The organism is Mediterraneibacter glycyrrhizinilyticus (genome assembly GCF_015560805.1).
Taxonomy (GTDB): Bacteria; Bacillota; Clostridia; order Lachnospirales; family Lachnospiraceae; genus Schaedlerella; species Schaedlerella glycyrrhizinilytica_A.
Map to the genome: position 1 here is coordinate 1 of NZ_JADMSO010000007.1, position 57,671 is coordinate 57,671.

45 protein-coding genes and 1 pseudogene (1 of these 46 running past the window's edge) are annotated in these 57,671 nt (G+C 43.4%); 34 read left to right on the forward strand and 12 right to left on the reverse strand.

The genetic code is table 11. The features are described 5' to 3' along the window. Nucleotides 1–84: 84 nt before the first annotated feature. Entirely contained in the window at nucleotides 85–948 is an 864-nt protein-coding gene (locus tag I2H87_RS08290) for an AraC family transcriptional regulator (protein WP_054702927.1), read from the reverse strand. A 200-nt stretch (nucleotides 949–1,148) separates the two neighbouring features. Here I2H87_RS08290 and I2H87_RS08295 point away from each other — a divergent pair, with 200 nt between their 5' ends. From I2H87_RS08295 to I2H87_RS08315, 6 genes and pseudogenes are all read left to right on the forward strand, one after another. Then, nucleotides 1,149–4,187 carry a glycoside hydrolase family 2 TIM barrel-domain containing protein gene (locus I2H87_RS08295; protein ID WP_195609705.1) on the forward strand — a complete coding sequence of 1,013 codons (3,039 nt, stop codon included), beginning with the start codon at nucleotides 1,149–1,151 and terminating at the stop codon, nucleotides 4,185–4,187. A gap of 167 nt (nucleotides 4,188–4,354) precedes the next feature. After that, the gene (locus tag I2H87_RS08300; protein ID WP_009268653.1) at nucleotides 4,355–5,752 is read left to right on the forward strand and encodes an MFS transporter; all 1,398 of its coding nucleotides are present in this window, start codon (nucleotides 4,355–4,357) and stop codon (nucleotides 5,750–5,752) included. A gap of 351 nt (nucleotides 5,753–6,103) precedes the next feature. Further along, entirely contained in the window at nucleotides 6,104–6,904 is an 801-nt protein-coding gene (locus tag I2H87_RS08305; RefSeq protein WP_009268652.1) for a helix-turn-helix transcriptional regulator, read from the forward strand. Between the two features lie 161 nt (nucleotides 6,905–7,065). Beyond that, nucleotides 7,066–7,878, forward strand: coding sequence for an HAD-IIA family hydrolase (locus I2H87_RS08310; RefSeq protein WP_021652318.1), 813 nt, complete (start codon nucleotides 7,066–7,068; stop codon nucleotides 7,876–7,878). 32 nt (nucleotides 7,879–7,910) lie between these two features. After that, nucleotides 7,911–8,459 (forward strand): annotated as a pseudogene (locus tag I2H87_RS14095) (hypothetical protein). A 504-nt stretch (nucleotides 8,460–8,963) separates the two neighbouring features. Further along, a complete protein-coding gene (locus I2H87_RS08315; protein ID WP_195609706.1) occupies nucleotides 8,964–10,313 on the forward strand; it encodes a transposase in 1,350 nt (449 codons plus the stop codon). A 278-nt stretch (nucleotides 10,314–10,591) separates the two neighbouring features. Here the strand turns inward: I2H87_RS08315 and I2H87_RS08320 are convergent, their stop codons facing one another. Then, nucleotides 10,592–11,455 (reverse strand): helix-turn-helix domain-containing protein, encoded by an 864-nt coding sequence (locus I2H87_RS08320; RefSeq protein WP_054702929.1) that lies wholly within the window; start codon nucleotides 11,453–11,455, stop codon nucleotides 10,592–10,594. Between the two features lie 156 nt (nucleotides 11,456–11,611). Between I2H87_RS08320 and I2H87_RS08325 the strand changes: the two genes are divergently transcribed. Genes I2H87_RS08325 through I2H87_RS08335 form a run of 3 tightly spaced genes read left to right on the forward strand, consistent with a single transcriptional unit; the run spans nucleotide 11,612 to nucleotide 14,800 of the window. Further along, nucleotides 11,612–12,490, forward strand: coding sequence for an amidohydrolase family protein (locus I2H87_RS08325; protein ID WP_243273903.1), 879 nt, complete (start codon nucleotides 11,612–11,614; stop codon nucleotides 12,488–12,490). Between the two features lie 12 nt (nucleotides 12,491–12,502). Beyond that, a complete protein-coding gene (locus I2H87_RS08330) occupies nucleotides 12,503–13,708 on the forward strand; it encodes an MDR/zinc-dependent alcohol dehydrogenase-like family protein (RefSeq protein WP_195609708.1) in 1,206 nt (401 codons plus the stop codon). A gap of 27 nt (nucleotides 13,709–13,735) precedes the next feature. Next, nucleotides 13,736–14,800: a zinc-binding alcohol dehydrogenase family protein gene (locus I2H87_RS08335; RefSeq protein WP_117551508.1), complete on the forward strand. Its 1,065-nt coding sequence runs from the start codon at nucleotides 13,736–13,738 to the stop codon at nucleotides 14,798–14,800. 18 nt (nucleotides 14,801–14,818) lie between these two features. Here the strand turns inward: I2H87_RS08335 and I2H87_RS08340 are convergent, their stop codons facing one another. The 5 genes from I2H87_RS08340 to I2H87_RS08360 form a co-directional block, all read right to left on the reverse strand. Next, complete coding sequence (locus I2H87_RS08340) at nucleotides 14,819–15,403, reverse strand: ANTAR domain-containing response regulator (RefSeq protein ID WP_022152597.1); 585 nt, start codon at nucleotides 15,401–15,403, stop codon at nucleotides 14,819–14,821. A 27-nt stretch (nucleotides 15,404–15,430) separates the two neighbouring features. Further along, nucleotides 15,431–16,642 carry a glutamine synthetase family protein gene (locus tag I2H87_RS08345; protein WP_054702931.1) on the reverse strand — a complete coding sequence of 404 codons (1,212 nt, stop codon included), beginning with the start codon at nucleotides 16,640–16,642 and terminating at the stop codon, nucleotides 15,431–15,433. 18 nt (nucleotides 16,643–16,660) lie between these two features. Beyond that, nucleotides 16,661–17,383 (reverse strand): GltB/FmdC/FwdC-like GXGXG domain-containing protein, encoded by a 723-nt coding sequence (locus I2H87_RS08350; protein ID WP_009268641.1) that lies wholly within the window; start codon nucleotides 17,381–17,383, stop codon nucleotides 16,661–16,663. Between the two features lie 64 nt (nucleotides 17,384–17,447). Next, nucleotides 17,448–18,953 carry a glutamate synthase-related protein gene (locus I2H87_RS08355; RefSeq protein WP_009268640.1) on the reverse strand — a complete coding sequence of 502 codons (1,506 nt, stop codon included), beginning with the start codon at nucleotides 18,951–18,953 and terminating at the stop codon, nucleotides 17,448–17,450. Next, nucleotides 18,953–20,047 (reverse strand): class II glutamine amidotransferase, encoded by a 1,095-nt coding sequence (locus I2H87_RS08360; protein ID WP_009268639.1) that lies wholly within the window; start codon nucleotides 20,045–20,047, stop codon nucleotides 18,953–18,955. Before I2H87_RS08360 ends, I2H87_RS08355 begins: the two co-directional genes overlap by 1 nt. Before the next feature lie 363 nt (nucleotides 20,048–20,410). On the opposite strand from I2H87_RS08360, the gene I2H87_RS08365 reads away from it, so the two are divergent. The 11 genes from I2H87_RS08365 to I2H87_RS08415 all read left to right on the forward strand — a co-directional run bounded on the left by I2H87_RS08365 (nucleotide 20,411) and on the right by I2H87_RS08415 (nucleotide 37,152). After that, entirely contained in the window at nucleotides 20,411–22,507 is a 2,097-nt protein-coding gene (locus I2H87_RS08365; protein WP_009268638.1) for a glutamine synthetase III family protein, read from the forward strand. Nucleotides 22,508–22,545: 38 nt separating this feature from the next. Next, the gene (locus I2H87_RS08370; RefSeq protein WP_022152592.1) at nucleotides 22,546–24,264 is read left to right on the forward strand and encodes an ammonium transporter; all 1,719 of its coding nucleotides are present in this window, start codon (nucleotides 22,546–22,548) and stop codon (nucleotides 24,262–24,264) included. Between the two features lie 87 nt (nucleotides 24,265–24,351). Further along, on the forward strand, nucleotides 24,352–25,932 hold the full coding sequence (asnB, locus tag I2H87_RS08375; protein ID WP_009268636.1) for an asparagine synthase B: 1,581 nt from the start codon (nucleotides 24,352–24,354) through the stop codon (nucleotides 25,930–25,932). 17 nt (nucleotides 25,933–25,949) lie between these two features. Then, nucleotides 25,950–27,563 (forward strand): CTP synthase, encoded by a 1,614-nt coding sequence (locus tag I2H87_RS08380; RefSeq protein ID WP_009268635.1) that lies wholly within the window; start codon nucleotides 25,950–25,952, stop codon nucleotides 27,561–27,563. Between the two features lie 54 nt (nucleotides 27,564–27,617). Next, on the forward strand, nucleotides 27,618–29,036 hold the full coding sequence (gene purF, locus I2H87_RS08385; protein WP_195609709.1) for an amidophosphoribosyltransferase: 1,419 nt from the start codon (nucleotides 27,618–27,620) through the stop codon (nucleotides 29,034–29,036). 23 nt (nucleotides 29,037–29,059) lie between these two features. Beyond that, nucleotides 29,060–30,160 carry a glutamine-hydrolyzing carbamoyl-phosphate synthase small subunit gene (gene carA / locus I2H87_RS08390; RefSeq protein ID WP_117551515.1) on the forward strand — a complete coding sequence of 367 codons (1,101 nt, stop codon included), beginning with the start codon at nucleotides 29,060–29,062 and terminating at the stop codon, nucleotides 30,158–30,160. Continuing rightward, entirely contained in the window at nucleotides 30,144–33,326 is a 3,183-nt protein-coding gene (gene carB, locus I2H87_RS08395; RefSeq protein ID WP_117551516.1) for a carbamoyl-phosphate synthase large subunit, read from the forward strand. The genes carA and carB overlap by 17 nt, the downstream gene beginning before the upstream one ends. Nucleotides 33,327–33,349: 23 nt before the next feature. Beyond that, entirely contained in the window at nucleotides 33,350–34,534 is a 1,185-nt protein-coding gene (locus tag I2H87_RS08400; RefSeq protein ID WP_054703016.1) for an LL-diaminopimelate aminotransferase, read from the forward strand. A gap of 201 nt (nucleotides 34,535–34,735) precedes the next feature. Continuing rightward, nucleotides 34,736–35,518 (forward strand): C39 family peptidase, encoded by a 783-nt coding sequence (locus tag I2H87_RS08405; protein WP_243273904.1) that lies wholly within the window; start codon nucleotides 34,736–34,738, stop codon nucleotides 35,516–35,518. Nucleotides 35,519–35,709: 191 nt separating this feature from the next. After that, on the forward strand, nucleotides 35,710–36,105 hold the full coding sequence (locus tag I2H87_RS08410) for a DUF6483 family protein (RefSeq protein ID WP_022152586.1): 396 nt from the start codon (nucleotides 35,710–35,712) through the stop codon (nucleotides 36,103–36,105). 33 nt (nucleotides 36,106–36,138) lie between these two features. Continuing rightward, nucleotides 36,139–37,152 carry an L-serine ammonia-lyase, iron-sulfur-dependent, subunit alpha gene (locus tag I2H87_RS08415; RefSeq protein ID WP_195609710.1) on the forward strand — a complete coding sequence of 338 codons (1,014 nt, stop codon included), beginning with the start codon at nucleotides 36,139–36,141 and terminating at the stop codon, nucleotides 37,150–37,152. A 133-nt stretch (nucleotides 37,153–37,285) separates the two neighbouring features. On the opposite strand, the gene I2H87_RS08420 is transcribed toward I2H87_RS08415, so the two are convergent. After that, nucleotides 37,286–38,848: a nitrite/sulfite reductase gene (locus I2H87_RS08420; RefSeq protein WP_195609711.1), complete on the reverse strand. Its 1,563-nt coding sequence runs from the start codon at nucleotides 38,846–38,848 to the stop codon at nucleotides 37,286–37,288. Between the two features lie 203 nt (nucleotides 38,849–39,051). On the opposite strand from I2H87_RS08420, the gene I2H87_RS08425 reads away from it, so the two are divergent. The 4 genes from I2H87_RS08425 (at nucleotide 39,052) to I2H87_RS08440 (ending at nucleotide 42,875) form a co-directional block, all read left to right on the forward strand. Next, entirely contained in the window at nucleotides 39,052–40,650 is a 1,599-nt protein-coding gene (locus I2H87_RS08425) for a xylulokinase (protein WP_009268621.1), read from the forward strand. Nucleotides 40,651–40,742: 92 nt separating this feature from the next. Then, a complete protein-coding gene (locus I2H87_RS08430; RefSeq protein ID WP_009268620.1) occupies nucleotides 40,743–41,438 on the forward strand; it encodes an L-ribulose-5-phosphate 4-epimerase in 696 nt (231 codons plus the stop codon). Between the two features lie 48 nt (nucleotides 41,439–41,486). Then, on the forward strand, nucleotides 41,487–42,032 hold the full coding sequence (locus tag I2H87_RS08435) for a prepilin peptidase (RefSeq protein WP_054702936.1): 546 nt from the start codon (nucleotides 41,487–41,489) through the stop codon (nucleotides 42,030–42,032). A gap of 27 nt (nucleotides 42,033–42,059) precedes the next feature. Further along, nucleotides 42,060–42,875, forward strand: coding sequence for a MurR/RpiR family transcriptional regulator (locus I2H87_RS08440; RefSeq protein ID WP_054702937.1), 816 nt, complete (start codon nucleotides 42,060–42,062; stop codon nucleotides 42,873–42,875). Between the two features lie 102 nt (nucleotides 42,876–42,977). Here I2H87_RS08440 and I2H87_RS08445 read toward each other — a convergent pair whose 3' ends face one another. After that, the gene (locus tag I2H87_RS08445) at nucleotides 42,978–43,730 is read right to left on the reverse strand and encodes a copper homeostasis protein CutC (protein WP_195609712.1); all 753 of its coding nucleotides are present in this window, start codon (nucleotides 43,728–43,730) and stop codon (nucleotides 42,978–42,980) included. A 339-nt stretch (nucleotides 43,731–44,069) separates the two neighbouring features. Here I2H87_RS08445 and I2H87_RS08450 point away from each other — a divergent pair, with 339 nt between their 5' ends. The 7 genes from I2H87_RS08450 (at nucleotide 44,070) to I2H87_RS08480 (ending at nucleotide 51,351) form a co-directional block, all read left to right on the forward strand. Then, nucleotides 44,070–45,419, forward strand: a complete 1,350-nt coding sequence (locus tag I2H87_RS08450) for an alpha-L-fucosidase (protein WP_195609713.1) — start codon at nucleotides 44,070–44,072, stop codon at nucleotides 45,417–45,419. A 4-nt stretch (nucleotides 45,420–45,423) separates the two neighbouring features. After that, a complete protein-coding gene (locus tag I2H87_RS08455) occupies nucleotides 45,424–46,311 on the forward strand; it encodes a PTS mannose/fructose/sorbose transporter subunit IIAB (protein ID WP_195609714.1) in 888 nt (295 codons plus the stop codon). Nucleotides 46,312–46,332: 21 nt separating this feature from the next. Next, nucleotides 46,333–47,136, forward strand: coding sequence for a PTS mannose/fructose/sorbose/N-acetylgalactosamine transporter subunit IIC (locus I2H87_RS08460; RefSeq protein WP_195609715.1), 804 nt, complete (start codon nucleotides 46,333–46,335; stop codon nucleotides 47,134–47,136). Beyond that, nucleotides 47,117–47,929 (forward strand): PTS system mannose/fructose/sorbose family transporter subunit IID, encoded by an 813-nt coding sequence (locus tag I2H87_RS08465; protein WP_022152580.1) that lies wholly within the window; start codon nucleotides 47,117–47,119, stop codon nucleotides 47,927–47,929. Before I2H87_RS08460 ends, I2H87_RS08465 begins: the two co-directional genes overlap by 20 nt. Before the next feature lie 28 nt (nucleotides 47,930–47,957). After that, entirely contained in the window at nucleotides 47,958–48,662 is a 705-nt protein-coding gene (locus I2H87_RS08470) for an SIS domain-containing protein (RefSeq protein WP_009268612.1), read from the forward strand. 136 nt (nucleotides 48,663–48,798) lie between these two features. Continuing rightward, on the forward strand, nucleotides 48,799–49,989 hold the full coding sequence (gene nagA / locus I2H87_RS08475; RefSeq protein WP_022152579.1) for an N-acetylglucosamine-6-phosphate deacetylase: 1,191 nt from the start codon (nucleotides 48,799–48,801) through the stop codon (nucleotides 49,987–49,989). A 3-nt stretch (nucleotides 49,990–49,992) separates the two neighbouring features. Then, nucleotides 49,993–51,351, forward strand: coding sequence for an MATE family efflux transporter (locus tag I2H87_RS08480; protein WP_195609716.1), 1,359 nt, complete (start codon nucleotides 49,993–49,995; stop codon nucleotides 51,349–51,351). A gap of 121 nt (nucleotides 51,352–51,472) precedes the next feature. Here the strand turns inward: I2H87_RS08480 and pdaA are convergent, their stop codons facing one another. Then, nucleotides 51,473–52,267, reverse strand: coding sequence for a delta-lactam-biosynthetic de-N-acetylase (gene pdaA, locus I2H87_RS08485; RefSeq protein ID WP_009268609.1), 795 nt, complete (start codon nucleotides 52,265–52,267; stop codon nucleotides 51,473–51,475). 177 nt (nucleotides 52,268–52,444) lie between these two features. Between pdaA and I2H87_RS08490 the strand changes: the two genes are divergently transcribed. Beyond that, entirely contained in the window at nucleotides 52,445–53,236 is a 792-nt protein-coding gene (locus I2H87_RS08490) for a Cof-type HAD-IIB family hydrolase (RefSeq protein WP_009268608.1), read from the forward strand. 64 nt (nucleotides 53,237–53,300) lie between these two features. After that, a complete protein-coding gene (locus tag I2H87_RS08495) occupies nucleotides 53,301–53,918 on the forward strand; it encodes an NAD(P)-dependent oxidoreductase (protein ID WP_049890290.1) in 618 nt (205 codons plus the stop codon). A gap of 132 nt (nucleotides 53,919–54,050) precedes the next feature. On the opposite strand, the gene aroB is transcribed toward I2H87_RS08495, so the two are convergent. After that, complete coding sequence (gene aroB, locus I2H87_RS08500; RefSeq protein ID WP_009268606.1) at nucleotides 54,051–55,106, reverse strand: 3-dehydroquinate synthase; 1,056 nt, start codon at nucleotides 55,104–55,106, stop codon at nucleotides 54,051–54,053. A gap of 70 nt (nucleotides 55,107–55,176) precedes the next feature. Continuing rightward, complete coding sequence (aroF, locus tag I2H87_RS08505) at nucleotides 55,177–56,190, reverse strand: 3-deoxy-7-phosphoheptulonate synthase (protein WP_009268605.1); 1,014 nt, start codon at nucleotides 56,188–56,190, stop codon at nucleotides 55,177–55,179. Between the two features lie 249 nt (nucleotides 56,191–56,439). On the opposite strand from aroF, the gene I2H87_RS08510 reads away from it, so the two are divergent. Then, nucleotides 56,440–57,671 carry the 5' portion of a ClC family H(+)/Cl(-) exchange transporter gene (locus I2H87_RS08510; protein WP_044955172.1) on the forward strand. 346 nt of this gene lie beyond the right edge of the window, so 1,232 of the gene's 1,578 nt are visible here — the first part of the coding sequence; it begins with the start codon at nucleotides 56,440–56,442; its stop codon lies beyond the right edge, outside the window.

Here is a 57,671-nt window from a genome sequence, read left to right on the forward strand (position 1 = left end):
AAGGCCTCCTTATGATAAAATATTTTACCATAGAAGACCTTCTAAAACATTATTTACAGAAAAAGTTTCACATTCTCATAGATTTCATAACCTATTTCTTATTTTTCGGTATTCTCTCGGCGAATATCCTTTCAACTTGTGAAAAAGCCGACTGAAATAAAGCTGGTTATCATATCCGACAATCTTAGAAATCTCATTGATGGAATAAGTTGTTGTTTCAAGTAACATCTGAGCATTGTTGATGCGGATTCCCACAATGAATTGCATTGGTGTAGAACCGGTATATTTTTTGAAATTTCGGATAAACCAGCTGACACTCATGCCTCGTGAGGCAGCATAATCATCAATATTGATATTTTGATTGTAGTTTTCATTGAAAAAGGTAACAGCATTATCCATCTCATGATCAAGGTATTCATTTTTTAATATGTGCTCTCTTGTCAGTTCCCGGTGGAAACTGATCAGAAGATGACGTAGCAAAAGGACAAGCATTTCCTCATAATTATCTTGACAGCGTTGGAGCTCGATAATAATACGCTTGAAAATTTGTTCATATTCATTAGATGTACCAACTTGAAAGACATGTTCTTTATCTGGAAACCCATATTGACGTAAGATATTTTTTACATTGCTTCCTGTGAAGTGAATCCAGTATACTTCTGTCTTATCTTCTCCGTAATATTCATATTTTTGGAGTTCTTTCGGTCTGTACAGTACAATGTTGCCGGCTGGAACAATCGTTTCATTATTTACATTATCAAAATGAAAATGCCCACAACCAGCAGTGATATATATAATCTGATAATCCAGACGACCCCTTGGACGGTAGGTAGGAAGTTTGGGATGTCTGGAAAGACGGTAAGTACCACAGCTACCTACAATCAGCGGACGACTTTTGTCTTTGAAATCCATATGTGAGTGGTTCAAATAACCAGTGTTCAAATACATAGGACAGCACCTCTTTTTGTACTTTTTATCATTGTATCATTTAGTACATATTTTGTCTAATCCAATTCATAGACATATTTTGCAGATTAGGATAAGCTATATATAGCATAACTAAGGAACGTAAACAAAAAAGTAAAGTATAAAGTTTGATTTAAGGAAACAAAGAACAAAAAAGTATATGTATTGGAGGAGAGCTATTTATGATCGTACCACGTTATTATGAAAATCTAAGCGTACTGCACGAAAACACAATGCCAGCCAGGGCCTATTATATTCCGTCATCCAAAAGAATGGATAACTTGGTGGAACACAGAGAAGAATCAGATCGTATGCAGTTATTGAATGGAACTTGGAAATTCCAGTATTTTAACAGCATCTATGACATTCAGGATTCTTTTTTTGAGAAGAATTATGATACAGAAAATTTTGATGAGATTCAGGTTCCAAGTGTATGGCAGATGGCTGGATATGATACACACCAGTATACAAACATCCGGTATCCATTTCCGTTTGATCCACCATATGTGCCACAAGACATTCCGTGTGGAGCCTATGTACATACTTTTGAGTACAGTAGAGATGAGAAAGCGCCAAAATCTTTTTTGAACTTTGAAGGAGTAGACAGCTGCTTTTATGTATGGCTCAATGGTTCTTACATAGGATACAGCCAGGTCTCACATATGACCAGTGAGTTTGATGTTACCGGTGTACTTCAGGATGGAACAAATACGGTGGCAGTGTTGGTAATGAAGTGGTGTGATGGTTCCTATTTGGAAGATCAGGACAAATTCCGTATGAGTGGTATTTTCCGGGATGTGTACATTTTGAAACGCCCAAAACAGGCAATCAGTGATTATCATATTAAAACAAGAATTGAGGATATGCTTGCGAAAGTAGAAATTGAAATGAAATTCTACTCTCCGTTAAATGTAAAAATTTCGATTGAAGATAGAAGCGGAGCAGTTGTAGCACTAGGAAGTATTGCTAAAGAAGGAACAGCTGTATTAGAAATCACGAGTCCGGAACTTTGGAATACAGAAAATCCATATCTATATAAACTGATTCTTGAAACAGAGAACGAAGTAATTGTAGATCACATTGCATTAAGAAAGATAGAGATTAAAGATCAGGTTATTTATTTAAATGGACAGAAGATTAAATTCCGTGGTGTCAATCGACATGATTCTGATCCGGTTACTGGATTTACAATCAATCCGGAACAGATTACAACCGATCTTACGTTAATGAAGCAGCATAATTTTAATGCGATCCGTTCCAGCCACTATCCGAACGCACCATTTTTCTATGAAATGTGTGACAAGTATGGATTCATGGTGATAGATGAAGCCGATATTGAAGCTCATGGTCCATTTATGATCTACAGAAAAGAAGACACCGATTACAATCGGTTCAAACGATGGAATGAGATGATTGCAGATGATCCGGCATGGGAAGAGGCAATCGTTGATCGTGTAAAACTCATGGTGGAACGTGACAAAAACCGTTTCTGTATTGTTATGTGGTCAATGGGAAATGAGAGTGCTTATGGTTGCAACTTTGAAAAAGTACTGGAATGGACAAAGAATTTTGATCCAGACCGCATCACACAATATGAGAGTGCAAGATACCGTAATTATGATGAAACATATGATTACAGCAATCTGGATGTGTACAGCCGGATGTACCCGGCGCTTTCCGAAATTCAGGAGTATCTGGATAAAGATGGAAGCAAACCCTTCCTTTTGGTAGAGTATTGTCACAGTATGGGAAACGGACCTGGAGATTTTGAGGATTACTTCCAGATGATTCAGGATAATGATAAAATGTGCGGCGGCTTTGTCTGGGAATGGTGTGACCATGCAATTGCTCATGGAACTGCTGAGAATGGAAAGACTATATATGCTTATGGGGGCGACCATGGCGAAGAAATTCATGATGGCAACTTCTGTATGGATGGATTAGTATATCCAGACAGAACGGTACATACAGGACTTTTGGAATACAAGAATGTTTATCGCCCGGCAAGGGTTATTTCCTATGACAAAGAAAGTGGAGAACTGGTGCTTCATAACTACATGGATTTTGATAATCTGAAAGATTATGTGAAAATCAGCTATGAACTGACACAGGATGGTCTTGTGATCAGCAAAGGTAAACTTTCAGAAGTTTCAGCAGCACCACACAGTGAAGGAAAAACAAACCTTAAAATCAATGTGCCAGTGAATGGAAAATGTTATTTAAAACTTATTTACCATCTGAAAAAAGAAGTACCATTATTGGATGAAGACCATATTCTTGGATTTGATGAAATTGAGGTAAGCAAGGACGATGCAAAATGTAAACTTGCTGAGAAATGGCTACAAAAAACAGCAGTGGGCTCTGAATTACAGGTAAATGAAAATGATACACAGATTCATATCAAGGGGCGTGAATTTGCTTATACCATAGACAAACGTACTGCACTTTTTACAGAGATGAAATTTGCAGGTCGGGAATATCTGAACCACCCGATGGAATTAAATATTTGGAGGGCACCAACAGATAATGATATGTACATCAAGTCTGAATGGAAGAAAGCCCATTATGATAAAGCTTATACAAGAGCTTACACGACAGAGGTCGTGCAGGGAAAGCATGGTGTGAAAATTACAAGCCATGCATCCGTTGTGGCAGAGACAGTACAGAAGATTCTTGATGTGACGATCACATGGAAAATAGAAGCTGCTGGAAAGATTGATGCAGATATTGCAGTAACAAAAGATGATGAATTTCCGGACCTGCCAAGATTTGGTGTGAGGATGTTCCTGGATAAAAAACTTTCGGCTGCACGATACTTTGGAATGGGACCACAGGAAAGCTATTGTGACAAACATCAGGCTGCGAGCCACGGTTTGTATCAGGCAAATGTAGATGATTTGCATGAGGATTATATTCGCCCACAGGAAAATGGAAGCCATTATGATTGTGAATATGTAGAGCTTAATAACAGCCGATATGGAATTGTGGTCTCTGCGGAAAATGCCTTCTCATTCAATGCTTCTTATTATACGCAGGAAGAACTTGAGGAGAAAACGCATAATTATGAATTAATAGAATCAGATAGTGTAGTATTCTGTGTTGACTACGCATTAAATGGCATTGGTTCTAACAGTTGTGGTCCAGTTGTATTGGAGCAGTACCGATTTGATGATGTATTATTTCGGTTTCAGTTTACACTGATACCGTATATAAAGGGATAATAAAGTTTCATGCAACCCGTAAACAAGGAAAGAGAGTCTGATTGAGATGTAAAGTCCGGATATACAGAGCAATCAGACAAAAACAGAGAAAAAATTAGAATTAGACATCATACGGCTAGACATATTGAGATTCTAAGTGCGATGAAGATGAGGAGCAAAGAAATTCGATGGAAGAAAAAAAGTATTTGAAATGGTATAACAAAATTGGATATGGATCAGGCGATATTGCAGGTAATGTAGTCTATGCGTTCCTGACATCTTTTATGATGGTCTATTTGACGGACTCAGTAGGACTTGCTGCAGGTGTCGTAGGTACCCTGATTGCAGTATCAAAACTATTTGATGGTTTTACGGATATATTTTTTGGATCAATGATTGACAAAACACATAGTAAAATGGGAAAAGCGAAACCATGGATGCTATATGGATATATTGGTTGTGCCATTACGCTGGTCTGCTGTTTTGCAGTACCAGTCAGCTTGGGAACAACGGCTAAATATGCATGGTTCTTTATCTCTTACACACTGTTAAATGGTGTGTTTTATACAGCAAACAATATTGCTTATTCAGCACTTACGTCACTGATTACAAAGAACAGCAAAGAGCGTGTGCAGATGGGATCTTACCGTTTTATTTTTGCGTTTTCAACAAGTCTTCTGATTCAGGCAATTACAGTTGGATTTGTAGATAAATGTGGTGGAGATGCTACAGCATGGAGAACAGTTGCTATTATCTATGCAATCATTGGTCTTGTCGTAAATACGATTTCAGCACTTTCTGTTAAGGAACTTCCTGAGGAAGAACTTAACGAAGGAGAAGTAAAGAATGATAATGAAAAGTTCGGAATGGTACATGCATTCAAGCTTCTTGTTAAAAACAAATATTACATGATGATTTGTGGAACATATATTTTACAGCAGTTATATGGTGCCATGATTGGAGCTGGCATTTATTACATGACATGGGTACTGAAAAATAAGAATTTGTTTGGACAATTTGCATGGGCAGTAAATATTCCACTGATCATTGCCCTGATTTTCACACCGACATTAGTTGGTAAGTGGAAAGGTATGTATAAACTGAACTTAAGAGGTTATGTCTTAGCAGTCATCGGTAGAGCACTTGTTGTTGTTGCAGGATATATGGGCAGTGTTCCGCTGATGATGGCATTTACAGCTCTTGCAGCCTTAGGTCAGGGACCATGGCAGGGAGATATGAATGCAGTTATCGCATCTTGCTCTGAATACACTTATCTTACACAGGGAAAGAGAATTGACGGAACGATGTACTCTTGTACTTCTCTTGGCGTAAAAATCGGTGGAGGTATTGGAACCGCTGTTGTTGGATGGATGCTTGAGTTCAGTGGATATATCGGAACAAATGCAACTCAGCCGCAGTCTGCACTTGATATGATGCAGTTTATGTATCTTTGGCTTCCGCTAATCTTTGATGTATTGATTATGTTTGTACTTTCAAGAATGAATGTAGAAGATGCAAATAAAAAACTGAAAGCAGAAAAAGGAATTGCTGCAGATGAAGTAACAGATGCATCAGACATAAATTAGAATTGACAGGAGAAAGCGTTGTCTGGTCATTGCTCGATGAGACAGTGCTTTTTTCTATATATAAAGTGATTGAACTGTATTTTGAAAATAAAAAAGGACCACTTCATTTTTGTGAAATGACCTTAAGAAAATATTCAGTTTTCACAAAATAGTCCTTTTAGTATTTATACATGGTAAGGATGCTCAAAATATTCAGCGTAGAATACTAAAAGGTCATTCAGATATTTTTTTAGATTGCTCATTTGCAATTCCTCCTTTTCTTATTTACAAGTTGATTATAGGATAGATGTAAAAGGATTGCTTGCCAAATCGAAAGAAGATATAGACAAATGTTGCAAAGGGGAGTATTTCATGCAGTTAAAATATGTTGACACAAAAGAGGAGATTATAGCAATAAATAGGAAGTCAAAACATATTGAACCACATCTTCATAATGCATTGGAGATCGTTTGTGTAACAAGTGGAGCATTAGAACTTGGTGTCGGACAGGAACTATACCATATGGAAAAAGGAGATATAGGCTTTGTATTTCCAGATGTTATTCATCACTATCAGATACTGACACCCGGTGTAAATAAAGCGACTTATCTGATTGCATCGCCATTTACGATAGCCAAATTTGCAGATATCATGCAATCCATGGCTCCTGAATACCCAATCATCAAAGCGGAAAAGGTTGAACCGGAGGTATATAGGGTTATAAATGCAATTTTAGAGACAGAACAGTCGGATATTACTGTTGCACAGGCATATCTTCAAATTGTGTTGGCACGCTGCATAGGAAAATTAAATTTGGTAGAAAAGAGTAATGTGGGGAGCAACGATCTTATTTACCAGACAGTTTCCTATATATCAGCAAATTTTAAGAAGAAATTTTCGCTGGAAGAGATGGCAAAAGATCTGGGGGTGAGCAAATATGTCTTATCCAGACTCTTTTCCAAAACATTCCATAGAAACTTTAATCAATATCTTAATGATGCAAGGCTGAACTATGCATGCCATCGTTTGGAAAATACGAGTGATTCTATTACAAACATTTGTCTGGATAGTGGATTTGAAAGTCAGAGAACATTTAACCGAGTATTTAAAGAAAGATATAAAATATCACCGAGTGATTATCGGAGTACTTGTGTGAAAGATATGTTGACATAAAAGGTTCTGTTGATCGAAATATTTACTTTGATTTTACAGTGCTATGTATTTGATTTCATGTGTGGATGATATAATATAAAAATATTTGTAGAAAAAAGAGTTTTATTCTATTATGAAAAGAGTAAGGTGTATTCTAAAGAAACAAGAAAGGCAGGGCGCATATGAACATGATAAAATCCATAATCGATTTTAATGAAAAAAAAGGATTCATCTGTGATATGGATGGTGTGATCTATCATGGCAATCAGATATTGCCAGGTGTTCCAGAATTCATCCAGTGGTTGCATGATGAAAAGAAAGAATATTTGTTTTTGACAAATAATAGTGGATATACACCACGAGAATTAAATCAGAAACTGGCTAGGATGGGACTTGATGTGCCAGAAGAACATTTTTATACCAGTGCATTGGCAACAGCCGCATTTTTAAAAGAACAGGCGGCAGGCTGTTCGGCATTTGTGATAGGAGAAGCCGGCCTGTTAAATGCACTTTATGATGTAGGTATCACAATGAATGATGTAAATCCGGATTATGTTGTTGTGGGAGAGGGACGCTCCTATTCATTGGATACATTAACAAAAGCAACGAATTTAGTTTTGAAAGGTGCAAAGCTGATCGGAGCAAACTCAGATGTTTCCGGACCGATTGAGAACGGCATTGCTCCTGCTTGTCGTGCATTGATTGCACCTATAGAAATGGCAACAGGTACACAGGCATATTTCTGTGGGAAACCGAATCCACTGATGATGAGAACAGGATTGAATATGCTTGGATGTCATTCAGCAGAAGCTGTAATGGTTGGGGATCGTATGGATACAGATGTGATTTCAGGAATGGAAAGTGGTATGTCTACTGTATTGGTTCTCTCTGGATGTTCAACGAAGGATACACTCAAAACTTATGCTTATCTTCCGACAATGGTATTGAATGGAGTGGGAGATATCGCCAGTATGGCAAAAGCAAAAGAGGAATAGTGTGATTAGGCAAATACCAGGAGGTAAAGTATATGATGAAACTTGATAATTTTGTAGGAATGATGACAGGACATTTTGATAATAAGGATCAATTTAATAAGATGTAGGCAGAGGGGAAAACATATCCATATGCGGAACATGTAAATACAATCTGTAATGACAAAATAAATAACCTTCCTGAAGATTTCAAAGGAAAATTTGTTGTTGAAGAGAGTTATTATGAAATTAATGGAAAACGTCATGCATCTCCACATCTTTTCCTTATCACAGAAATAGAACAGGGAATTTTACTTTCTTCTTATGAAATTCCAAAAGGAGAAGATAAAAATACATTTTCATATGATTCTATGAAGAATGTTGATTACTCTAAACTAGAAAAATCTGAAAAATTTAATCCGGCACTTTATCATGAAAAGGACGGAATCTGGGAGGGAGGCAGCACAAGCCAGTTCTCTCCGGTAATGACATTCAAACTTTGGGAAAAGTTTTCCAACAATTTTCTGGAAATATCGGAAAGCATGGAAGTTAATGGAAAGAGAACTTTTGGATATGATGAACCAATAATTTATAAGCGTGTATAATCAAAGGTCTGCATATTGGGATGAACTTCAGTTTGTAGAGGACTCGATGAATTTGCGTAATATGGGGCATTACATGAATGTTAATTTAAGGAAATAATATGGTAAGCAAAAGCGGGATAACTTTTCAAATCGTTCTATTGTTGCGTAGGTTATTAGCACTTAGAATATGAAACATCTTAATTGAAGAATATTTAGGGGCTAATGGAAAATTAAATGTTGAATATCCGAATGGCGTTGAAGTGTAGAAAGAAAAATGTGAGGTAGAGAGACTCATTATTAGCGAAAAGAAACATAAAAATAAGCGATATTATAAAATTTCTTTTTTAATTAAAAATAAGAAATAATTATCTGCCGTACGACGGCAAAAGAAAAAAGCCGTCGTACAGCAGTCATTTGACACGCCCGTATGAAACGGCGGCTGTGAAATAACACTCTCTACGAAAAAAGAGGACTTTTCGTTCAAAATGAACGAAAGGTCCTCTTTTATGTTAAAATTAACTTGCGATGAAAATTTCAACTATAAATTATAATAATCCAAAACAAGGATATTTACCACTGTTTCTTTCAGATTGTTTGGATCTGCTGGATCCTGTTTTAACATTTGACAGATTGATGGGAGGAATCGATTTAAATAAGTATCTGACAGATATTCCGGAGTACACAACTGGACGACTCAGATATAATCCGGTCAACATGTTAAAAACAGTACTTTTCGGATTTATGACCAGCGGCTACTGCTCCCCGAGAGAACTGGAAGACAACTGCAAAGTCAATATCAGATTCATGTATCTCATGGATCACCAGACTCCATCATACCGAACCTTTGGATATTTCATCAACGAAGTACTTCAGGATAAGATTGAAAACATTTTTAACGACATCAATCAAGCGATCTTCAACGAGGAGCATGTGGATTTGCAACATATCTACATCGATGGTTCCAAGTTTGAAGCAAATGCCAACAAATATACCTGGGTTTGGAAGAAGGCTACCGAAAAGTTCCGTTACAAGCTTTATGAAAAAATCACTGCGGAGATTGAGGAAATCAACAAAGAAATCGCATGGAGTGAAGTACAGATTTCAACGAATTCTGAGTATGTACCAGATTATCTGAATGAAATCATTGATCAGCTTCTGCCGGCATACAATGTACAGATTGGTGTAGCAGATGAATATATCGCAGTTGTTGACGTGAACCATTATCGTTCAGATATGGACTGTTTCATTCCTTTGATGAAGCACTTCAAACAAACGTATGGCTTCTATCCCAAGTATCCTGTGGCAGATGCTAGCTACGGATCATATAACAACTATATTTTTTGCGAACAGAACGGAATTGAAAAGTATATGAAGTTTCCAATGTTTAAAAAGGAAACCAAGGATCGAAAGTATCATGAAGATCCATTTCGTGCAGTTAATTTTAGAATTGATGAACAAGGTGTCATGAGATGTCCTAACGATAAAGCATTTCATCTTTTATACAGAAGAAGTGTGAGGGGAAATCAATACGGACGCAAGGAAGAACTGTATGAATGTGAAGATTGCAGTGGATGTCCATATGCAGAGAAATGTAAGAAAACAGCTAAAAATCGAACTGTTCGGATCAATCAGGAACTCACTGCAATGCATCAGGAAGTAATCGAAAACTTAGAAAGTATTCATGGTGCGCTGTTACGAATGAACCGTTCGATACAAGCAGAAGGCACTTTCAGAATCATGAAAAATGACCGTTGGTACAAGAGAATTGTCCGAAGAGGTATTAATTCGGTTAAACTAGAAGTTTTACTTGTGGCAATAGGACATAATCTATACAAATATCAGAACAAAAAGATGAGAAATAGAACTGCCGCATAGATTCAAAAAGAGAATCTCTATGGGGTAGGGGAAGTACGCCTTTTCAGCGTAGGATTCCAGCAATTTATGCACAATAAAAGCAAAAAGAGGGATGCGAAAAAACTCAATCGAGTTTTTTCACATCCTCTTTTATATAGGCAACGAGCCAAAGTCTGGGCTTGCCCGAGACCTTGGCGACTGCTTACAATCCCGGAATGTGCCTTTTGGCACTTCCGGTGATTACGTCCGAAGACTGCCGCCCGATTTTCGCCGTCAGATTTCGGACATCCGTCAAATTGTCATGTGAGGTTCAGGACGGTTCGTTTATATTCGGAAACGGTCATTTTATAGTAGTTCTTAAAAGCGGCATGAAAATGATTGGGGTAGGAATATCCAAGCCGGGAAGCGATTTCCGAGATCGAAAGCTGGTTTTCTTTTAAAAAGGTGACGGCGGCAGCCATGCGTGCTTCCGTCCTTTTTTGAAGAAAATTCTGCCCGTAACGGTTGAAAAGGATACGGCTTGTCTGTCTGGGGCTTAAGCCGAGACGGCTGGACAGTTCTTTCAGCGTAATCGTATCGTATTCGAGTAAAAAGCTGTCCTCGATCAAGATATAGGATTTGATCAAAGGGATCGGAATATAGGTGATCGCCGCATTTGAAGCAGGCTCATAATTTCGCAGGATCTTGACGAAAAACTGCATGAAAAGAGCTTGCAGCATGACTGCGGCGGCAGGACCGGGGCTGGAAAATTCCCGATGGATCTGCTCAAGCGTCGTCTGCAGATCGGCGCAGTCCTTTCCATACCAAAACGGATAGTGTAAAAAAGACGCCATCATGGAAGCGCCTGCCGTATTTTTTTGCTTCGCATGCAATTTATCTATCCTTAAATAAATACAGTATTCATAAGTGGGATCATCGGGATCGGAATACTGTTGGTGTTCAATATGAGGACCGGTTGTATACAATATATCCGGATATAATTCGTAAGGACTTTGCGCGCTGATTAAAGTCCCTTTTCCTTTTGGAATAAAGTGGATCTCATAACTGTTGGAGCTGTGTGAATGTGACGGTGTATTCCATGTCTGACATTCATAGGTAAATTTTAGAATACGGATCTGATAATCTTCTATGGAAAATGTAATGTTTAAATTGTCGTTTTTCATGGACTTTACCTCATTAAATCTGGATTTAGTACGAATTAAGTACGAAAAGCAGACATAAATATAGCAGATATGTCCGCTGTTCCTGTATGATTATCGTACTATAAATCCTATAATGAAAGCAAGAAAAAGATAAAATTTCGAGATAGGAGGATGTTTATGATCATCGATGCACATTTACATCTCTGGGATCGGCAGTGCGGACGCGTAGATGAAAAACCGGTTTTTGCGCTCTGTGAGGGAAAAAGTAATTTCGGTGGGGAAATACGACAGATGATGCCGCCCTATATGCTGGATGGACGCAATACCGCAGAAATGTTGATCGCCAATATGAATTATGCGAGAGTCAGCGGTTGTGTGGTGACGCAGGAATATATTGACGGAAATCAGGATCGTTATCTGCTGGAATGTAAAAAGAAATATCCGGAAAGAATGAAAATCTGTTGTCTGTACGAGGAACGGGAGATCGACAGTGAATGGATCAGACAATTTGACGGGATCAAAATCTGCGCGGGAAGACTGAGAGATCAGAATCTGTTGCACCATAAGGAGATTTTTGCGAAAGCAGACCGGTTAGGGAGATTTATTTCCATTGATCTGTCAGATGGGGAACTCCAGGTAAAAGAAATGGAAAAGTTGATTAAGATGTATCCGGATTTACGAATTGCGATCGGTCATTTCGGTATGGTTACAACAAACGGGTGGGAAGAGCAGATCGCCCTTGCCCGGCACAAAAATGTCTATGTGGAGAGCGGCGGGATCACATGGTTGTTCCATAAAGAATTCTACCCATATCCGTCTGCGATTCAGGCGATCAGAACGGCGATCGGGATATGTGGTATAGAGAAAATAATGTGGGGAAGTGATTATCCGCGTACAATGACGGCGATCACTTATGATATGAGTAAAGATTTTATAGAAAAAACATCTGCGCTTTCAGAAGAAGAGAAAAACAGGATCTTAGGAGAAAATGCGAAAGACTTTTATGGATTTCCGGATTTGGATGTTCCGGAAAAAATAAGAAATATGGTGGAATAGGAGAGAGGAAACATGATCGTAAAAGGTACATATTTTCAAAATGATGCAGAAAGACCGCTGGTATATGGAGACGTTGAGATACGAAATATACCGAGACAAAGATTGCGGGGAGAAAAAGAAAAGGACGGGATTCTTGCGGAAAGTGTGTTCGTCGGATTTTGCGGAACCGATCATACGCTGATGAATATGGGACGTGAGGGAAATTTAAAAGAAAAGTTTCCCGCAGGATGTGACCGGCTCGTCAACGGACACGAGGGTGTTGTATGGGTTCCGTCTGAGAATCGGTTTGCCATCGTATTGATCCGGGGAGGAAACAGCTATGATCCGACAAGATATACAGAGGAAGAGACGTATTTTGAATATGGGTGCGATCAGGCAGACGGATTGTTTTCCGACCGGAATTATTATCATCCGGATATGCTGCTGAAAATTCCGGACGGATATGTGAAAGACGGGAAAATTCCGCTTACACTGGCAAAAAAATTAGTATTCAGCGATCCTTATGCGTGCATGATCTTTCAGAGAGAGCGGATGGAAGACTTGGGCGAAGCACATAACTTTCGGGTGAAAATGGCGGAGCATCGGTGTACGGAGGCAGAGGCAAGAGAGATTGCGAGAAAGGAAACGTTCCAAAGAGTCTGCATTTTCGGGCTCGGAACGACAGGAATGTTTATCGGGGATCTGATCCGTCAGAAATATCCGGAAGTAAAGATCGTCTTTGTGGCAAGAAGTGAGGAAGACAGCCCGAAAGTTTCGTTTGCATTAAAACAGGCAGGGGCGTCTTATGTAAGAAGTATTTATGATACAAAAGAAGAACTTGCAGATGCGATCAGAGAAAAGTTAGGCGGTACGGCAACGGTATTTATCGGTTCCAGCGGGGCGGCGATCGAGCATGAAATCGCATTTCAATATGGCGTGCTTGGATGTAACGGCATTTACAATTCGTTCTCTTTGGGACCGGAAGTAACGGTGGATACGATGCCGTTCGGATTTAAAAATCAGTTGATATTCGGATCGATCAACTTCCGGCAGGATCACATGGAGGAAGCAATCCGGATCCTCCAAAACAGCCGTTACGATGAGATCGTGGAATTGATCGAGAAAGAAGAATTTACTGCGGATCCGATCGATGCGTATGAAAACAGAATTTACTCCAAGAGCGCGCCGATGAAAACAGCTGTTGTCTGGAATGAAACATATATCGACATGGAACGATAAGCAGGATTTTTTAGGAGGATAGATGAAATGAAAACGATTATGATCCCGGAACCGGGAAAAGTGATGATGACAGAGACAGAGATGCCGGAAGTAAAACAGGGGGAAGCGTTATTGAAGATACTGTATGGCGGTATCTGCGGAAGCGATCTTGGAACATACCGCGGAACATTTGCGTATGCAGGCTATCCGAGGATTCCGGGGCATGAATTTTCCGCACAGATCGTAAAGATCGGGGAAAATGACAGAGGGTTAAAAGAGGGAATGATCGTAACATGCAATCCATATTTTAACTGTCAGAAATGTTACTCCTGCGAACGCGGGCTGGTAAATTGCTGTGAGTCGAACGAGACGCTGGGGGCGCAGAGAGACGGCGCATTTTCGGAATATATCACAATGCCGGTTGAACGGATTTACGACGGAAAAGGATTAAGCCCGAAAAGTCTTGCTTTGATCGAACCATTTTGCATCAGCTATCACGGCGTGTCAAGAGCGGATATCCAAAAAGGAGACAAGGTGCTTGTGATCGGTGCCGGAACGATCGGCGTGCTTGCGGCGGTTGCGGCAAAGGCAAAAGGCGGAGAAGTGTATATTGCGGATATTGCGGAAGAAAAACTGCAGTACGCATACCATACATTTGGACTTGCGGGCATGATCAAAAATGACAGTGAAGAGAATTTCGCAAATCGTGTGCGAGAAATTACGGGCGATCATCATGGATTTGACGTATGTATCGAAGCGGTGGGGCTTCCGTCCACATTCCAAAATTGTATCGATGCGGCGGCATTTGGCGGTCGGGTCGTATTGATCGGCGTGGGAAAGAAAAATCTGGATTTCAATTTTACGATGATCCAGAAAAAGGAGCTGGATATTCTGGGCTCCAGAAATGCGCTGAAAGCTGACTTTACGGAACTGATCGATCTTGTAAAAGGAGGGGCGATCGACTTGGAAAAGATCGTGATGAATCCGGGAAGTGAGGATCCGACGAAAAAATCAGAATATGAATTGGATGAAGCGGAAGCGGCGTTTGAAGAGTTCAGCCAATATGGCGGAAGCAAACTGAAAGTGCTGATCCATTTCGCGGATCCGGAATAAGAAAACGGGAAAAACATATTATGAGTATGTTTTTATGATTTCTTCGGCAATAATCCGTTTGGATATGCAGCGATTCATAGCTTGTTTTTCAATGTAATGATGGGCTTCTGGTTCTGTGAATTTTAATTCATTGATCAGAAGCCATTTGGCTTTATTTACTAAACGGATTTCAGCCATTTTTTGTTCAATAGAGGAAGATTTTTTCTCAAATTGTTTCAAGCGTTCACGTGCACTCTCTAACCAACTGAGCGCATAAAGCATAGTAGGTTTGGAAACGGGCTTTGATAATGTGAAGATACCATATTCGACTACTTTGTCATGAATTTCTTCGTGGAGATCATTTTTTACTAAAAGAAGAACGACAGTCTGTTTTTTGGTACAGGCATCGATTGCAAAGCGAGTGCCCATATCATCGGGGAGCGGAGCGTTGATGATGACAAAATCATAAGTTTTTTCTGCAAGGACTTTTTTTGCGGCACTGATACTGGTAACACTGTGAAGTGGAAAATATCTGGTTTTTGGAAGTATACCGGTAAAGGCGGAGGTAAAACTGTCGGTTGCAGATACGATCAGTATACTGTAAACACGTTCTTTTAAACTCATGTCGTACCTCCTCCTTTGAAAAACAGATTATTTATTACAATAAAGATTTAAGATTGAAGCCGGTATCAGTTCTTTGATAAAACAACTGTTTTTTGCAGCAGTACAAGCGGCTTTGAATGTTTCTGGCAGTTTTGGATATTTTTTCAGCGTGTCCGAATCCGCGTGATAGAAATTGATATTTGTTGCCGGAGGCGGAGTCAATTCTTTTTGCATACCCTCCATACATGCATAAATAATCAGAGCAAATGCAAGATAAGCATTTGTGGTCGGATCAGGAGAGCGGAGTTCCATACGGCGGTATTTTTCAACAGCGGCCGGAATACGGACAAGTTGTGACCGATTTTCATCGGACCAGGAAATATATAGCGGAGCCTTATTGGTTCCAAAGCGTTGATAAGAGTTTTCTGTCGGGTTAAAGAAAACAGTCATATCAGAGACTTTTTCCAGGATTCCGGCAATAATCTGATCCATGTGATCTTCTTTATCAGAGGCATTGACGGATACATTAATGTGAAAACCGTTTCCCGGATGATCTTTTAATGGCTTAGGAGTGAAATCAGCAAAGAGTCCGTTGCGTCTTGCAATGGTCTTTACAACCGTTTGGAATGTCATCGCGTTATCTGCAGCGGTTAGTGGATCGGAATAACGAAAATCGATCTCGTTTTGTCCCGGACCTTCTTCATGATGAGAACTTTCCGGATAAATACCCATCTGTTCTAATGTGAGACAGATTTCACGGCGGATATTTTCGCCCTTATCTTCCGGGGCAATGTCCATATAGCTGGCATAGTCGTAAGGGATATTCGTCGGTTCTCCCAGTTCATCTAAATAAAAAAGATAAAATTCCTGCTCTGCGCCAAAGAAAAACCGATAGCCCTTTTCTTCAGCATCTCGGATAGCTTTTTTTAAAATAGAACGTGTATCACAGGCGAAAATCTCTCCGTTTGGATAGGTGATCGTGCAATACATCCGAACCACACTGCCGTGTTCCGGGCGCCAAGGTAAAGGCATCAGAGTATCCGGATCCGGATGCAGGAAAAGGTCGGAATGATTTTCATCTCCGAATCCGGTAATTGCAGAAGCATCAATAGCGATGCCAAATTCAAAGGCGCGGGGAAGTTCATCAGGCATAATAGAGATGTTCTTTTGTTTTCCGAATACATCACAAAAAGCAAGACGGATAAATTTCACGTCTTCTTCCTGTATATATTGGATGACTTCTTGATAGGAATATTTCATAAATCAACCTGCTTTCTATTAATTTGCAACATACATCTGTTTATACGGATTTTTACTGTCGGGGGTGATGACGGTAAAAGGAGCCGATAGAAGATCATCAATTTGATAATTAAATGCGGAACAAAAATCGGATAAATATTCACGAAGTTCATCCAAATCTTCCCGGGACGCCGGGCGGGCGGTTACTTGTTCGGGAAATTTTATATCGTGACAGTCGTCGCGTAAGAATATTTTACCGCCATGCATTCCTGTGCATGGAAAATTTCCAACGATCCGTTTTTTATTTCGTGAGAGTCCGAGAACGATGATGACCCCGCCTGCCTGATATTCCCCAAGAAAACTTCCAGCATATCCGCCGATGATCATAAGAGGTTTTTTTTCTTTGTATTCTTTCATATGGATTCCGGCACGATATCCGGCATTTCCCTTTACATATATTTTGCCGCCACGCATTGCATAACCGGCAGCGTCTCCGATATTTCCATGGATCAGGATCTGTCCCTCATTCATTGTATCGCCAACGGCATCCTGCCCATTGCCATATACGGTAATCGCAGCGTTATTTAAATACGCGCCCAACGCATTTCCCGGTATTCCATAAATCGTAAGATCTTTCTGAGACATTCCGGAGGCAAGAAACCGCTGTCCACAGCAGTTTTGGATCGTACAGGCGTCGTCTGATCTGCGCAATGCTTCATTGATTGCTTTGTAATCTAAAGTTTTAGCATCTATGATTTCCATATTATAACATACCTCAACATACTTTTTTGTTTTTTTTTGAATAATAATGTGATTTTTTGAATTATTATTCTCCTGCATGAGAAATACCGAGTATTTCCAGTTCTTTTTCGGTTAGTCCGATGCCTCGAAGCATTAGACGGTTTCCACGCAAAGCTTCAATCGAATTGATTCCCATGCCGCCCATCAGTTCTTTGATTTCATGCTTCCATGCGGTCATGAGATTGATTAAATGCTGACTGCCGACTTTCGGATCTAGTCTTTTTACAAGCTCCGGTTGCTGGGTGGCGATACCCCAATTGCATTTTCCGGACTGACAAGTGCTGCAGAGATGACATCCGAGAGCAAGAAGAGCGGCTGTAGCGACATAGCAAGCGTCGGCACCTAAGGCGATTGCTTTTATAACATCGGCGGAATTGCGGATACTACCTCCGACAACCAGAGAAACATGATTACGGATTCCCTCATCGCGAAGTCGTTGATCTACAGCGGCAAGTGCCAGTTCAATCGGAATTCCGACATTATCGCGGATTCGGGTAGGAGCCGCGCCGGTACCGCCGCGGAAACCGTCAATGGCGATAATGTCTGCACCACTTCGGGCGATACCGCTTGCGATTGCGGCAATATTGTGTACTGCAGCGACTTTGACAATGACCGGTTTTTGATATTGAGTCGCTTCTTTTAAAGAAAAAACAAGTTGACGCAGATCTTCAATCGAATAAATGTCATGATGAGGAGCAGGGGAAATGGCATCAGAACCTTCCGGGATCATTCTTGTTCGGGATACGTCGCCTACGATTTTAGTTCCGGGAAGATGACCGCCGATACCGGGCTTTGCACCCTGCCCCATTTTGATTTCAATTGCGGCTCCAGCCTCCAGATATTCTTCGTGAACACCAAAGCGACCGGAAGCAACTTGCACGATCGTATTTTCTCCATAACAGTAAAAATCTTCATGGAGACCACCTTCTCCGGTATTATATAAAATTCCAAGATCTGAAGCGGCTAATGCAAGAGCTTCATGAGCATTATAGCTGATGGAACCATAACTCATTGCTGAAAACATAACCGGCATGGATAGTTCCAACTGTGGCGGCAAGTTTGTATCTAAGAGCCCATTTTCTAAGCGAGCGGTTTTTTCCGGTTTTTTACCAAGAAATACTTTTGTCTCCATCGGTTCCCTCAAAGGGTCGATCGGCGGGTTGGTGACTTGGGAAGCGTTGAGCAGTAAGTGATCCCAGTAAACAGGGAGTTGTTTCGGAGTCCCCATAGAAGAAAGAAGAACTCCGCCGCTTTCCGATTGTTTATAAATCTCTTTGATCATTTGATTTGACCAATTGATATTTTCACGGTATGTACAGTCATTTTTTACAATTTTCAATGCATTAGTCGGACAGAAAGCAACGCAGCGATGGCAGTTCACGCAAAGCCGTTCGTCATGTGTCATACATTTGTGTTCTTTATCATAAATATGTACATGATTTGCACATTGTCGTTCGCAGATCCGGCAGGAGATGCATCGCTGCTCGTTTCTTACGACTTCAAATTCGGGATATAATAATGTGGCGTTCATTAAAATGCACCTTCCTTTACTTTGATGATTACAGGTTCACCGCCTGCCGGATACCAGATATTTTCAGCATTCGGTTCCATCGTCCGGATCGCTGCTTCTTCACTGGAAATGAAAACTTTGTCATCTTTTTCCCCAACAACCATGGAACGCAGTTTCAGCCGGTCGTTAAGCGCCATCAGTCCGCCGTTAAATCCAAAGACGATTGAGAATGGACCGGTTACGAGCAGACTTGGAAACATCGTCCGTAGGAAAATGTGTTTTTTCTTGTCTTCTAAATCTGATTTTGCAGAAATGGTACTCCAGAAAGGAGCTGCAATGACGCTGGCAGCTTCCTCTAAGGTAAGTTCCTGAACACGAAGCAGGTAGTCCATAATATAAGTAATTACTTCCGTATCGGTCTGGAGCGTACATTTATAACCGAACATCTCGACAAAACGGCGGTTTGCATCATAAGAAGAAATTTCTCCGTTATGTACGATGGAATAATCAAGTAGAGTAAACGGATGCGCACCGCCCCACCAGCCCGGCGTGTTGGTTGGATATCGTCCATGGGCGGTCCATGAATAACCTTTATAGTCTTCAAGTCTGTAAAAAAGACCGACATCTTCCGGATAACCGACCGCTTTGAATGTTCCCATATTTTTTCCGCTGGAAAATACATAAGCTCCGGGCATTTCATCATTGATCCGGATAACACATTTTGCAACAAATTCTTTTTCCTCTAATTGAAGAGAAGACATGACAGAGCGAAGGGGAGCAACAAAATATCTCCAGATAATCGGTTCGTTTTTGATTGCCGGAATTTTATGGGTTGGAATAATTTCAGATTGAACAATCTCAAATCGTTCTTTTAAAAATGCTTCACATGTTTTTCGGGTGTCGCGAGAGTTAAAAAACATATGTAATGCATAAAAATCTTTATAATCAGGATAAATTCCATATCCGGCAAAACCTCCGCCCAGTCCGTTGGAACGGTCGTGCATCGGTTTCATGGAATTTGTGATAATATCTCCGGATATTTTTTTCCCTTCTCTGGAAATAACTGCAGAAATTGCACATCCGGAAGGAATGCGTACTTGACCTTCCATTTTCATATGATCGCTACCTACCTTTCTGATAATAAAAAGAAAGGCACTCATTTTTAGGGCAGAAAATCTGCATTAAAAATGAACGCCTTTGCTCACTCGCATTTATTTATACAGCGAAAAATGTCGTTTGTCAATGATCGTATGAAATTGTATTAAAAATAAAACAATGCAAAAAAAGATTGACAATCCCTTTTTGCAAGTGTAATATTCAGCGAGTAAAGGCAAGGGCGTCTTTGAGATAGGATCTCAGAGGCGCTTTTTCTTTTAAAATAAAATACAATTTGATTAAAAGGCAAGGGCGTCTTTTCGGTACGAGAGTGTTATTAGGAAAGGAGTTCTTGCCTTTTTCAGATTGAAAGGAGTGACACGATGAAAAATGTATCAGAATTTTTTGGATGTAAGGTTTTTGACGATCGGGTAATGAAGGCGAATTTGTCAGCCAAGATTTATCAATCATTGAGAAAAACGATCGATGAGGGGGCAAAACTGGATATCAGTGTGGCCAATGCAGTTGCATCGGCGATGAAAGACTGGGCGGTTGCCAATGGAGCTACTCATTATACCCATTGGTTTCAGCCACTTACCGGGGTGACCGCTGAAAAACATGATAGTTTTATTTCTCCTTCACCGGATGGCGGAGTGATCATGGAGTTTTCAGGAAAAGAGTTGATCAAGGGAGAACCGGATGCTTCATCTTTTCCGTCAGGCGGACTTCGTGCAACATTTGAGGCGAGAGGATATACCGCATGGGATCCGACGTCGTATGCGTTTATTAAAGGAAAAACATTGTGCATTCCGACTGCATTCTGTTCCTACGGCGGCGAAGCGCTGGATAAAAAGACACCGCTTCTTCGGTCAATGGAAGCACTGAATAAACAGGCGCTTCGTATTCTTCGCCTTTTCGGAAATGAGGATGCAAAATGTGTCCGCACATCGGTTGGTCCGGAGCAAGAGTACTTTCTTATTACACAAGAAATGTATGAAAAGAGAAAAGACCTTCAATTTACCGGTCGTACGCTTTTCGGGGCAAAACCTCCAAAAGGGCAGGAAATGGACGATCATTATTTCGGAGTCATCAAACCGAGAGTTGCTGCTTATATGGAAGAATTAAATGAAGAACTATGGAAATTGGGGATTCTGGCGAAGACTGAGCATAATGAAGTAGCCCCGGCGCAGCATGAACTGGCTCCGATTTATACAACAACCAATATCGCGACAGATCATAACCAACTGACGATGGAAATCATGCAGAAAGTTGCCGCGAAAAATGGTCTTGTATGTCTTCTTCATGAGAAACCGTTTGCCGGAGTAAACGGAAGCGGAAAACATAACAACTGGTCACTGGCGACGGATAAAGGTGTGAACTTGCTTTCTCCCGGAGAAACTCCATATGAAAATGCACAGTTTTTATTGTTCTTATGTGCAGTCATTAAAGCGGTGGATGACTATCAAGATCTGCTCAGACTTTCTGTGGCAACCGCGGGGAATGATCATAGACTTGGAGCAAACGAAGCACCGCCGGCTGTTGTATCCATTTTCTTAGGCGATGAATTAAACGCGGTCTTAGAAGCAATCGAGACAGATACTCCATATGAAGGCATGGAAAAAACGCAGATGAAATTAGGAGTAAACGTACTTCCGAAATTTAATCGTGACACGACAGATCGTAACCGGACTTCACCATTTGCTTTTACGGGAAATAAATTTGAATTTCGTATGCTTGGTTCTTCTAACAGCATTGCCTGTGCCAATATTATGCTGAATAGTGCAGTTGCGGAAAGTTTGAAAATCTATGCAGACCGGTTGGAAAAAGCAGAAGATTTTGAAGAGACTTTGCATGAAATGATCCGAAAGACGATTAAAGATCATAAACATATCATTTTCAATGGAAATGGCTATGATGAAACATGGATCAAAGAAGCAACAGAAAAGCGAGGACTATTGAATTATCGTACGACGCCGGATTGCATGCCGCATCTTCTGGATAACAAAAACGTGAAAATGCTGACTTCACACAAAGTATTTTCGGAAGCAGAATTAAAATCAAGATGTGAGATCATGTTGGATAATTACTGCAAGACAGTTCTGATCGAAGCAAATACAATGATCGATATGGCGAAGACGGAAATTGCTCCGGCAATCAGTGCTTATGTTTTGGAACTGGCAAATACAGCATCTACAAAAAAAGCAGTAGATGAGTCGATTTCCTGTGGCTATGAAACAGAACTTCTGAAAAAATTATCCGGATTTGAAGAACAGATTTCCATTTATGCGGAAGAATTGGAAGAAGCGGTGATGAATCTGCAGGATATTGAAGACATCGAGACAAAAGCTTATGGAATCCGTGATCGGGTATTGAATAAAATGAGCGAGCTAAGGGTTGTCTGTGACGAAGCAGAAAAAGTGACTGCGAAAAAATATTGGCCATTTCCGACTTATGGGGAACTGCTTTTCGGGGTGAGATAAGGTGAAATTCAGAGAGTTTACAGAAAGAAGGAATGTATATGAGTTATAGTGCAGTGAATACAATCTGGGTACTAGTTGGAGCGGCATTGGTATTTTTCATGCAGGCGGGATTTTCCATGTGTGAGGCAGGATTTACAAGAGCGAAAAATACCGGAAATATTCTGATGAAAAACTTGATGGACTTTTGTATTGGAACACCGGCATTTTGGCTTGTAGGATTCGGGCTGATGTTTGGAAGCGGTTCTGCGATCTTTGGAACATTTGACCCAATGATACGTGGTGATTATAGTCATATTTTACCGGCAGGAGTTCCACTTTGGGCATTTACAATCTTTCAAACCGTCTTTTGTGCAACGTCAGCGACAATCGTATCCGGCGCTATGGCGGAAAGAACGAAATTCAGTGCATACTGTATTTATTCGGCAGCAATTTCACTCTTGATCTATCCGATTTCCGGACATTGGGTATGGGGCGGAGGCTGGATTTCCCAGTTGGGATTTCATGATTTTGCAGGCTCTACAGCGGTACATATGGTTGGCGGAATCTGCGCACTGATCGGAGCAAAGATCCTAGGACCTCGTATCGGAAAATATGATAAAGATGGAAAACCACGCGCAATTCTCGGACATAACCTGACATTTGCGGCTCTTGGAGTCTTCATCCTCTGGTTCTGTTGGTTTGGGTTTAACGGAGCGTCAACAGTGGGAATGGATAGCGATGCTTTAGTAGAAACAGCAGGAAGAGTATTTTTTAATACAAACATGGCGGCGGCAGTTGCGTGCTGTACTACTTTGATCTTTACATGGATCCGATATAAAAAGCCAGATGTTTCTATGACTTACAATGCAGCGCTGGCCGGATTGGTCGGTATTACTGCCGGATGTGATGCGGTCGATGCAGTCGGAGCGGTTGTGATCGGTATAGTCTGTGGAGTTTTAGTAGTCCTTTCCGTAGAATTCTTTGATAAGGTTGCGAAAATCGATGATCCGGTTGGAGCAATTTCTGTACACTGTGTATGCGGAGCAGTCGGAACAATTCTTACCGGCTTGTTTGCGACCGGCGTGACAACGGAGGCAGGACTCTTCTATGGTGGTGGAATTCATTTTCTTACGGTTCAGATAATTGGAGTTGTTTCTGTTGCAGTTTATGTGGCGATCGTAATCACAATTGTATTTTTAGCAATCAAACATACGATCGGTCTTCGCGCGGATGCAGAAGATGAGATTGCCGGATTGGATGTTTCAGAGCACGGTTTATTGACAGCCTATGCAGGATTTTCGATGGTTCCGGATACGGCGACAGCAGACGAAGCCGATACAGTTCCGGTGATGGTGACAGGAGAAACACCGGTTGCGGAAGCGGTTCCGGTTAAGAAAGTTCCAAGTTTTGAAGAAGGAACACCGAAATTTACAAAAATTGAAATTGTATGTAAAGAATCCAGATTTGAAGTGCTCAAGAGCGCAATGATGAAACTTGGTATCACAGGTATGACGGTCTCCCATGTATTAGGATGTGGGGTTCAAAAAGGAAAACCGGAATATTATCGTGGAGTACAGGTGGAGGCAAATCTTCTTCCGAAAGTACAAATTGAAATGGTAGTAAGCGCCGTACCGGTTCGGAAAGTAATTGAAACCGCAAAGAAAGTACTTTACACAGGGCATATCGGAGATGGAAAAATCTTTGTTTACGATGTAGAAAATGTTGTAAAAGTAAGGACGGGAGAAGAAGGTTTTGACGCGCTTCAAGATGTAGAATAAATCGGAAAATTTTATATAAGAGCCGGCATTCAGAAAGATTTTTCTTTCCGAATGCCGGATTTATATAGAGCGAAGGAGGAACATGTTATGTGTTCGATTATGGGATACTGCAGTCCAAGTGCAGTGTATGAGGTTTTTATGAGAGGATTTCAAAGAACAATCTCAAGGGGACCGGATGCGAGTAAAGTGGTTGATACCGGAGAAGGGTATCTTGGATTTCATAGACTGGCGATTATGGGAATGACAACGTCCGGGATGCAGCCGTTTCAGTTGGATGACAGTTACGTTGTATGCAACGGAGAAATTTACGGCTTTGAAAAATGGAAAGAAGAGCTGAAGGAAAAATATGTATTTAAAAGTGAATCAGATTGTGAGGTTCTCTTACCTTTGTATCAGGAGTACGGTGTAGAAATGTTTGCTATGCTGGATGCAGAATTTGCCTGCATTATTTATGATGGAAAGACAAGAGAATTTATTGCTGCAAGAGATCCGATTGGAATCCGTCCTCTATTTTACGGATATGATAAAGACCATGCGATCATTTTTGCAAGCGAAGCGAAAAACCTGGTAGGTTTGACAGATAAGATCATGCCATTCCCACCGGGATATTATTATAAAAACGGAACATTTATTTGTTATTGCGACATTGCAAAAACAGAAAATGTTTGTCAGGATGATTTAGAAACTGTATGCGGGAAGATTCATGATAAATTGACAGCAGGAGTAGAAAAACGTCTTGTAGCGGATGCAAAGATCGGTTTTTTACTTTCCGGAGGTCTGGATTCTTCTCTTGTGTGTGCAATTGCGGCTAAGAAAAGCAGTCGACCGATCAGGACATTTGCGATCGGAATGAGTGAAGATGCGATCGATCTAAAATATGCAAAACAGGTTGCAGATTATATAGGAAGCGACCATACAGAGATCTATATGACTCCGGATGATGTGATCGGATCTTTGGATACGGTTATTCATTTGCTTGGAACTTATGATATCACGACGATTCGTGCATCTATTGGAATGTATTTCGTATGCAAAGCAATCCACGAACAGACCGACATCCGGGTCTTGCTGACCGGTGAAATCTCCGATGAGTTGTTTGGGTATAAGTATACAGATTTTGCGCCGGATGCGGAGGCATTTCAAAAAGAATCTCAGAAGAGAGTCCGGGAGCTTTATATGTATGATGTCCTTCGGGCAGACCGCTGTATCTCTGTAAATTCATTGGAAGCCCGTGTCCCATTTGGAGATCTGGATTTTGTAAAATATGTGATGGCAGTGGATCCGAAACTGAAGATCAATACATATGGAAAAGGAAAATATTTACTTCGTCACGCATTTGAAAAAGAGGATTATCTACCAAAAGAAATTCTTTGGAGAGAAAAAGCGGCATTTTCGGATGCAGTAGGTCATTCAATGGTTGATTATTTGAAAGAGTATGCAGAAAAAATATATACAGATGAGGAGTTTGAACATTTGCGGAAAACGTATACCTTTGCACGTCCATTTACGAAAGAATCTTTGCTGTATAGAAGTATTTTTGAAAAATATTATCCGGGACAGGCTGAGATGGTTGTTGATTTTTGGATGCCAAACAAAGAATGGAGCGGATGTAATGTGAAAGATCCGTCTGCCCGGGTACTTTCCAATTATGGAGATAGCGGAAAATGAGTAGGAAGTGATAAAGAATGTCTAAATATATATTTGTAACAGGCGGCGTAGTGTCGGGGCTGGGAAAAGGGATTACGGCAGCATCACTCGGGCGCCTTTTAAAAGCAAGAGGATTGAAAGTAGCGGCTCAGAAGCTGGATCCTTATATCAATGTGGATCCGGGAACAATGAGCCCTTATCAGCATGGAGAAGTGTATGTAACAGAGGATGGAGCGGAAACAGATCTGGATCTGGGACATTATGAACGATTTATTGATGAAGACTTAAATAAATATTCCAATCTGACAACGGGAAAAGTTTATTGGAATGTATTAAATAAAGAGAGAAGGGGGGAATATCTCGGTTCGACGGTACAGGTAATCCCGCATATCACAAATGAGATCAAAGAATTTGTATATCGTGTCGGAAAACAGACAGATGCAGATGTGGTGATTACAGAGATCGGCGGAACGATCGGAGATATCGAGTCACAGCCATTTTTAGAAGCGGTACGTCAGATTTCTTTGGAAGTAGGAAAAGAAAACAGCTTGTTTATCCATGTGACACTTGTTCCATATTTGAGCGGATCCGAAGAACATAAGTCCAAGCCGACGCAGCATTCGGTAAAAGAATTAAGAGGGATGGGAATCAATCCGGATTTGATCGTATTGCGTGCAGATATGCCGTTGGAAGAATCTATTTTTCAGAAAATTGCATTATTTTGTAATGTGAAAGCCGATTGTGTGATTGAAAACAGAACATTAAATAATCTGTATGAAGCGCCATTGATGTTGGAAGAATCCGGATTTTCCGATGTGGTTTGCAGAGAACTTCATATAGATGCAGCGAAACCGGATCTCGAGGAATGGAAGCAGATGGTAGAACGGATCCATAACCGCGCGGAGGAAGTGCAGATCGGATTGGTGGGAAAGTATGTGAAGCTGCATGATGCTTACCTTTCCATTGCAGAAGCACTGCAGCACGCAGGTTATGAGAAAAATACATTTATCAAAATCCATTGGATCGATTCCGAGGAGATTACGAAACAGAATGTCGGACGGATATTGGGAGGACTTCATGGTGTGATTATCCCGGGAGGCTTTGGAAATCGTGGGATCGAGGGGATGATCGTGGCAGCGCAATATGCCCGTGAAAAGAAATTGCCTTATTTGGGAATTTGTCTGGGAATGCAGATCGCAGTAATCGAATTTGCAAGAAACGTGATCGGATATACAGATGCCGGATCCGGAGAATTTGAAGAACAGTGCCCGCATAAGGTGATCGATTTTATGCCGGGACAGAGCGAAGAAGTTGCAAAAGGCGGAACCTTGCGTCTGGGAAGCTATCCTTGTAGGATCACGGCAGGCACAATGATGGAGAAATGTTATGAAAAACAGATGATACAGGAGCGGCATCGGCATCGTTATGAATTTAATAATGAATATCGAGAAACATTAATACAGCATGGGTTGGTGATCAGTGGGACGTCTCCGGATGACCGCTTGGTTGAAGCGGTTGAGTTGGGGAATCATCCGTTTTTTGTAGGGGTACAGTTCCATCCGGAATTTAAGAGCCGTCCGAATCAGGCGCATCCGTTATTCAAAGGATTTGTTTCCGCTTCTTTGGAGCAGAAAAAAAGATTGACAGAATGATAAAACCGGATGAGGAAAATTGGAAAAATATAGAGCACAGGAGGAAGAAAGGCGATGGCAATCCATGAAGAATGTGGAGTGTTTGGCATGATAAACTCTAAGAGAGAAAATATTGCAAGCTATGTATATTACGGACTCTATGCGCTTCAGCACAGGGGGCAGGAAAGCTGTGGAATTGTTGTAAACGACGATGGTGTGTTTTCTTCTTATAAAGATCTGGGACTTGTAAGTGATGTTTTCTCTAAAGATACAATGTTGAATTTGTCAGAAGGAACGATGGCAATAGGACATGTTCGATATGGTACAACCGGTGGGACGACCCGAAATAACTGTCAGCCGATTGAAGTCAATCATCAGAAAGGAAAAATGGCGTTGGCACATAACGGTAATTTGAGTAATGCCTTGGAATTACGGGATAAACTTGAATTGTCAGGAGCTATTTTTCATACAAGCAGTGATACGGAGACGATTGCCTATGTCATTACAAGAGAAAGACTGATGACTCCAAGTATTGAAGAAGCGGTCAGTAATACAATGAATTTGTTAGAGGGAGCGTATTCTCTGATTTTAATGTCTTCTACAAAAATGATCGCAGCTAGAGATCCTTATGGATTCCGCCCGCTTTGTTATGGAAAACGGAAGGACGGAAGTTATGTAGTGGCATCCGAGAGCTGTGCATTGTCTGTGGTTGGCGCGGAGTTTATACGGGATATTTTGCCGGGAGAAATTCTGGTGTTTAGTGATAATGGGATTGAGTCGAGAAGAGAACATTGTGAGAGGCAAAAAAAGCGAACCTGCATTTTTGAATATATTTATTTTGCGAGACCGGATTCCGTGATCGATGAGATTTCTGTACATGAAGCAAGGATGAAAGCGGGAGCATTATTGGCGGAAAGTTATCCGGTGGATGCGGATATTGTGATCGGAGTACCGGACAGTGGATTGGATGCAGCATTAGGATATGCATACGCGGCAAAGATTCCATATGGAATCGGATTGATTAAGAATAAATATATTGGACGGACGTTTATTTCACCGGAGCAAGAAGATCGGCTGGACAAAGTAAGGATCAAGTTGAGTCCGGTAAAAAGTGTCATTGATGGAAAAAGAGTGATATTGATCGATGATTCGATCGTACGAGGAACGACAAGTAAACAGATTGTGAAATTGCTGCGTGACGCAGGCGCGAAAGAAATTCATATGAGGATTTCTTCGCCGCCGTTTTTGCATCCATGTTATTACGGAACAGATATAGATTCCGAAGAAAATCTGATTGCCTGTCATTATACCGAAAAGAAAATTTCGGAGATCATAGGTGCAGATTCTTTGGGGTATTTGCCAATAGAAAAACTTGGACAATTGATTGACAGTGAAAATTATTGCTCAGCATGTTTTGATGGGGCGTATCCGACGAAAGTTCCGACAGATCTTCGGAAAGACCGTTTTGAGAGAAAAATATCGGAACGGTTTTAAGAAAAAAGAAAGCGTGGAAAAGAATGAAAAAATTTGACAGAAAACTGATCCTGGAAGATGGGAGCGAGTATTACGGATATGGTTTTGGCGCTGAAATTGAAAGCATCACAGAAATTGTATTCAATACAGCGCCTGTCGGCTATCAGGAAATTATTTCAGATCCTTCGTATACGTATCAGACGGTTGTAATGGCTTATCCGCTGATCGGAAATTATGGGATTGCAGAAGATGATTTTGAGACGGAAGTGCCGACAATCGGTGGAATCGTGGTGAGAGATTATAATGATCAGCCATCGAATTTCCGAAGTAAATATACGTTAGCAGAGAGTTTGAGAAAATATGGGATTCCGGGGATTTCCGGAATCGATACAAGAAAATTGGTTCGCTCAATCCGAAATCTGGGTAGCAGAAAAGTATTGATTACTGATGTGGAAACTTCTTTGGAAGAAGGACTGGATAAATTGGCAAATTATGATATTCCGGAAAATGCGGTTGCTCTTGTCAGCAGAAAGAAGAAGCAGGAATATCGGGTTTTAGATGCAAAATATCAGGTCGCGGCAATCGACTGCGGCATGAAACAAAATATTATCCGGTGTTTGAACCGGCTGGGATGTAATGTGACGGTCTTCCCGTGGAATACGTCGCTGGAGGCGATTGAACGACTGGAACCGGATGGTATCTTTTTTTCGAATGGTCCGGGAAATCCGACAGATGTTCCATCGGTGATCGAGCTGGTCAAACAGTTACGTGGAAAATATCCGATTTTCGGGATCTGTCTTGGACATCAGATTATTGCATTGGCATATGGGGCAAAGACTTATAAATTAAAGTTTGGACACAGAGGAGGAAACCATCCGGTGAAAAATCTGCGTACCGGAAAGGTTGAGATCACCTCGCAAAACCATTCTTATGCCGTGGATAAAGATAGTATTCTGGATACACGTCTTGAAATTACGCACTTGAATTTGCTAGATCAGACTGTGGAAGGCGTTGCCTGCGAAGAAGAGAAAGTGTTTTGCGTGCAGTACCATCCGGAAAGTGCGCCGGGACCACAGGACAGCAGCTATTTATTTGAACAATTTATAGAACAGATGGAGGGAACGAGAAATGGCAAAAAGGACTGATTTGAAAAAAATACTTGTCATTGGTTCCGGTCCGATTGTGATTGGGCAGGCAGCAGAGTTTGATTATGCAGGAACTCAGGCATGTTTGGCATTAAAAGAAGAAGGGTACGAGGTCGTATTGTGCAATTCCAATCCGGCAACGATTATGACAGATACAACGATTGCAGATAAAATTTATATGGAACCATTGACATTGGAATATATTGCAAAGATTGTCAGGTACGAACGTCCGGATGCAATCGTACCGGGGATCGGAGGACAAACAGGATTGAATCTGGCAATGCAGCTTGAAAAAAAAGGAATATTAAAAGAATGTCAGACAGAACTGTTGGGAACGAGCAGAAGAAGTATCGAACGAGCGGAAGACCGGGAATTGTTCAAAGAGTTATGTGAAGAATTAGGAGAACCGGTCTTACCGTCAGCGATTGCGAACACAGTAGAGGATGCGGTGAAAGAGGCGGGGAAAATCGGGTATCCGGTCGTTTTGCGTCCGGCATTTACGCTGGGAGGAACAGGCGGCGGATTTGCGGATAATGAAAAAGAATTGTTAGAGCTGATCAAAAATGCGCTGCAATTATCTCCGGTTCATCAGGTGTTGATAGAGAAAAGCATTAAAGGTTTCAAAGAAATCGAGTATGAGGTTATCCGTGATGCAAACGATACAGCTATCACGGTATGTAATATGGAAAATCTCGATCCGGTCGGAATCCATACCGGAGACTCAATTGTCGTATGTCCGTCTCAGACATTGACGAATAAAGAATATCAGATGCTCCGTGACAGTGCGTTGAAGATCATCAGGGCACTGGAAGTGGAGGGTGGGTGCAACGTACAGTTTGCATTGGATCCGGATTCTTTTCAATATTACCTGATTGAAGTAAATCCACGAGTATCGCGTTCTTCTGCCCTGGCATCAAAGGCAAGCGGATATCCCATTGCAAGAGTATCTGCCAAGATCAGCATTGGAATGACTTTGGATGAGATACAATTAGTAAATACACCGGCAGCTTTTGAACCGGCATTGGATTACGTTGTGACAAAAATGCCGAGATTTCCTTTTGATAAATTTACAGATGCGAATCAGAAATTGGGAACACAGATGAAGGCGACCGGAGAGGTGATGGGCGTAGGAAGGACGTTTGAAGAAAGTTTGTTAAAAGCGGTGCGGTCTTTGGAGACGGGAGTAAATTATCTCTATATGCCGAAGTTTGACAAGATGGCAATCGAAGAATTGTCGGAATATATCAAGTGGGGGACAGACGACCGGATTTTTGCGATTGCTCAACTTCTCAGAATGGGAGCGACAGTCTGTCAGATTTCGAAAGCAACCCGGATCGATCGTTTCTTTTTAGAAAAAATAAAAAACATCGTGGAAGAAGAAAAAAAGCTGCGTATGCATCCCGGAGAGCCACAGTATTTGTATGGGGCGAAAAAAATGGGATTCTCGGATCAGGCGATAGCATGGTGTTGGGAACAAAAAGAACAGGATGTTTATAATCTGCGTAAAGCAAATGGAATCTTTCCGGTATATAAAATGATTGATACTTGTGCATCTGAATTTGAAAGTTATGTTCCGTATTTTTATTCTGTATATGAAGAAGAAAATGAGTCGATCATAGAGAATCGAAAAAAGATTATTGTGCTGGGATCGGGACCAATCCGTATCGGACAGGGCGTAGAATTTGATTATTCTACGGTTCACGCAGTTCAGACGATTAAGGATGCAGGATTTGAGGCAATCATTATCAATAATAATCCGGAGACTGTCTCCACGGATTATACAACATCGGATAAATTATATTTTGAACCGCTTTGTACAGAAGATGTTATGAATGTGATCGAGATGGAAAAACCGGACGGCGTGATCGCATCGTTAGGTGGTCAGACTGCGGTAAATCTGGCGGAACCGCTGGCGCAAAGAGGCGTTCGGTTGATTGGAACAGGATGTGCGGCGATTGAAAAAGCAGAAAACAGAGATGCTTTTGAAAAACTATTATCTGAGCTATCGATTCCACAGCCGAAAGGACAGGCAGTGACGGATATTGAAGAAGGAATCGAAGCAGCGGGGCAGATTGGATATCCGGTATTGGTACGACCGAGTTTTGTGCTTGGCGGACGGGCGATGCAGATTGTGGCAAAGGAAAAAGATTTGCGTCATTATTTAAAAACAGCAGTAGAAATTGATGAAGAAAAACCGGTATTGGTTGACAAATATATTTGTGGGAAAGAAATTGAAATTGATGCAATCTGTGATGGAACAGATGTGTTTGTTCCGGGAATTATGGAATTGGTAGAACGGACCGGAATCCATTCAGGAGATTCGATCAGCGTATATCCGACATTTAGCATTTCAGACAAAGTGAAACAAACGATTTTAGATTATGCGAAAAGGTTAGGTCTTGGAATCGGAATCGTTGGTTTGTTTAATATTCAGTTTATCGTTGACAAAGAAGAAAATGTCTATATTATAGAAGTAAATCCAAGATCTTCACGAACCGTTCCGTTTCTATCGAAAGCAACCGGATATTCTCTTGCAGATATTGCAACCAGGGTGATGCTCGGAAAGAGCTTGAAAGAACAAGGCATCGACCAGATCTATCCGGAAGAAAAGAAACGATGGTACGTAAAAGTACCGGTATTTTCATTTGCAAAATTAAATGGAATGGATGCTTACCTTTCTCCGGAAATGAAGTCGACCGGAGAGGCGATTGGATATGATAAGAAGCTTCATCGGGCAATGTATAAAGCAATGATCGCATCAGGAATCCGTGTGCAAAACTATGGTACGGTGATCGTAACTCTGGCAGATGAAGATAAAAAAGAAGCACTTCCTTTTATCCGACGGTTTTATAACATGGGATTTAATATAGAAGCAACCTCTCTCACAGCAGATTATTTAAAAAAACATGGAATCCGAACAAGAGTGCTCGGAAAACCGTCGGAGGGAAGTACAGAGATATTGGATGCTATTCGGGCAGGATATGTAAGTTATGTGATCAATACACGGGCAATCTTGTCGGGAGTACATTATGAAGATGGAGTTGCGATCCGAAGTGCTGCTACACAAAATAATATTACAATGCTGACTTCGCTTGACACAGTAAAAGTTCTTCTGGATGTATTGGAAGAAGTGACGATCGGTGTCACTACGATTGATGCGGAGTAATAAATTATATGGAGGAAAATGAAATGTTGAAACCCAATATGTATTATGATCAATTAAAAGAGTCGTATCTTTTTTATAATATTGCACAAAAGACAAAAAAATATTTAGAACTTCATCCGGAACAAACGCTTTTAAGGATGGGAATCGGAGATGTATCACTTCCATTATGTGACGCGGTGATCCGGGCGCTTCATGAGGCAGTAAACGAACAGGCGGAAAAAGAGAGCTTTCATGGCTATATGCCGGAATGTGGGGCATTGTTTTTGCGAGAGGCAATAACGGAATACTATAAGAGAAACGGGATTCGACTGTCTGCGGATGAAGTGTTTGTATCAAGCGGAGCAAGTGATGAACTCGGGGATCTTTTAGATTTGTTTGACCGGAAAAATTCTGCGCTTGTGATAGAACCGGCATATCCGGCTTATGTGGATGCCAATACGATGGCAGGCAGGGAAATCATTCATTTGACTTCCGGAAAAGAAAACGGATTTTTACCGGATCCGGGAGAAGATGACAAGGCAGATATCCTTTATATTTGTTCGCCGAATAATCCGACAGGAGCTGTTTTTTCTTATGAGCAGCTGCAAAAATGGGTTGATTTTGCCAATGAAAATGGATCGGTGATCCTTTTTGATGCAGCGTACGAAGCTTTTATTGAGGAAGATCTTCCTCATAGTATTTTTGAATTAGAAGGTGCAAAAACGTGCGCCATCGAAATTTGTTCTTTATCCAAAACAGCCGGATTTACAGGAACAAGGCTTGGGTACACGGTGATTCCAAAAGAACTTCAGCGTAATGGAATGAACTTAAATGAAATGTGGGTGCGGAATCGTACAACGAAGACAAACGGCGTGTCTTATATTATTCAAAAAGGCGGGGCAGCAGTATTTACAGAGGAAGGACAAAAGCAGATCCATTCCAATATCCGGATATATAAAAAGAATGCGCATGTGTTGATGGAAGTGTTGGATAAGCTGGGAATTTGGTATACCGGAGGAAAAAATGCTCCATATATATGGATGAAATGTCCGGAGGGAATGGGAAGCTGGGAATTTTTTGACTATTTATTGAATGAAATCCAGGTTGTAGGTACGCCGGGAGCCGGATTTGGCGAATGTGGAGAAGGGTATTTCCGTTTTTCGACGTTTGGATCACCCGAAGATACGAAAGAAGCGGCAAAGAGACTGTTAGCCTTGTTTTCTCGCTGAGAAAATAAGGAAGTCTTAAGATTTTCTTTAAAGAAAAACGAGCAGTTTCTTTGTATACTTCTTCTTGAAATTCATGATGTAAGATCGGATGAGAGCAAGAGGAATACAAAAATGCAAAGAAATCTGTACGAGGAAAGAAGAAAAAGGGAACGGCAAAAGGCGCGGCAAAGAGCATGCAGGATCAGGAAGAGAAAAAAGCGGATGAAATTGATATTTTTATCAACAGTCGCGTTTGCGATTGTTTTATGTGCCATATGTGCTCTTTGGGCGATAAGAGAGACGAGGGGAGAGGGAGCAGGTTCCGGGGCATTTATACAAAATCAGATCCGCAAATTTCAGGCAGAAAAAATGCTTCGGGAAATGGATGTATCCGATGAATATACAGAGGAATTAAAAAATCTTCTGAAGAAGAACCCGGAAACGATCGGATTTGTAAAGCATTACAATGAAAAAAAGGACGATCCTCCGGCGGACTCTGTGGGAACTTTGGAAAACGGGAAAATTCCTCTGCTTCTGCAATGGGATGAACGGTGGGGATACGGCATTTATGTTGACAATATGATCGCAGTAAACGGTTGTGGACCGACAGCGGTTGCGATGGTGGCTTCCGGTCTGACAGGGGACGATTCGATCACCCCATATCGGGTGGCACAGTCTGCAGCTGAACAGGGATATTATGAAGATGGAGTCGGGACAAGCTGGCAGTTTATGACAGAGGGCGTACAGCAATATGGTATCTATGGAGAAGAAATGGCTTTAAGTGAAAATACGGTCTTTACTGCGCTTGAAAATGGACAGCCTATCATATGCAGTATGGGGGCAGGAGATTTTACGACGACAGGACATTTCATTGTATTGACGGGAGTGGAAGACGGAAAAATCATAGTGAATGATCCGAACAGTAAGGAGAAAAGTGAAAAACGTTGGGAATATGAGAGGTTAGAATCCCAGATTCAGAACTTATGGGTATATGATTTATTTTAGTGAGGTACGCTGATATACTTCTTTTGCGAATCAGGGTGGACAATCCACAATCGCAGCTGTTATAATACAGGAAATAGAGATAATATAGGCGGAAAGAGATCCAAGCGTAAGCGGAATACTTCGGAATTTGATGAGATGAGCAGTCGGATTTCGAAGTATTCTTTCATTTTTAATTCATGAGGGAGGTTCTTATGATATACTCGGATGAGAAAGATTATGTGATGCGTATGATAAAAGAAATGGCAAGAGTGATATTTTCCTTGGCATTCGATAAAACTTATGTTTCCGTGGAAATGGAAAAGGCGAATAAATACAGAGTGTCAGGAAAAGCGCTGAATGATCTGTGGGAAATGATCGATGCCGGGCAGATCAATGAGGCGGAAAATCTGCTTTTGGAAAAGATCGATTATGCGGACAAGGAAGAGGTGATGGGGGCTGCGCTGTTTTATCTGTATTTAAGCGAGAAAGAGGATTCATTTTTGGAAGCACATCAATATTCAAAAGAGGAGGTGCTCTTTGGCTTCAAACAGTTGTTTGAAAGATCAGGATATCAGGAAATCCTTTCTCTGATCGAGAGCGGAATATAATAAGGATACACAAAAGAGGAAAGGAAATGGAGAATGAACAGGGAACTTTATAATACATATGTTCATATTTTAGAGGAGGAATTGATCCCGGCGATGGGATGCACCGAACCGATCGCGATCGCTTATGCGGCGTCCATTGCGAGAGCAGCATTGGGGATGCTCCCGGAACATGTGGAGATCCATGTCAGTGGAAATATCATTAAAAATGTGAAAAGTGTGATCGTTCCGCATACCGGCGGACTGCATGGAATCGAAGCGGCGGTGGCGGCAGGGCTGGTTGCGGGAGATCAACAGCGGGAACTGGAAGTGATCGCGGACGTAACGGAAGAACAAATCAAACAGATCAAGGCTTATCTGGAACAGACGGAGATTACGGTGGCGCAGGCGGAAACGGAACGTGTTTTTGAGATCGATCTGCGCGCAGAAAAAGACGGACGGCGTGTACAGGTGAAAATCGTGGATGGTCATACGAATGTAGTTCTCGTCAGACGGAATGAAGAAATTCTGTATGAGAGCAGTATGCTCTCGGAAGCTCCGGATGAAGCGGTGCACAAGACGGATCATAGTTTGTTGGAGGTAGAGAAGATCGTTCTATTTGCTGAGGAAGTGGAACTGGAAGATGTGACGGAAGTACTGGAACGGCAGATCACATATAATACAGCAATTGCGGAAGAGGGACTGCGTGGGAAATATGGGGCAAACATAGGAAATGTTTTGTTGACAGCATATGGCAATTCGGTCGGAAACCGGGCGAAAGCATGGGCGGCAGCAGGTTCGGACGCGAGGATGAGCGGATGTGAACTTCCGGTCGTGATCAATTCCGGAATGGTCTGCGACGGTGCGAAAGCGAGCTGCGCGGCTAAGATCGCATCGGCGGTCGGAGCGGGACTGCTTGGGATGGAGATGTACCGACAGGGAAGCCAGTTTGTAGGCGGAGACGGAATCGTGACAAAGGGCGTGGAGAAAACGATCATGAATGTGGGAGATCTGGCGAGAGAGGGAATGGCACAGACAGACAAGGAAATCATTCAGATCATGCTCCGTTAAATAGGATGCCGGAGAGAACAACGGAGAAAAGCAGAAGAAGCGTAACCGAGCGGGAAATAAAAAAGTTTCCCACCCGGTTACGCCATATTTTTACAATAAAAGATATAAAAATAAACACTAAGAAATAAAATAATTACTCGGCTTTGTCTGCATATTCATTCGCCAAGGCGATAAATTTTTCCGGATGCGTCGGGTACCACTCGGCAAATGTGCTTCCGTCAGCAGAGATTTTCCGACCGAGGGCGGCAAGAAATTCTGGTATCACAGTTTCCAAGATGACCGCGGCATCGGTGCCGAGTCGAAGTTCGGAAGCATTGGCGCATCCGTTGACGAATAATTTAAAAGCGGACTCCATTTTGCCGTTTACTTTTTTGGAGTGTCCGGCAAAACCGATCGCACCGGCTTGATGTGTTCCGCAGCTGGATGGGCATCCGGAGATATGCATTTGCGGAAGTACGCCGTCTGCAAACTGTTCTTTTCTCAATCTCTCCACACAGGCAGTCAAAAGCTGATAAGAATTCCGCAGCCCATGCTGGCAGATCGGAGAAGCGATGCAGCAGACACTTGTCTCAAACAGATTCTGCGCTCCGTCGGAGGTTACATTTAAAACAGCGGGAACTTCATCGGCAGTCAGGTTAATGATATAAATGGTTCCGTCCGGTGAAAGGCGAAGCTCCACTGCCTCCAGGTTCTGGATCGCTTGGAAGAGTTCTGCCGGTTTTTCCGCAGTCAGTCTTCCTCCGACCGGGTGATAGGAAACGGTGTAAAGTCCGTCCTGTTTCTGGGCTTTCACGCGGCGGTTTAAAGCGAGGTCTTCGGAAAGGCTGCCGCATCCGGATTTGGTGATGGTCGCGATCGGTTCGATCGGCCACGGTGTTTCTTCTTTCCGTGCTTCTTCGAGAAATGCAAGGAAGTGACTGCGCAGAGCTTCTTCTCCTAACGTATCCTGCAAGTAGCGTGTGCGGGCTTTTGCACGGGAATCATAATTGCCGTATGTGGTGAACAGGCGGATCATTGCGCTGACATAAAGGGAGACTTCATCCGGGCAGACACCGTCAGCGATATGAACGCCGAGTTTTGGATTCGGTCCGAGACCGCCGGCACAGTATATAGAAAATGTACCGTTTTCTCTTGCGACAAATCCAAGATCGCGGAACGTTGCATGTACCTCATTTTCCGGTGAGTTGGAAAATCCGACTTTTAATTTTCGTGGCATATGAAGAGACGGCATACGGTCGATCAGATATTCGCCTGCGGCTTTCGCATAAGGATACACGTCAAAAAACTCGCTCGGTTCGATACCGCTGAGTGGGGAAACCATGACGTTTCGCGGATTATCACCGCCTCCGCCTTTTGTGAAGATCCCGAAATCCAGTGCATCACGGATCAATGTGATGACAGAATCGGCGGATAAATTGTGAAGCTGGATCGTCTGGCATGTGGTCAGCTTCAGCAGATCGATCTGATGTTCCTTTATTTTATCAACAATAAATTTCAGGGTATCTTTGGAAACCCGACCGCCCGGGAGGCGCAGACGCAGCATGTAGCCGCCCTCTTTCTGTGCATAGCTTCCGAAACCGCCGGTGATGCCTTTGAGCGTATTGCGGTCGATCTCTCCGGCTTCAAATGCACGGATATTTTTTTCAAATACCGGAAGTTCCAGACGGAACTTGTCAATAGATTCTTGGTTGATCATTCTTATCATCCTTTCGTTTCGATGTATTTTGTAGGACACTGTATACAAAGACAGTATATGGAATCAATCGGGAAAAAGCAAGGCGTCAAAAAAGATTTTCTGCTTCCTAAACTAAGGATTTTGCGGTATACTTTAAGACAAGTGCAAATAACCCGAACGGGATTCCGTCGGGCAGATAAAAAGGGGCGAAAGGAGATCCATATATGGACAAGGAGAAGACAATAACAGCGATCAAAAATGGACAATGCATACTGGGGATCGAGTTCGGATCGACCCGGATCAAAGCAGTTCTTATAGGCGAGGAGAACGTGCCGGTTGCATCCGGAAGCCATGACTGGGAAAACCGTCTTGTAAACCAGATCTGGACATATACGATGGAGGATATCTGGAGCGGACTTCAGGCATGTTATGCAGATCTGAAACAGAATGTGAGAGAATTATACGGAGAGACATTGACGACGTTGGGGGCGATCGGTTTCAGCGGAATGATGCACGGTTATCTTCCGTTTGACGGAGAGGGCAGGCAGCTTGCGGAATTCCGTACATGGAGAAATACGATCACCGGACCGGCATCCGAAAAGCTTTCCGAGTTGTTCCGGTTCAATATTCCGCAGCGTTGGAGCGTTGCGCATTTGTATCAGGCGATCTTAAATGGCGAAGAGCATGTGGGAGAGATCCGTTTCCTTACGACGCTGGCAGGTTATATCCATTGGAAGATGACCGGGAAAAAAGTCATGGGAATCGGGGAAGCGGCAGGAATGTTCCCAATCGATTCTTCGGTACATACATGGGACGCACGGATGCTGGAACAGTTTGATGCGTTGACAGCGGAGAAAGGCTTTTCGTGGAAGCTAAAAGAGATCCTCCCGGAAGTGCTCGTGGCAGGAGAGGATGCCGGTGCTTTGACAGAAGAGGGAGCAGCTCTTCTGGATCCGGACGGAGATCTGTGCGCGGGAATCCCGATGTGCCCTCCGGAGGGAGACGCGGGAACCGGAATGGCAGCGACCAACAGTGTGGCGGTGCGCACGGGAAATGTATCTGCCGGAACGAGCGTATTTGCAATGGCGGTACTGGAACAGCCGTTGTCAAAGCCTTATGCGCAGATCGATATGGTGACAACGCCGGCGGGCGATCCGGTGGCGATGGTTCACTGTAATAACTGTACGTCGGATTTGAATGCGTGGGTAGGATTGTTTAAAGAATGTCTGGAAGCATTCGGCGCGAAAGTGGATATGGATACGTTATACGGAACACTGTACAATAAAGCGCTGGAGGGCGATAAAGACTGTGGAGGACTTCTCGCATATAACTATTTTTCGGGAGAGCATATTACGGGATTTGAAGAGGGAAGACCGCTGTTTGTGAGAACGCCGGACAGTAAGTTTGATCTTGCAAACTTCATGCGTGTGCATCTTAGTACATCGCTGGGCGCATTGAAGACCGGTATGGATATCCTGACGAAACAGGAACATGTGGAACTGGATAAGATGCTTGGTCACGGTGGTCTGTTCAAGACAAAAGGCGTGGGACAGAAGATTCTGGCAGGGGCGATCGATACGCCGGTTTATGTGATGGAGACCGCAGGAGAGGGCGGCGCGTGGGGAATTGCATTACTTGCGTCCTATATGAAGAATAAAAAAGCAGAGGAATCCCTGACGGATTATCTTGCAGCGCATGTGTTTGGCGGAGAAGAGGGAGCGCGTATGGAGCCGGATCCGGCAGATGCGGCAGGATTTGAGAAATTCATGCAGCTGTATAAAGCCGGTCTTGCGATAGAACGTGCCGCCGTGGATATGATGTAACCTGAAAAATGATATGGTCTGCAAAGCAGAACTGTGATCGGACAAAACAAACGAACAGAAAATAAAAGCAATAGGAAAAGGAGATTATCGCGATGCTGGAACAATTAAAAAAAGAAGTATATGAGGCAAATATGCTGCTTCCAAAACATGGACTTGTTACGTTTACATGGGGAAATGTCAGCGGAATCGACCGGGAGTCGGGACTGTTTGTCATTAAGCCAAGCGGTGTAGAATACGACAAACTGACGCCGGAAGATATGGTAGTTGTAGATCTGAGCGGCAATAAAGTAGAGGGAAGATATAATCCGTCTTCCGATACGCCGACCCATGTGGTGCTTTACAACCGTTTCCCGAAGATCGGCGGTATCGTGCATACTCATTCCGAGTGGGCGACGAGCTGGGCACAGGCGGGAAGAGACATTCCATGCTATGGAACAACCCACGCAGATTATATTTACGGTGAGGTTCCTTGTGTACGAAATCTGACAAAAGAAGAGATCGAGGAAGCGTATGAATTGAATACCGGTGTACTGATCGCCGATGAGTTTGAGGCGCGCAAAAAAGATTATATTGCAGTTCCGGCAGTGCTTTGTAAAAATCACGGACCGTTTACATGGGGAAAAGACGCAAATGAGGCTGTACACAACGCGGTAGTGCTGGAAGAAGTGGCGAAGATGGCGGCGCGCTGCGAATGGCTCAATCCGGCAAACAAACCGGCTCCGCAGGAATTGCAGGATAAGCATTATTTCAGAAAACATGGGGAAAATGCATATTACGGACAGAATTAAATGTCCGAAAGAACACTGGGGAAAATGTGATCGCAGCGAAAGAAAAGGATGCATTTAAAAAAGCGGGAGAGAAGAAAGAAGACAAGTTTAGCCGTAGCAGCACTGTCCGGAGATGGGGCAGCGCTGCTGTGTGCGTTTTTTTATCGGAATATTTGCAGAGGAACGACGGCGGGAACGCTGCTTGTATTTGTATTTTTTTGCCTGGTGACGGCAGCCTCGGTCAGCGACCTGAAATGCCGGAAGATTTCCGATCGGCTTTGTGGGTTGATTTTGGGGATCGCTGTCGCCGCCGTGTTCTTCATGCCCGGAGTGACGCCTCTGGAGCGGATCTTGAGTGCCGCGGCGATCGGGAGCCTGATGCTGACCGCGACGTTGATCCTGCCGGGCGTTTTTGGCGGCGGAGATATAAAACTGATGGCAGCCTGCGGCGGATTTTTAGGATGGGAGATGATCCGGGACGCTTTTGTGACCGCGGTAATCGCCGCAGCGCTGGCAGTGTTTTTGCTGCGGGTAAAGGAAAGAGAGTACAGGACGGGAATTGCGATGGCTCCGTTTTTTGAGTTGGGGATGGTACTGCATTTTTTGAGAAATTAAAAATCACGGAGGAAAAGATACAGAAATATGTTTATTACGGGTTATAGATTACTCAATCTGAGAAACAATTCGGGGAATAACTCTACGGATTCGCATATTGTGGAAGTGATGCTTGAAAATATAAACGAACTGGACAGATTATCCATAGAGACGATGGCAGAACTCTGTGATGTTTCAAAATCGAAACTTTCAAAATTTGTGAAAACGATCGGATTTGATGACTACAAAGAATTTCGGGATTTTGCGAGAAATGAAAAAAGACGTTCCGGCTATTCGGGATATGAGAACAAAATCATGATGTGGCGGTATATTGAAAAAGAGGGATGGGATTCTTATTTGAAGATCCTGAAAAATGATCTGGACTGTTTTATGGATCGGATCGACAGGGGAATGCTTAAGATGCTTGCAAAAGCAATGTATCGGCATAAGGAAGTTGTAGCTTTCGGGAGTGTCTATTCCCAAAATGTTGCCATGGATTTTATGTACCGGATGGCGGATGAGGGGAAATATATCCGGACATATACTTATGATACCAGACAGGAAGAGTATCTGCGAAATATGAATGAGGACACACTTGTCATTATTTTCTCGAATTCCGGACAATATCTGTACGGAGACGGAATGCGGCTGAATGACCATTTTAAAACATATTTGAAGAAGACCAAGGGAGAACTGGCGCTTATCACTTCAAATGAAGAAGTTGCAAAAGATCCGATGGTGAGGTATCCGATTTTGTATAGTTTTTCATCAAATGTGCATAGCCATATGCTGATCGAGAGACTTGTGATGGAAATGCTCATACTGGAATACAAAAAAGTAGTAAAAGAAAATGAAGAGATATAAAAATACGTCTTATCAAGAGATTGATTCGACACCTGCCGGATGGCATCTGCGAAGAAAAATCTTTGATAAGACGTATTTTTTCATTTATTGCTCACTTTTTTATCAGTCAGAATAGGAACGGAGGAACTCTACGGCAGATTGGATCTGCGTACTGTCGGTTTTTAAAAGTTTGTATTCATCCCGCTCCGGAAGTCCCATGCTTGCGCCCGGTTTTCTATATGTCATAGCACTTTCGATCTCGGTCTTACCGGACATATGGTAGGAACAGATACCGGTGTAAGGAACCAGTTTCTCGATGACATTTCGGCAGATTCCGCCTGCTGCAAGGATTTCGATTCTGCCGGCGCTTTTTTGATGAAGTATTTTCAGCATATCCCGTCCGGTCCATGCAGAAAGAGCCTGACCTCCTGTTAAGATGGTATCGTATTGTAATTCGATCGCCTGCTCCAACGCGCTCAATGGATCGAGGCACACATCAAATGCCCGGTGAAGTGCAGTTTCCATAGAACCGGCAGCTTGTTTTAATTCTGCGAGCTGCTCCAGATTCAACGTACCGTCCGGGTTGAGGATACCGACAACGACTCCGTCAGCGCCCTCTTCGCGGAACATCTCTACTTGTTCTTTTAACTCTTCAAACTCATATTGGTTGTAGCAGTAATCGCCGTAACGTGGACGGAGAAGTACACGGACTTTTAAGCCCGTATATTTACGAACCTGACGGAACAGGGAAAGAGAGGGCGAGACGCCTCCGATGACAAGGTTACTGCACAATTCTACACGGCTTGCACCGCCTTTTTCCGCTTCAATAGACGAAAGGATACTGTCGACACATGTTTCAAGAATGTAGTTTTTCATTTGTATAATCTCCTTTTTTAAAAAAATAAAATAATGCAATCTGAGGCGCACTACTCTTTGTACATTGATGCTAAAAAAGGAACAGAAAATAAAATGTTTCGGATGCTGTGGAGTATATCATAAAAGTTTTGAAAGGTACAGAAAAAAATTGTCAGTGGTTATAAAAATGGCAGGACACGAGTTGAGATTGTGCATATCATACAAAAAATCAACGGCAATAATATGGAAAGTATATAAAGAAGTTTCCAAAATGTGAAATTTTTAAGATTTAAAAATAAAAAAATTATAATGTAGACAGTTGCTATGCATAGCAAAAAAGTTAGAAAGGAAATATAGAGGATGAAATGTAAGGATATTTATGAATGGCCGGAAAATTATGGAGAACCGGACTGGTTTATCCATGACCGTTTCGGGATGTTCATTCACTTTGGTCTGTTTTCCGCAGCTGCAAGGCATGAATGGGTAATGACCTTGGAACAGATCGGAGTAGAAGGGTACAAAAAATATTTTGATAATTTCAACCCGGATTTCTTTGACGCAAAGAAATGGGCAAAGGAAGCAAAGGAAGCGGGATTTCAGTACGCAGTTTTGACAGCAAAGCATCACGAGGGATTTGCACTCTGGGATACGCAGCTTTCGGATTATAAGATCACAAATACAAAATTTGGACGGGATGTTGTAAAAGAATATGTGGATGCTTTCCGGGCAGAGGGATTGAAAGTCGGACTGTATTTTTCGCTTTTGGACTGGTATCATCCGGATTTTCTCGTGGACGGATATCATCCGGAGAGAAATAACGAAGAGTATATCAAAAGTCACCCGGGAGATATGGAATCTTATCGGAAATTCATGCACGGACAAGTGAAAGAGCTGCTTACCGGATATGGAAAAATCGATTACTTATGGTTTGATTTTTCTTATCCGCAGCGTGACTGGGGCGACTCCGTCGGAAAAGGAAAAGAGGATTGGGGTTCGGAAGAATTGGAAAAAATGATCCTCTCATTACAGCCGGATATTATCATCAATGACAGACTCGGACTCGGAAGAGGTGTGGGAACGCCCGAACAATACCAGAGAAGTTCCAAGGCGGATAACGGCGGAAAACCGATCGTATGGGAAGCATGCCAGACATTGAATAACAGCTGGGGATATGATCGGGATAATCTGAACTGGAAATCACCGGAGATGGTTGTCAAACTTCTGATCGATACGGTATCTAAGGGCGGCAATATGCTTCTCAATATCGGACCGAATGGACGAGGTGAGATCGACAGCCGTACACAGAGCATTCTGGATGAAATCAAAGAATGGATGAGACTCCACAGGGAATCGATTTACGGATGCGGACCGAGCGAATACGAGGCGCCGTTGGATGCAAGATTTACACAGAATGGAAATCATCTGTATCTGCACCTGTTTTCATGGCCGTATCGTACGCTGCTGATCAATGGTCTGGGCGGCGAGGTTGAATATGCGCAGCTTTTGAACGACCATTCGGAGATCAAATATATCCAGGATGAGGGATTGTCGGGAAAAAGAAAATCACACAAAGATCTGAATCTGGAAGTGACCGAAATCCACATCAAAGATAAATTTGAGGAGAAAGCGCTTCTTGTAACATTGCCTGTACAGAAACCGGATGTTATCGTGCCGGTTATTGAATTTATTTTAAAAGAACAGGAGGACTAAATAGATGTACTATATCATAACTGCACATGGAAAATATGCAGAGGGATGTAAGTCGAGCTGTGAGATGATCACTGGAGATACGTCCGCTTTTGTCCCGGTTACATTTACCGAGGAAATGACAAAAGAAGATGTAGAGAAAAAATACGAAGAGATCCTTGCCGAAAAAGGCGCAGAGGAATGTAAAGCGATCATCGCGGACCTACCGGGCGGAACTCCGTATAACGCGGCGATGCGTATCGTATCAGAGCATAAAAATATTCAGCTTGTCGCAGGACTCAGCCAGCAGCTTCTTGTGTTGATCAATTCAGGAGAAGAACTGGCGGATGCGATCGAACAGGTCGGAGAGATTTACGGAAATACGAAAGTTGCCAAAGAGAAGAAGACAGTACAGGCTCCGAAAGAACCGGTGGAAAAGAACGGGATCGTAAACTTCCGATTGGATGAAAGACTGATCCATGGTCAGGTGGCAACGTTCTGGACACGTACATTGCAGGCAGACCGGATCATTGTCGCAGATGACGACGTGTTAAAAGACGAGATCGGAGTCAGTGCATTGAAAGCAGCGGTACCGTCCGGTGTACACTTGAGTATTTTATCAGTTGACAATGCGGCAGCGCGATTAAATGCGGGAATTTACAGCGGACAGAGAGTATTTCTCATTGTAAACAAGACAAAAACAATCCGCAGGATGGTGGAAAGTGGACTGAAAGTAAAAGAAGTGAACATAGGAAACATGGGCGAAAAAGAGGGCAGACAGCGGATCAAAAAATCCGTATACTGCACATCGGAGGAACTGGCGGACGTTGAAGCAGTTGAAAAGGCCGGTGTTACGGTTTTTGCACAGATGGTTCCGAATGATGAGAAGAAAACATTTCGTTCCTATCTTCACTAATTAAAAGGAGGTTAAAGCAGTATGGAAATACAGACATGGCAAATTATTGCACTTACAATTGTTTCATTGATTTTTATTTGGGATGGAGTCAGCACTGCGATTTTTGATAACAAACCGATTTTTGCGGGAATCATAGCAGGTATCATTATGGGAGATCTGGGGACAGGACTTGCAGTTGGTGCAACGCTGCAGCTTATGGTACTGGGAGTCGGTACATATGGAGGTTCCTCGATGCCGGACTATATCACAGGAGCGATCATCGGAACTGCTTTTGCAGTAACCTCAGGGAAAGGAATCGAATTTGGAATCGGTCTTGCGGTTCCGGTAGGTCTTCTGATGGTAAATCTGGATGTGTTCGGAAGATTCTGCAACGTATTTTTTGCGAAAAGAGTGGAAGCGGCGATCGAAAGAATGGATTTCGGAGCGATCAAGCGCAACGTCTGGTATGGATTGATCCCGTGGGGACTTTCCAGAGCGTTCCCGGTTTTCGTGATGTTGATCTTCGGAGAGAATATTGTAAATACACTTGTTGAGAAAATGCCGGAATGGCTGACCGGCGGTCTGAGCGTTGCAGGCGGACTGCTTCCGGCAGTCGGTATCGCGATTCTTCTTCGGTATCTGCCGGTTAAGAAATACATTTCCTATTTGTTGATCGGATTTTTTGCAGCGGCATACCTTGCAGTACCGATGTTTGGTATCGCAATCCTCGGAGTAGCAATGGCAGTAATTTCATTTCAGCAGAGTTTGAAAGAAAGTAAGAAAGTAGTTGCAGTAAATGCTGGAGTTTCACAGGAGGGACTGTTAGATGGAGAATATGAAGACTAACGAAACAAAATTGACAAAAAAAGATATAAACAGCTTAAGCAGAAGATGGATCATGGGTTCCCAGATGACCTGGAACTATGAGAAACAGATGGGTGTAGGATATTTGTGGGCAATGCTTCCGATCATCCGCAAATTATACAAAGACCCGGCGGATCAGAAAGAAATGATGAAAACACATGTTCAGTTCTTTAACACGACGCCGCATATGGGCGGTTTCATTCTCGGTATCGACGCTGCGACAGAAGAGCATGAGGGAATGAAAGCGAAAGAAGCGGTCAAAGGTTTGAAGACAGGTCTTATGGGACCGTTTGCAGGTGTAGGCGATACACTGTTCGGCGTATTGTTCCCGACCATTTTCGGTTCGATCGCTGCATATATGGGACAGGAGGGCAATATGATCGGGGCGCTGATCTGGCTGCTCGTAAATCTTGCGATCCTCACGTTCCGTACGTTTTCGGCAGGAATCGGATACCGTGAGGGGGCGAAGATCATCACTTCCGCAAAAGACAAACTGGACGCTTTGACAGCCGCGGCAACGTTGCTTGGAATTACCGTAGTCGGCGCATTGATCGCGACGGTAGTAAGAGCAAATGTAACGGCAACGTTTGTCAGCGGAGAGATTTCCGTAAATGGACAGGACATCTTAAACCAGATCATGCCGTGCCTTGTTCCGGCAGCGGTTGTCGGCGGTATTTACTGGCTGCTTGGAAGAAAGAAAATGACATCTACAAAAGCGATCATTATTGTAATGGTATTGTCTATCGCTTTGCATGCAATGGGAATCCTTGGCTGATAGAACAAGAAAGAAGAGGAAATAGATTATGGCATTTGAATTTTTCGATAAAGCAAAAGAGATCATGGGAAAACTGGAGAGTACTCAGGCTGAAAATATCCACAATGCAGCGCTGTTGATCTCCGAGTCGATCCGCAACGGGGGGATTCTCCAGGCATTCGGAAGCGGACATTCTTATGCGGGGGCGATCGAAGTATGCGGACGTGCCGGTGGGCTGATTCCGTCGAAAGTCGTAAGAGATTATTCCGAGGGGATTTTTGAGAGTGTAGAGGGAAATGCGTATTTTCTGATGCGTCAGGTAGACGTACAGCCGGAAGACGTATTTATCATCATTTCAAACTCGGGAAGAAATCCGTTGAGCATTGAGATGGCTGAGTATGTGAAGAAAAAAGGCTGCAAGGTCATCGTAGTGACAGCACTGGAAGTATCAAAATCTTCTACGTCCCGTCATTCTTCCGGAAAACTTTTATATGAGTTTGCGGACGTAGTGCTGGATAACCAGTCCGAGTTTGGTGATGCAGCTCTTGAGATCGACGGATTTGACAGTAAAGTATGCGGTACTTCTTCATTCAGCACATGTCTTCTGCTTCAGCAGACGATTTATGAAGCTGTAAAAGATATGGTGGAAAAGGGGTACGAACCTCCGGTATTTAAGAGCGCCAATATCGACGGCGGAAGAGAGTATAATCAGACATTAGAAGAAAAATACGGAAATCGTATCTGGCATAAATAAAAAGTATGAATCGGAAACCTCCTATGTTATAATGAGAGTGGATTTAAAAATCGACCTCATGCATAGGAGGTTGATTTCGTGTGAAAAGCAGATCGGCAGCGTCTATGTATATAGATGCTGAGATTCTATCCCAAATATGCAGCAGAAAGGAGATACATTCAGAGAAGATCTGCCGCTGAATGTGAAAAATGGAATGAAAGTATTAAAGAATAAGACAATCTACACCGGAACCGGAAAAATTGAGAACGGATATATCCGATATAGCGAAAGAATATCAGAAGTGGATGATATGCGGAACTTTATCCCAAAAGACGAGGATGAAATCGTGGAAGTGGATGGCGCATATGTGATCCCGGGATTTATCGATGTACACAGTCACGGAGGGTACAGCTTTGACGCGATGGATGCTTCCCCGGAAGAGATCGACCAGATGGTACGTCAGATGACGGCAAAAGAGGGGATCACTTCGTATTTCTGTACGACGATGACACAGACATATGAAAATATCGAAAAAGCGATGGTAAATATCAAAGAAGCTGCCGAGAAGAACCCGGTGATCCAGGGAATCCATCTGGAGGGCCCGTTTATCTCTGTAAACTATAAGGGAGCGCAGGATGCTTCCTATATTAAGAAACCGGATGAGAACGTACTGGCAAAATGGAATGCATTGAGCGGCAGCAGGATCCGTGTTGTCACATATGCTCCGGAAGAAGCTGATGAGGCTTTTGAGAACTGGTGTCTTTCCAATCGGATCGTGTTGAGTGTCGGACATTCGGACGCTACATTCGAGCAGCTGTGTGCGAGCAGAGCCGGACATGTGACACATTTATACAATGCACAGAGAGGTCTAAAGCACAGAGAGCCGGGGGTAACCGGGTATGGTATGCTGACAGACGGCGTGAATACGGAGATCATCTGCGACGGTATCCATATCAACCCGAAGATGGTTTACATGGCATATAAAGTAAAGGGAAGCGACGAGATCGTGCTGGTTACGGATTCCATGCGGGCGAAAGGGATGCCGGAGGGAAAAAGCGAGCTCGGAGGACAGGTTGTGTATGTGAAAGACGGAACCGCAAGACTGGAGGACGGGACCATTGCGGGAAGCGTACTGACTTATATTCAGGCGTTTAGAAATATCATGAAGTTTACAGGCGCAAGTCTTGAGGAAGCGGTGAAGATGAGTTCGGTGAATCAGGCGAGAGAATTCGCTCTGACACAGAAAGGTGCGATCAAGACCGGAAAAGATGCGGATTTTGTTGTGCTTGATCAGGAGTATGAACTGAAAGGTACGATCAGCATGGGAACGCTTGTTGAGGAAGCATAGAAGATGAAAACGATGCAGAAAGATATGACAGCGGGAAATCCGACAAAGATCATATTGGATTTCACGTTCCCTATTTTTATAGGAAATGTATTTCAGCAGTTTTATAATATGGCGGACACGGTGATCGTAGGGAAGTTTGTCGGGACGAAAGCATTGGCGGCGGTGGGAAGCACCGGAACGATCATGTTTCTGATCCTTGGGTTCGTACTCGGGATGACTGCCGGATTTACCGTGCTGACCGCGCAGAAATTCGGCGCGGGAGATATGAAAGCGATGCGGCAGACGGTCGGCGGAGCGGCAGTATTGAGTATCCTCGTGACGATTGTGCTGACGGCAGGAAGCATGCTGTTCATGAAGCCGCTTTTGCGGTTTATGCATACCCCATCGGATATTTTTGACGATGCCTATTCTTATATCATGATCATTTGTGCGGGGATCGCGGCGCAGATGCTTTATAATCTGCTGGCAAGTGTGCTGCGTGCGCTTGGAAACAGTAAAGTGCCGCTTTATTTCCTGATCTTATCGGCATTGCTGAATATCGTGCTGGATCTTGTGCTGATCATCGTGTTTCATCTCGGCGCTCCGGGAGCGGCATATGCGACGGTCATTTCACAGGGAGTATCCGGTGTGCTTTGTCTTGTTTACATTGTGAAAAAGATTCCTGTCCTGCATTTAGAACGGGACGATTGGAAACCAAAAGCACATCTTTTGAAGATCCAGCTGGGGATCGGAATTCCGATGGCGCTTCAATATTCGATCACAGCGATCGGAACGATGATGGTACAGACTTCTCTGAATCTGCTGGGCTCCGGACTGGTCGCTGCGTTTACGGCGGCAAGCAAAATCGAACAGGTTGTGACCCAGGCGTATGTGGCGCTTGGCACGACGATGGCAACGTATTGTGCACAGAATATCGGCGCGGGAAAGGTACAGCGGATCCGAAGCGGATTTCGTTCCGCAACGATCATGTCGTTTGTCTATGCGGTGATCTCCGCTATTTTGATCATGACCGTCGGAAAATATATGACGTATCTGTTTGTATCGGGAGATGTGGCAGAGATCATGGCTTCGGTCGATATCTATTTGAAATGTGTCGGGATCTTCTTTATTCCGTTGGCGGTGGTCAACCTGTATCGAAACGGGATCCAGGGGATGGGATACGGCATCCTGCCGATGATGGCCGGTGTGGCGGAACTTGTCGGAAGAGGAATTGTCGCGGTGATCGCGGCGGGAAAGAGAAGTTATGTGGGCGTATGTCTGGCAAGTCCGATTGCCTGGATCTTTGCGGCGGCGCTTCTGATCGTGATGTACTTTTATATTATGAAGCATGATATGGAGAAGTTTGAGGGATATGAAGAATAAAACAGGATGCGGAACCATGCTCTTGGAATAGAGACGGCGCATCCAACAAAAAAGAGAGCTTTTTGTCAGCGCATCGGGCGGCAGGCAAAAAGCTCTCTGCTCATTTTTATTTTTCGTTTTTTCAGGATATCAGTTGTTTAAGACTTCCGAATGTGTACCCCATCTCTTCCCATTTTGTCAGCAGTTCATCCAGTATTTCCGCATTGGTTTTTGATGTACTGTGGAGCAGGACGATCGCGCCGGGGTGGATGCGGCGAAGCAGTTTGTCGAAAGCTTCTTCTTTGGTTGGCTGATCGTCTTCGTACCAGTCCACATAGGCAAGGCTCCAGAAAAATGTGTGATATCCAAGCTCTTTTGCCATCCGGAGATTGTCTTCATTATATTTTCCCTGCGGCGGACGGTAGAACTTTGTCATTTCCTCGCCGGTTATTTTTTGATATTCGGCTTCCACATCCTGTAATTCTTTTTCAAAAGATTCTTTCGTGGAGATCTGCGACATATCCGGATGATGATAAGTGTGATTGCCGACGGTGTGACCCTCTTCTTTCATCCGACGGATCAGTTCCGGATTGTTTTTGATATAGGTTCCGACGACGAAAAAAGTGGCGGGAACGTGATGTTTTTTCAAGGCATCCAGGATCGCTTCGGTATTTCCGTTTTCAAATCCGGCGTCAAAGGTCAGATAGATCCGTTTTTCTTTTGTGTCTTCTGCATAGTATGCGTTATATTTTGCAAGTATTTCGTAAGTGGCGTTGGCGGCAGGTGGTTCGCCGTCCTGACCGAAGCTCAATCCCCAGTTGCCGTCAGCGGACGTCTCGACAGCTTCCGGGAAAAAATGTTCTTTTGTGCGGGCAGCCAGACCGCCCAGAAAAAAGGCGGCTGTAAAACAAAGAAATGTACAAACGATTTTTTTCATAGTGGATTCACCGATTCTGGTACCTTTTAGATAATAACTATGTGGAAGCGGGGGAAACTATGTGGAAAACAGACAGGAAACGTAGAGACGGGAAACGTATGCTGCTCCGGGGTTGACAAATACAGAATCTCCGCTATGATAAATGAGGATAAAGAATGAGTAAGAGGAGATAGAGAAATGAAACGAGCGATCCTGTTTTTTGATATTGACGGCACACTTTTGAGCGATGAGACGGGGAAAATCCCGGACAGCACGCTTCAGGCTCTTACAGAAGCAAAGAAGAACGGACATCTTCTGTTTATCAATACGGGAAGAACGATCTGCGCGCTCCCGAAAGAACTTTACCGGTTTGATTTTGACGGATATTTGTGCGGCTGCGGAAGCTATCTGCTATTCCATGACGAGGTATTGCTGGAGCGGCATATCGAGGAATCTCTCGGTCGTAAATATATTGAACAAATGTGGGAATGTAATCTGGACGGTGTGCTGGAGGGAACCGAGGATCTTTATTTTCCGCAAGCAGTTTCTCGGTTTGAACAATTGGAACAGGGGCGGATCTATTTTGGAGAATTGGGGCTCGGGAAGAAAAAATATATCGAAGAGGGCGGATTTATCTATGACAAGATTTTTGTGTACGCCGATGAACAGAGTGACAAAGAACGTTTTTTTGAGCTGATGGAAGACCACTTCGCAGTGATCGACCGCGGCGGGAATACCTATGAATTGGCGCAGAAATCTTTTTCCAAGGCGACAGCCTGCGAGTATATGGTACAGAAATTCGGGGCAGACAAGGAGGATGTCTACGTTTTCGGCGACAGTATGAATGACCTGTCTATGTTTGAATATGCGGTACATACGGTCGCCATGGGAAAACATGCGCCGGGGCTTGCCCCCTACACGGAATTTGTGACAAAGACCGTGGAAGAGGGCGGGATCGCATGGGCGATGAAGCATTATGGGCTGATTTGAGAATGCGGATTTTGCGGAAGGGTACCCTTATGTCAGCATTATTACGACAAAGATCGATGAGGAATTGTTAAAGAAATTCTGGAATCTTGGGGTACGGATGATCTCGACGCGGACGATTGGTTACGACCATATCGATGTGGAAGTGGCAAAACGGATTGGATTTCACATCAGTCATGTAACGTATTCTCCGGAATGCGTGGCAGATTATACGTTGATGCTGATGTTAATGTGTATCCGCAAAATGAAACGGATCATGCAGCGTGAGGAACTCAATGATTTTTCGCTGCCGGGAATCCGTGGAAGAGAACTGCACGGCTTTACGGTCGGCGTGATCGGAACCGGAAGGATCGGGCAGGCAGTCATTCGTGATCTGAGCGGATTTGGATGCAGGATATACGCATATGATTTATACCGAAATGCGGAAGTGGAACGGTATGCCGAGTATGTGGAGCTGAAAGAGATTTATGAAACCTGTGATATGATCACACTTCATATGCCGTTAAATGACGCGAATTATCATATGATCGATCATGACGCGATCGGTAAAATGAGAAAAGGTACGGTGTTGATCAATACTGCGCGGGTTTCCCAATGTGATCGTGACGCCGCACATAGCGTTCTACACCGAAGAAGCGGTTGGGGATATGGTACGTCATTCCGTAAAAAGCTGTGTGCTGCATGAAGCGGGAAAAGAAGATCCGTGGGAAGTTGTGTAAAAATAAAAAGGACATCGCCTTGTCCGTTTGTCAGAGATTTATCTGATAGACAAGGCGATGTCTTTTTGGAATAGGAATCTGCCGGGCGCGCAGTTTGTTCAGACAGTTCCGGCATTTTGGAAAAATCCAACGTCGGAGGGATGGATATAGCTGTCTCCGATCGTGTGAAGCAGAATGAGATTCAGACTGCTGTTTAAATTCTTTTTGTCCAGTTTGATGGCAGCAGTCAGATCTTCGATCGGAAGACCGGAAGCGTGGGGAAGATCGTATGCGGTGAGCACCGACTTGATCTCATCTGCACAGCCCGGGGCTGTCAGACCGCACGTTTCCGCAATGCGGGTGATCTGATACATGCCGATCGCAACGGCTTCCCCGTGGCTTTCTCTTTCGTAGTGATAATACTGTTCGATCGTGTGGGCCAGTGTGTGACCGAAATTTAAGAGCATTCGCTCGCCGGTGTCGAACTGATCCTGCTCCACTACGAGCCGCTTGATGTCGACACAACGGGCGATGACCGAGGCGAGCTCCGGCTTCAATGCTTCAAAGGAACCGCAGGTTTTCAGCGTGTAAAAAAGCGCGGCGTCTTTGATGCAGCCGTATTTGATCACTTCGCCCATTCCGTCGTTGATATAACGTTTCGGAAGCGTATTTAATACTTCAGGATCGATCAGGACAAGGCGCGGATGATAAAATGCGCCGACCAGATTTTTGCCCTGGGGAAGATCCACCGCAACTTTTCCGCCGACCGAGGAATCGACCTGGGCGAGAAGCGAGGTTGGGATCTGTACGAGTTTGATCCCGCGCAGGAAACTGGACGCGGCAAATCCGGCAAGATCGCCGATCACGCCGCCGCCCAGTGCGATGACGAGATCGCTGCGGGAAATTTTTGCCTGAAGCATCGCTTCGTATATTTTCGGAAGCGACTCAAAACTTTTGGTCGGTTCGCCGTGCGGCAGGACAAGGGAATGACATTCGTATCCGGAAAGTGTCTGAATGAGTGCTTCTCCATACAGCGGAAATACGTTGTCATCGGAGATGATAAAAATCTTTTTTCCGGAAAATACTTCCGAAACATAGTGGTCTGCCTGGCTTAAAATATTGGATCCGATGTAAATCGGATAGCTGTTTTTATCTAAATGAACGGTTAATTTCATAGGGCGTTCTCCTTTTTTGTTCACGTTTCCTTAAAAATTACATTTGCGGATCGGGAACGGTATTCCGGGATCAGATCTGTTTGCCGACGACTTCCGCGATCTGGCGGATCTGTTTTAACAGTGCGTCGAATTTCTCCGGTTTCAGAGACTGTGCTCCGTCACAGAGCGCGCATTCCGGATTGTTGTGGACTTCGATCATCAGACCGTCTGCTCCGGCTGCGACTGCGGCTTTTGCCATCGGTTCTACGAGCCACCATTTTCCGCCGGCGTGGCTTGGATCGATGACTACCGGAAGATGCGTCTTATTGTTCAGCACCGGAATGCTCTGGAGATCCAGGGTGTTCCGTGTAAATGTTTCAAAAGTACGGATCCCGCGTTCGCAGAGAATGACGTTCTCATTGCCGGAAGCCATGATATACTCGGCGGACATGATCCATTCTTCGTAGGTGGCGTTGAGACCCCGTTTTAAAAGGATCGGGCGCTTTACCTTTCCGAGTTGTTTTAACAGATCGAAGTTCTGCATGTTGCGCGCGCCGATCTGGATCAGATCGACTTTTTCTTCAAATACATCCAGATAATCCGGGGACATCAGTTCCGTTACGATCGGAAGTCCGACTTCTTCCCTGACTTTGCAGAGAATATCCAGTCCCTCCAGACCGAGCCCCTGAAAAGAGTACGGGCTTGTACGCGGCTTGAACGCACCGCCGCGCAGCAGGTTTGCGCCGGAGGCTTTTGCGGCTTTGGCGATCTCAAGAACCTGATCAAAAGACTCAACGGAGCAGGGACCGGCGATCACACCCATGTGTCCGCCGCCGATCTTGACGCCGGAGACGTCGATTACGGAATCTTCCGGATGAAATGCGCGGTTTGCAAGCTTGTATGGTTCCTGTACATGCATGACCTTGTCGACGCATGTATCGACTTCAAATAGTTTGGAATCAACGGATGTGGTATCGCCGATACATCCGATGATCGTCATCTCGGCTCCGCGCACGGTATGGGTGTCCAATCCGTGACGTTTGATCATATTTTCTACACGGATAATGTTTTCTTCCGTGGTGCGAGGTTTTAATACGATAATCATAATAGGATCCTCCTCATAAACTTCATACTGTAAAATTTTAGCTGTTTAAAGTGCGAAAACATTATTATCATAAAACAGGAATGCGGGATTGTCAATGAAAATACGAAAGAAAATACAATTCATGGACCATTCATTAAAAGGGCGGCGCATTGACAGAACTGCGTGTGGTGGTGTATGTTAAATCAGAAAGGAATGAAGCGTATAAGGAATGATATGTAAAGGAAAGAGAGTGAACATGAAATGGCGGATATGAAAAAGAATACGTCCCATACGATTCGCCGCGCGCAGCGATTTCCGGTCATTTTGATCGGAGAGGGACTGTTAGTCGGTATCGTAGGCGGGCTGATCGTGCTTTTGTACCGGGTGGCGTTAAGCTATGCGGGCGACTGGCTGCATGCGATTTTATCCTATATAAAAGGAAGACCGGTTCGGATCATCGGATGGTTTCTGGTTTTGGTCTTGCTGGCGGTGGTCGTCGGAAAGTTGGTGAAATGGGAACCGATGATCTCGGGAAGCGGAATCCCGCAGGTGGAGGGAGAAGTGACCGGAAAGCTGCGGCAGAACTGGAAAAAAGTGCTTCCGGCGAAATTTATCGGCGGTTTTTTGTGCCTGTTCGGCGGCTTGTCACTGGGACGGGAGGGTCCGTCGATCCAGCTTGGTGCGATGACCGGGCAGGGGATCTCAAGGATCCTGGATCGTGGGAAGACCGAAGAACGTTATCTGATGACATGCGGAGCAAGCGCAGGGCTGGCGGCGGCGTTTCATGCGCCGCTTGCCGGCGTGATGTTTGCGATCGAGGAGATCCATAAAGGATTTTCCGTGTCGATCCTGATCTCGGTCATGACGGCTTCGGTGACGGCGGATTTTATTTCTTCCTATATTATCGGTCTGGATCCGGTATTCGCATTCCGGCTGGATGAATTTCTTCCACAGCGTTATTACGGACTGTTGCTTTTACTCGGTGTGATCGTCGGCGTCGCGGGCGTTTTCTACAACTGGGCAATGCTGAAAGTTCAGGAACTTTATAAGAAACCGAAATGTCTGGATGAGACCGGACGGCTTCTGATCGCGTTTCTGACGGCCGGTGTGCTGGGACTTTGCATGCCGGAAGTATTGGGCAGCGGACATGAACTGATCGTTTCGCTGACTGATGGGGAAATGGTATTGAAAACGGTACTTCTTGTGCTGGTTGTGAAATTCGTATTTTCGGCAGTCAGTTTCGGATCCGGCGCGCCGGGCGGAATTTTCTTTCCGCTTTTGATATTGGGAGCGATGATCGGCGGCGCATTTGCAATGATCGGAACGCAGTGGTTCGGATTGCCGCAGCAATATATCAATAATTTTGTTCTGCTTGCGATGGCGGGATTTTTTACGGCGATCGTGAGAGCTCCGCTCACCGGGATCGTGCTTTTATTTGAAATGTCGGGGTCCGTCAGCCAGATGCTGTCTCTTAGTATCGTTTCGGTGACGGCATACATCGT

Bases quoted from the DNA above. Each gene is read 5' to 3' on its own strand.
- I2H87_RS08290 (WP_054702927.1), bottom strand. From the start codon at position 948: ATGTATTTGAACACTGGTTATTTGAACCACTCACATATGGATTTCAAA.
- I2H87_RS08295 (WP_195609705.1), top strand. From the start codon at position 1,149: ATGATCGTACCACGTTATTATGAAAATCTAAGCGTACTGCACGAAAAC.
- I2H87_RS08300 (WP_009268653.1), top strand. From the start codon at position 4,355: ATGGAAGAAAAAAAGTATTTGAAATGGTATAACAAAATTGGATATGGA.
- I2H87_RS08305 (WP_009268652.1), top strand. From the start codon at position 6,104: ATGCAGTTAAAATATGTTGACACAAAAGAGGAGATTATAGCAATAAAT.
- I2H87_RS08310 (WP_021652318.1), top strand. From the start codon at position 7,066: ATGAACATGATAAAATCCATAATCGATTTTAATGAAAAAAAAGGATTC.
- I2H87_RS08315 (WP_195609706.1), top strand. From the start codon at position 8,964: ATGAAAATTTCAACTATAAATTATAATAATCCAAAACAAGGATATTTA.
- I2H87_RS08320 (WP_054702929.1), bottom strand. From the start codon at position 11,455: ATGAAAAACGACAATTTAAACATTACATTTTCCATAGAAGATTATCAG.
- I2H87_RS08325 (WP_243273903.1), top strand. From the start codon at position 11,612: ATGATCATCGATGCACATTTACATCTCTGGGATCGGCAGTGCGGACGC.
- I2H87_RS08330 (WP_195609708.1), top strand. From the start codon at position 12,503: ATGATCGTAAAAGGTACATATTTTCAAAATGATGCAGAAAGACCGCTG.
- I2H87_RS08335 (WP_117551508.1), top strand. From the start codon at position 13,736: ATGAAAACGATTATGATCCCGGAACCGGGAAAAGTGATGATGACAGAG.
- I2H87_RS08340 (WP_022152597.1), bottom strand. From the start codon at position 15,403: ATGAGTTTAAAAGAACGTGTTTACAGTATACTGATCGTATCTGCAACC.
- I2H87_RS08345 (WP_054702931.1), bottom strand. From the start codon at position 16,642: ATGAAATATTCCTATCAAGAAGTCATCCAATATATACAGGAAGAAGAC.
- I2H87_RS08350 (WP_009268641.1), bottom strand. From the start codon at position 17,383: ATGGAAATCATAGATGCTAAAACTTTAGATTACAAAGCAATCAATGAA.
- I2H87_RS08355 (WP_009268640.1), bottom strand. From the start codon at position 18,953: ATGAACGCCACATTATTATATCCCGAATTTGAAGTCGTAAGAAACGAG.
- I2H87_RS08360 (WP_009268639.1), bottom strand. From the start codon at position 20,047: ATGAAAATGGAAGGTCAAGTACGCATTCCTTCCGGATGTGCAATTTCT.
- I2H87_RS08365 (WP_009268638.1), top strand. From the start codon at position 20,411: ATGAAAAATGTATCAGAATTTTTTGGATGTAAGGTTTTTGACGATCGG.
- I2H87_RS08370 (WP_022152592.1), top strand. From the start codon at position 22,546: ATGAGTTATAGTGCAGTGAATACAATCTGGGTACTAGTTGGAGCGGCA.
- asnB (WP_009268636.1), top strand. From the start codon at position 24,352: ATGTGTTCGATTATGGGATACTGCAGTCCAAGTGCAGTGTATGAGGTT.
- I2H87_RS08380 (WP_009268635.1), top strand. From the start codon at position 25,950: ATGTCTAAATATATATTTGTAACAGGCGGCGTAGTGTCGGGGCTGGGA.
- purF (WP_195609709.1), top strand. From the start codon at position 27,618: ATGGCAATCCATGAAGAATGTGGAGTGTTTGGCATGATAAACTCTAAG.
- carA (WP_117551515.1), top strand. From the start codon at position 29,060: ATGAAAAAATTTGACAGAAAACTGATCCTGGAAGATGGGAGCGAGTAT.
- carB (WP_117551516.1), top strand. From the start codon at position 30,144: ATGGCAAAAAGGACTGATTTGAAAAAAATACTTGTCATTGGTTCCGGT.
- I2H87_RS08400 (WP_054703016.1), top strand. From the start codon at position 33,350: ATGTTGAAACCCAATATGTATTATGATCAATTAAAAGAGTCGTATCTT.
- I2H87_RS08405 (WP_243273904.1), top strand. From the start codon at position 34,736: ATGAAATTGATATTTTTATCAACAGTCGCGTTTGCGATTGTTTTATGT.
- I2H87_RS08410 (WP_022152586.1), top strand. From the start codon at position 35,710: ATGATATACTCGGATGAGAAAGATTATGTGATGCGTATGATAAAAGAA.
- I2H87_RS08415 (WP_195609710.1), top strand. From the start codon at position 36,139: ATGAACAGGGAACTTTATAATACATATGTTCATATTTTAGAGGAGGAA.
- I2H87_RS08420 (WP_195609711.1), bottom strand. From the start codon at position 38,848: ATGATCAACCAAGAATCTATTGACAAGTTCCGTCTGGAACTTCCGGTA.
- I2H87_RS08425 (WP_009268621.1), top strand. From the start codon at position 39,052: ATGGACAAGGAGAAGACAATAACAGCGATCAAAAATGGACAATGCATA.
- I2H87_RS08430 (WP_009268620.1), top strand. From the start codon at position 40,743: ATGCTGGAACAATTAAAAAAAGAAGTATATGAGGCAAATATGCTGCTT.
- I2H87_RS08435 (WP_054702936.1), top strand. From the start codon at position 41,487: ATGCATTTAAAAAAGCGGGAGAGAAGAAAGAAGACAAGTTTAGCCGTA.
- I2H87_RS08440 (WP_054702937.1), top strand. From the start codon at position 42,060: ATGTTTATTACGGGTTATAGATTACTCAATCTGAGAAACAATTCGGGG.
- I2H87_RS08445 (WP_195609712.1), bottom strand. From the start codon at position 43,730: ATGAAAAACTACATTCTTGAAACATGTGTCGACAGTATCCTTTCGTCT.
- I2H87_RS08450 (WP_195609713.1), top strand. From the start codon at position 44,070: ATGAAATGTAAGGATATTTATGAATGGCCGGAAAATTATGGAGAACCG.
- I2H87_RS08455 (WP_195609714.1), top strand. From the start codon at position 45,424: ATGTACTATATCATAACTGCACATGGAAAATATGCAGAGGGATGTAAG.
- I2H87_RS08460 (WP_195609715.1), top strand. From the start codon at position 46,333: ATGGAAATACAGACATGGCAAATTATTGCACTTACAATTGTTTCATTG.
- I2H87_RS08465 (WP_022152580.1), top strand. From the start codon at position 47,117: ATGGAGAATATGAAGACTAACGAAACAAAATTGACAAAAAAAGATATA.
- I2H87_RS08470 (WP_009268612.1), top strand. From the start codon at position 47,958: ATGGCATTTGAATTTTTCGATAAAGCAAAAGAGATCATGGGAAAACTG.
- nagA (WP_022152579.1), top strand. From the start codon at position 48,799: ATGCAGCAGAAAGGAGATACATTCAGAGAAGATCTGCCGCTGAATGTG.
- I2H87_RS08480 (WP_195609716.1), top strand. From the start codon at position 49,993: ATGAAAACGATGCAGAAAGATATGACAGCGGGAAATCCGACAAAGATC.
- pdaA (WP_009268609.1), bottom strand. From the start codon at position 52,267: ATGAAAAAAATCGTTTGTACATTTCTTTGTTTTACAGCCGCCTTTTTT.
- I2H87_RS08490 (WP_009268608.1), top strand. From the start codon at position 52,445: ATGAAACGAGCGATCCTGTTTTTTGATATTGACGGCACACTTTTGAGC.
- aroB (WP_009268606.1), bottom strand. From the start codon at position 55,106: ATGAAATTAACCGTTCATTTAGATAAAAACAGCTATCCGATTTACATC.
- aroF (WP_009268605.1), bottom strand. From the start codon at position 56,190: ATGATTATCGTATTAAAACCTCGCACCACGGAAGAAAACATTATCCGT.